We start from the raw sequence: 57,671 nt of genomic DNA on the forward strand, positions 1-57,671 counted from the left end.
CGTGAGACAGTTCGGTCCCTATCCGGCGTGGGCGTAGGATATTTGAGAGGAGCTGTCCTTAGTACGAGAGGACCGGGATGGACTGGCCGCTGGTTGATCTGTTGTTCCGCCAGGAGCATAGCAGAGTAGCCAAGCCGGGACGGGATAAACGCTGAAGGCATCTAAGCGTGAAGCCCCCCTCAAGATGAGATATCCCAACGAAAGTTGTAAGACCCCTTGAAGACGACGAGGTAGATAGGACAGAGGTGGAAGTGTGGTAACACATGGAGCTGACTGTTACTAATAGGTCGAGGGCATAACCAAAAGCAAGAGCATAAAAGTGCGAAGCACAGGTGGATAGGTAAAGATGTTAAAAAGTTTCTTATATGCAGTTTTGAAGATATATGAAAAAACCCTTGTAATTTTTGTTACTTGGGTTTATTATATATTTGTTATTCCTCGATAGCTCAGTGGTAGAGCATTCGGCTGTTAACCGAAGGGTCGTAGGTTCGAACCCTACTCGGGGAGTTAGTTAACCTGTAAGTATTATGCTTACAGGTTTTTTTAGTTCTTAATACTGCACTGATAAAAATTTATTTTATAAATTCAAATTTTCAATATAAGAGGACATTTTCTTATTAAAATGCTATTATAGTTAAAGAAATTTCGACAAAACAAAAGAAGAATGTTTTTGCCGACACAGAAAGATGAAAGGAATAGGAGAGGCAGGCATTATGGAAGAATTAATTTATGTGGACAGACGAAATTCAAATTGCAATAAATGGGACGGTCAGACAGCAATGTTTGGCGAGGAAGGTCTGCATGCCATGTGGGTCGCAGATATGGATTTTAAAATTCCACAGTGTGTACAGAAAGCTCTGCATGAGTACGTGGATTTTGGAGCAATAGGATACTACCGGATTCCAGATGGTTATTACGATGCATTTATCAACTGGGAAAAGAAACATTTTAATTTCGAAGTAAAGCGAGAGTGGCTTCGTTTTGCACCGGGAGTTGTAGCAGCGTTCAACTGGATGATCCAGATGCTGACAAAAAAAGGGGATGCAGTGATTGTCATGACTCCGGTGTACTATCCATTTCTGCAGGCGGTGACCAACAATGAGCGTAAGTTGATTACTTCTGATCTAGTTAATGAAAATGGAAATTATTCGATTGATTTCGATGATTTTGAAAAGAAAATCGTGGATAACGATGTAAAAGCATTTATCTTATGCTCACCGCACAATCCGGTAGGAAGGGTCTGGAGAAAAGAAGAACTTAAGGAAATGCTTGAAATTTGTCATAGACATCATGTGTATGTAATTTCTGATGAGATTCATCAGGATTTTGTATTTGGGGATAAGAAGCAGACACCATCCTATCTTATGACAGAACATTGGAATGAAATCCTTACAATCACTGCACCATCCAAGACATTTAATCTGGAAGGAGGACAGAATTCATTTGTGATAATTGCAGATGAAAATCTTCGGGCAAAATGGGATGATTTTGCTAAGAGAATCCGTCTGATGACAGGAAACGCATTTGGATTTGTAGCGGCAGAAGCGGCATACAAAGGTGGCCAGGAATGGCTGGATAAAGTGAAGAAGCAGATTGTAGATAATGATCAGTATCTGAGAGAACTTTTCAAAGAGAATCTTCCGCAAGTGGTAGTTACTCCATTGGAGGCAACATATCTGGTATGGATTGATTTAAGAGCGTACATAAAACCGGAAGATACGAAAGAGTTTATCCAGAAAAAATGCCGTCTTGCGGTAGATTTCGGAGACTGGTTCGGGGGAGACAGATTCAATGGATTTATTCGTATGAATCTTGCTACTTCCAGAGAAAATGTGGAAATCGGTGTGAAACATATTATTGATGGAATATTAGGAGAAAAGTAGAAAAAAGTATAGAGTGGCAAGCTTATAGATGAAAACTATAGGCTTGCTGTTTTATTTTAAAAATCAATTTGAATAATAAAAAAGATTGATTTATTATACAATTGTATGTACAAAATAGATCAATAGAAAGAAATTATTGCTATAAAAAGAAAGGCAATTATACATGAGCGGCATTCAGATTAAGGATTTATCATTTGCCTATGAAGCAGGTGGAAAATTAATTTTAAAAGACATTAATACAGAAATCGGAGAAGGAGAATTTGTCTGTATCCTTGGGCAGTCTGGCTGTGGTAAGAGTACACTGCTTCGTCTACTGGCAGGTCTTGAAACGGCAACTACAGGAGAGATTCTGAGTGATGGTGTAGCTATTGGGGAACCAAGTCTTAATAAAGGTGTTGTATTTCAGGATTATGGATTGTTTCCGTGGATGTCAGCAGGCGAGAACATTCTTCTGGCATTGAAGCAAAGATATCCTAAGAGAGATAAAAAAGAATTAAAAGAAATAGCCGTAAATATGATAAAAGCTGTCGGGCTGGATGAAAGCATATACAAAAAGCTTCCGAAAGAATTATCAGGTGGTATGAAGCAGAGATGTGCAATCGCACAAGCATTCAGTATTGATCCGCCGATTCTTTTGATGGATGAGCCGTTTGGTGCTCTGGATGCGGTGACGCGTGCAAGACTTCAGGATCTGGTACGGGAACTCTGGACACGGGATGAAAAGAAGAAAACAGTGTTTTTTGTTACCCATGATGTGGATGAGGCACTTCTTCTGGCAAACCGGATTCTTGTTTTGGGACAGTCACCAAGTCATATTATTTATGATGTCAAGATTACAGAAGAACTGCATCAGACGCGTGACACATTATTTGAGAATATTGATATGATGAAGCTTCGTATTACATTGATTAATCAGATAAATAAAGATGTCACGACACATATTTAAAATGGAAAGCCATGTAAATAGTGGGATTGATATGTGATATATACAGGCAGGCCCGTTATATATAGTGTTATCCATATACTGACGGAATTGCTGCCTGTCAGGAAATGGATAATGCAGAGATTTTAGTATAAGTAGTAAAAACAGAAAAGGAGAAGGGTATGAAAAAGAGAGTTTTAGCACTTATGTTAGTGCTCGGTATGACGTTTAGTCTTGCAGCATGTGGAAGCAGTAATGACAAAAAGTCTGACGACACAAAAACAGGGACAACTGACAAAGATAGCAAGGAGAAAATGACAACTGTAAAGTGGAATTATGGTTCAAGTGGTAACGTCCTTGTAACAATTGCAGAAGAAGAAGGATATTTTGAGGATGAAGGAATCGAGATTGAGCCGGTAGAGGCAACTCAGAATATGGATGCAATGGCTCTTCTTGCAGCAGGAAAGGTTGATGTCGTATCAAATGCGGGTACATCTAATCCGCTTCAGCAGATAGCACAAGGTGTAGATCTTACAATTTTTGGCGGACATATGGTAGAAGGATGTATGCCGGTTGTTGCAAAAGCTGGAACAGAGTGGAAAGGTATTGAATCATTTATTGGACAGTCCGTTGCAGTAAATCCAAGTTATTTCGCATTTACAGGTGCAGTTATGGATCTTGGATATGATAATCCGTTAGATGCAGTTGACTGGAAAGTATATTCAAGCTATGATGATGCATTAGCTGCTGTTCAGAACGATGAAGTAAAATATGCGCTTATGGGAACACAGAACAACTATGGTGTGAAACAGCTTGTAGACTCAGGTGACATCGAAATCGTAAGCTATCAGAGTGAAATCATGGAGAACTATTCTTGCTGCCGTATGGTTGGACAGACAAAATGGGTAAATGACAATCCGGATACAGTCAAAGCAATTATCCGTGCATTACTCCGTGCACAGTCCTGGTATGAGGCAAATAAAGAAGAAGCAGTTTCTCTTCATGCAAAACGTATCGGTCAGGAAGATGACTATGTGGCAGCTTACATGATGGACGACAAACATTATTTTGTAAATGTAGATCCTCTTAAGAACAGTGTGGTACGTGCATGGAACATTCTTGACAAAACAGGATACCTCGGTGATGACTGCAAGATCGATATTGAAGATCATATCAACACAGAGCTTTATGAAGAAGCACTTGCTGAGGCAACAAAATCTTATGGTGATGAGGCACCGGATTTCTATGAGGCACAGCAGAAATTCTTTGACGAAAACGATAAATAGCAGATTTTAGGAGATGGGTAAATGAAAACAATCAAGGGCTTTGTGAAAAAATACTGGATTACAGTATTGATATTTGCAGGATTAGTACTGTTATATTATTATGTGGCAGATGTGAAAATGCTGAATCCATATTTGTTTCCAACAACGGAAAAGATTGCAGCAGCCTTTGAGTCGAATAAAGAAGTAATGCTTACAAATATGCTTGCTTCTTTCAAATTACTCATCCCATCAGTATTTCTTTCTTTAGTGATTGCAGTTATATTTGGTACAATCATGGGATTAAATAAGAAAATCAGGGAAGCACTGCATCCGGTTATTTATGCCTTTAGCGTAATCCCGTCAATCTTATTGTCGCCGTTTGTACTGTTGTTGTCACCAACATTATTATCAGCTTCCATATTTTTGGTTGTATATAATATTGTCTGGGCAACATTATTTGCTACAATCACAGGAATCATGACCATTGATAAGCGCTATTTGGACAAGGCAGCTACATTGGAACTGACAGGTATAAAGCGGTTCATGAAAGTAATTCTGCCGGCAGCAAGTCCATCTATTCTGGCCGGTTTTGTAAATTCACTGAGAAGTTCTTTTGTAATGCTTGTATTTGCTGAAATGTATGGTGGCGGTTCAGGCATGGGCTATTTTGTAAAAAAGAATTCTGAACTTGGTGTATTTGCCAATACCTGGGTTGGATTTATCTTTATGGTAGTTGTGTTAGTAGTTGTAATGCAGATATTTGAAAAGGTGAAAGAACAGCTGCTTAAATGGACAATTGATTAAAATTAAATGAAGATGAAAATATAGGGAAGTTGTGGTACATGGATGTGTATCACAGCTTCCCTTTTTTAACAAAAGCTTAATGCATTTCATAAGTTTTAGTGCAACATATGGAGACCGCCGATGACAGCGTAAACTTTCTGATTCCCCAGTGCCATTTGCACTTCTTTTACAATATTGACGATTCCGCCATGGGAGCAGCTGTTGAGTAAAATCAGTCCTTTTGGAGTTTCGAATCCGCCGGCGTCCAGAAGATATTTCATGCCGTTATATTCGATATAAACGGACAGACCGTGCTCAGCACATAAGGAGCATTTGGATGTGTTTTCGATTAAAACAATAACTTTCATAATGTAACCTACTACATCATTTTCTCTGTGATTATCTGAGCTGTTTTTTGTTTATTATCTAATGCTTTTTTACCAAGTGTCTTGTATACTTCAGCATATAGAAGGTCTATTAAGAAAAGCTGGGCTGTTTTAGTAGCAATAGATCCTCCTTCCATTGGTCCTTCATTAGCACCACATAATAGAACAACAGTAGAATATTGTGCGGCAGGAGTTTTTGCAAATTTAGTAATAAAAACAACTGTTGCTCCGGAAGAGTAACAGATCTTGGCAATTTCAATACAATCTTTTGTGATGCCGGAATTGCAGAAAATAATTGCTAGATCATCATTTCCTAATAAAGCTGCTTGTGTTAACTGAATATGAGCATCAGCATTATAGATTACATTAGGCATGATTTTCATAAATTTATTCTTAAATTCATTTGCACTTGTACCAGAACCACCAAAGCCAAAGAGATTAATAGTTTTTGAATTAAGAATATAATCAACAACTTCAGGAATTGCATTAAAATTCAGTGTTCTGCAGGTAGTTTCTAATGCTGTTATATAAGCTTGCATAACATTATAAGCAGTGTCCTGACAATTGGTAGTATTGGAAATATTAATTGTATCTTTTGGCGTAGAGACTCCATTAGAAGAAGTGCTTACTGCCAGTGAAAGTTTGAAATCTTGATAGCCTTTTAACTCTAAAGTGCGACAGAAACGGAATACACTCGTTTCACCTACACCGCAATGCTTAGATAAGTCGGTAATTGTAGATGCCAGTGCTTCTTGCGGGGAGGATAAAACGAAGTCGGCAACTTTTTTTTCGGCTTTTGTCATTTGAGAATAATATAAAGTGATTTTGTTCATTAGATTATTGGTTGCCATGTAACACCTCCGATTATTAATGTTTATAGTATAAATTTTAACAAAAAAACAAAACTTGTCAATTAGATTGAAAAAAAACATGTTTTTTATACAAAATAAAATAAAAATTATTTTTGCCATATTGCACAAAAATAGTTTTGGCCGCAATAAAGCAATTGACAAATATATATGTAAGTGTTATTTTATGAAAAAGAAAACATTTTTTATTTCTGAAAAATAAAAAAAATTTCCAAAAAGAAAGGAGAACGTTAATGAAAAAGAAAATTGTAAGTGTATTGCTGTGTGTGGCAATGTTATCCACAATGTTAGTTGGTTGTGGAGGGTCAGGAGGAAAGAGCAGTAAGGCAGATGGAGATAAGCCATATTCTGGTGAAAAGCTAACGGTACTGTACATGTCAGGTGTATATGCTGAAGCGGCAGAAAGCATGGTAGATGAATTTGAGGAGAAAACTGGTGCAACAGTAGAAGTTGTTGATTTCCCTTATACTACATTGCATGAAAAGACACTCTTAGATTTAACTAGTGGCACGGGTTCTTATGATGTTATTGATGTTGCAAGTCAGTGGGATGGAGAATTTGCTCCATACTTGACAGATCTTTCCGATTTTATGGACAAGGATAATTATAAGACGGATGAGTTTATTGAGAAGGTTCTAGAGAATAGTGGAGAGTGGCAGGGAGTTCAGACAGGTATTCCGAATGCAAGTACACCACAGTTATTTGCCTACAGAACAGATTTACTACCAAATGGACTTCCAGATACATGGAAAGAATACAGAGAAGTTGCAAAAGAACTGACAGATAAAGATAAAGGAATGTATGGAATTTCCGTATCAGCCACAACAGGACAACTTGGTGGCGTATTTGATTATATTTTATGGTCCATGGGTGGTGCCTGGGCTGATGAGGACTGGAATGTAACAATTGATTCTCAGGAAACAAGAGATGCATTAAACCACCTGAAAGAGATTCAGGATTATGCAGATCCATCTATTCTGTCTTGGGGAACAGAAGAATCCATCAAAGCATTCCTTGATGGAAATGCAGCAATTTGTGAAACATGGCCTACACTTGGATTGGTTCAGGCAGCAGATGATGAATCACAGTCTAAAGTTGCTGGAAAATGGGCTTTAAGTACAATTCCATATGATAAAACAGGAACTACATTATTAAGTGCATGGGATGTATCTATACCAGCAGCATCTAAGAATCAGGAGCTTGCATGGGAATGGGTTAAGATGTATACGAGTGCAGAAAAGCAGAATCAGTTCTATGATGACTTTGGTATTCTTTCACCGAGAAAAGCATTTTGGGAGAGGGATGGAATTAAAGGAACATATATGGATACTGTTCGTGAGGCTCTTGATACAGCAAATATTTGGTGGAGAATTCCAGCATCTACAGAAGTTGATTCTATGCTCAATACAGTAGTTAGTCAGTATATGACAGGTGAGATTGATCTTGAAACAGCTGTTAGTAAGATGAAAAAAGGAATAGAAGAAGCATTGAAAAATGCACCGCCTGAAGAAGGAACTAAAAACTATAACATGTAAAACATCACAGGGCACTGGCCGTTTTCGTGCTGGTGTCCTGTCCTTTTGAACAAGTTACTATTTTCGTATGGAGGTGTGATGCGAAATGAGCAAGAAAAATAATACGCAAGGGATGCTAAAAAAGAGTAAGAGTGATAAAGTGGCTTCATGGTGCTTTATGTTACCAACGATGATTTTTTTAGGAATCACGGCGTTACTGCCTCTTCTATATTCTTTATATTTAAGTTTTTTTAAATTGAAATTAAATTTACCAAATGCAATTCCCGAATTTGTAGGACTTCAGAATTATATTAAGATGCTTACGGATGAGACTGTGAGAACCAGCACATTGAATACATTGTTTTTTGCAATTATTTCTGTAGCATTAGAAGTTATTGTAGGGCTTTTTGTTGCAATGGCACTGTGCTCAGATAAAATGTGGGCAAAAATTGCAACATCTATATTTTTGATTCCAACCATAATGGCACCTGTAGCAATCGGTACTTTATGGAGAATGATGTTGGATTCTACGACTGGTATTATCAATTATTTCCTAAGTTTCTTTGGAATTCCGAGTATTACATGGCTTAGTAGCCCGAAAACAGCTATGTTTGCAGTTATTTTAGTAAATGTGTGGCAGCTTGCACCATGGGTTACAATTATTTGTGCAGCAGGTCTGAAAGCTTTGCCACAGGATTGTTTGGAAGCAGCATGTGTTGACGGGGCATCTAATGGAGTGATTTTCAGAAAAATCATTTTACCTATGGTTGCACCTTTACTTACTATTGTTGTTATGCTTCGATTTGTAGATGCATTCAAAGTATTTGATACAGTTTATGTTATGACCAATGGAGGTCCTGGTACAGCTACAGAGATGTTGCCAAACTACATATATAAACAGGGACTGCGATTTTTTGATGCCGGATATTCAGCGGCACTGGCAATTGGATTTGTTGTCGTTATGACGGTTGTAACTATAGGATTTTTGAAATTAAGAACAAAATTGGAGGCGTAGAATATGAAGAGAAAAAAGCATAATGTGCCTACCGTTGATAATATTATTGGTAATTTTGCGGGAAGACCCGTCAGAGTCATTATTGTAGCTGTTTCATTAATTGCTATTATATTTCCGTTATACTGGCTTTTGACTAGTTCAGTGAAGATCGAAGCAGAATATTTGTCTAATCCACCGGTAATATTTCCATCTAAATTCACGGCAGCAAGTTATCAGGAAATTTTTGGAAAAGATCAGTTGTGGTTGAATTTTTTTAATACAGTCATAGTTGCAGGAGCCTCTACCATTATTTCGGTTATATTTGGAAGTATGGCTGCATATGCAGTTGCAAGAGGAAGCCTTGGAAAGCGAGCACGCAAATATTTTGGATTGTGGTTTATGGTTCAGAAGATGTATCCAGCAATTGCCACTGCAATTCCAGTATACCTCGTAATGAGAACAATGCATCTGATTGATACAAAGACAGCGCTGATAATTATGAACACAAGCTTTAACCTTCCACTTGTAATTTGGTTGATGATGGGATTCTTCGAGCAGCTCCCGAAGGAACTGGAGGAATCAGCAATGTTGGATGGTTGTGGATTTACAAAAAGATTTTTTAAGATTATCTTCCCATTGACAAAACCTGGAATGATTGCGTCTGCAATACTTGCGTTTGTTGGGGCATGGAATGAGTTCTTATTTGCATGTATATTAAGTGTCAATAAGTCTAAGACATTGCCGGTTGTAATTGCGGGATTTATTACAGACCGCGGTTTGGAATGGGGACCAATGGCGGCGACCGCAGTTATTACATTAGTGCCAGTACTGATTCTTGTATGGGCACTGCAAAAACACTTTGTTCAGGGACTGGCAATGGGTGCGGTCAAAGGTTAAGTTGAAGCGGAGGAAAATAAGGACATGAAAAAAAGGATTGTGTGTTATGGAGATTCTAATACATGGGGATATGATGCAATCACAAATGGAAGATTTTCGGATGAGGTACGTTGGACAGGAAAACTGCAGAAAAAATTAGGAACAGAATATACAATCATTGAAGAAGGTCTGTGTGGAAGAACAGCAGTTTTTGAAGATCCATTAAACGAAGGCTTAAATGGTCTCCCATATCTGTATCCATGTTTGATGTCTCATGGACCGATTGATTATCTTGTAATTATGTTGGGAACGAACGACTGTAAGGAAAGATTCAGCGCAACACCAAAGAATATTGCAGATGGAATCAAACGTCTCATAATGAAGGCAAAACATACAGAAGATGCTTGGAGAGATACGCCAAAGATATTAGTTGTAGCACCAGCTCCAATTGAGAAAGAATGCGAGCAGTCGCATGTTGCAGGAGAGATGGGAATCTGTGCTGACAAATCGAAAGAGTTGGCTGTAGAATATCAGATTTGTGCTAAGCAGTATGGCTGTGACTTTTTAGATGCAGCACCATTTGTGAAAATGAATGAAATTGATTTTATGCATTTAGATGCAAAGAGTCACGAGAGACTTGCAGAACAAATTGCACAAGTGATTCGAAAGAAGGTATGAAAGTGAATAATAAAATAGAGACTGTACATAAAAAATTAATCGTATCATGCCAGGCACTGCCGGAAGAACCACTACATTCTTCCTTTATTATGGGACGGATGGCATTGGCCGCAAAAGAAGGTGGAGCAGCAGGAATACGTGCGAATACAAAAGAAGATATTGCAGAAATCAGAAAAAATGTCGACTTGCCGATTATCGGAATTGTTAAGAGAGATTACCCAGATTGTAAAGTATACATTACACCAACGATGAAAGAAATTGATGAGTTGATGGAAGTAAAGCCAGAAATTATAGCAATTGATGCAACAAAAGATCTTAGACCTAATGGGGTTGCACTAGACGAGTTTTATGCGCAGATTCGTGAAAAATATCCGAATCAGCTGTTAATGGCAGATTGCTCTACCTATGAAGAGGCAAAACATGCAGATGAGCTTGGATTTGATTTTATTGGTACAACGCTTGTAGGATATACAGAACAAAGTAAAGATATGAAAATTGAGCAAAATGATTTTGAATTGATTAAAAAAATTGTAAAAAATGTGAAACACAATGTTATTGCAGAGGGAAATATTAATACACCGGAAAAAGTAAAAAGAGTTATGCAATTAGGGGTTTTTAGTATTGTAGTTGGTTCAGCAATTACAAGACCACAGTTGATTACAAAAACATTTGTAGATGTATTAAAGTAAGACAGGAGACATTATGAGTCGGTACATATGTGTAGATATAGGTGGTACATCCATTAAGCATGGAGTTTTGGATGAAAATGCTATCATAGAAGAGAGCAATCAGACAAAAACAGAGGCATGGCTTGGTGGAGCAGAAGTTCTAGATAAAGTAAAGGCAATCGGAAAGCAGTATATGGAACAATATGAGAATATAGAAGGGATTTGTATATCTACTGCTGGAATGGTAGACCCGGAAGAGGGGAAAATTGTTTTTGCAGGAGAGCTGATGCCGGACTATACTGGAACTTGTATAAAAAAGGAACTAGAAAAAACACTAGGAATACCTTGTGAAGTAGAGAATGATGTGAATTGTGCCGGTCTGGCAGAATATATTTCCGGGGCAGCAAAAGAGAGTCACATTATGTTCTGTGCGACTGTTGGAACGGGGATTGGCGGCTGTGCGATTGTAGATGGAAGTGTTTTTCATGGAGCAAGCAACAGTGCCTGTGAGATTGGTTATATTCCAATGGAAGATAGTGATTTCCAAACATTGGGAGCAAGCAGTATTTTAATCAAAAAAGTTGCAGGAAAAAAGAGGGAGCCATTAGACATGTGGGATGGAAAGAAAATATTTGAACTGGCAGAAAAAGGCGATGAGGTTTGCATTTCAGCTATTAAAGAAATGTGTGATGTACTTGGCAAAGGTCTGGCAACAATCTGTTATGTACTGAACCCAGATACAATTGTACTTGGTGGAGGTGTTATGGCTCAGAAAAAAATTCTTGAAAATGAAATCATAGATTCATTGAAGCGGTATTTAAAACCGATTCTGGCAGAACATTTACAAGTATGCTTTGCAGAATATGGAAATGAAGCGGGTATGGTAGGAGCGTTGTATAATTTCCAGAATAAGTGTGGGAGGAAATAGCGCATGAAAATTTTAAAAACCCAAAATTACCAGGATATGAGTAGAAAAGCTGCAAATATTATTTCAGCGCAAATTATATTGAATTCAGAATCTGTTCTTGGTTTAGCAACTGGTTCATCTCCAATTGGAGTTTATGAACAGCTCATCGATTGGAATCATAAAGGAGATGTAGATTTTAGTTCGATTAAAACAGTGAATTTAGATGAGTATCAAGGACTGAATAAAACTGATAAACAAAGTTATTATTATTTTATGCACAAGAGATTGTTTGAACATGTGAATATCCGATTGGAAAATACACATATACCGGATGGTATGGAAAAGGATGCTAGAAAAGAATGTGCACATTATGAAGATGTAATAAAATCTCTTGGAGGCGTTGACTTGCAACTTCTGGGTCTTGGACATAATGGACATATAGGATTTAATGAACCAGCAGATGTATTTGAGGAAGTTACTCATTGCGTTGAATTGACACAGAATACAATTGATGTAAATAAACGTTTCTTTTCATCGGAAGAAGCAGTTCCTAAAAAGGCTTATACGATGGGAATCGGAACAATCATGAGAGCAAAACAGATTGTTTTAATTGTCAGTGGTGAGGATAAGGCGGATATTTTAAAGAAAGTGATTGAAGGACCAGTAACGCCAAAGGTTCCGGCTTCTATTTTAAAATTCCATCCATATGTAACGATAGTTGCAGACAAGGCAGCACTTTCGTTATGCAATAAGCAATATTGAAAACAGATGTCGTAAATGTTATAGTATAGAAAATACGAAAGTACATACAGTTAAATCAAGACATAGGGATATTTTAATCTAAGGGAGTTTTTTACTATGATCATAGATAATGTGAAAGTTTACACGGAAGAGAAGACATTTGTAAAAGGTGGAATTATGCTTGACGGGGACAAGATCCAGAGAGTATATGCAGAAGAGGAAAAGCCACAGTTTGGTGAGAAAGAGGTATTGGACGGTGAAGGTGCATATGCAATTCCGGGCTTGATCGACCTTCATTTTCATGGCTGCAAAGGAGATGACTTTTGTGATGGAAATGAAGAGGCGATTGAGAGGATCGCACAGTATGAGGCCTCCATTGGTGTGACCGCTATTGCTCCGGCGACCATGACACTTCCGGTGGAAGAACTGAAACAGATCTTAAGTGTTGCAGCAAAATATAAGAAAAACGGGACAAGCCCCAAAGCAGCAGATCTTGTGGGAATTAACATGGAAGGTCCGTTTATCAGCAAAGTAAAAAAAGGGGCACAAGATGAGAGAAATATTATTCCGTGTAATGTAGAAATTGCAGAGCAGTTTCTGGAAGCTTCCGATGGACTGGTGAAATTTATTGGGATTGCTCCGGAAGATAATGAAGATTATCTGGAATTTATCGAGAAAATGAAAGGGAAAGTTAACATTTCTCTGGCTCATACGAATGCAGATTATGATACAGCGAAGAAAGCATTTGACGCGGGAGCAAATCATGCAGTGCATCTTTACAATGCTATGCCGGCATTTACGCATCGGGCACCAGGAGTTGTAGGAGCAGTTTATGACAGCAAACATGTTATGGCTGAAATTATCTGTGATGGAATTCATATTCATCCGGCTATGGTCAGAGCAACTTTTGAGATGATGGGGGCTGACCGTATGATTCTGATCAGTGACAGCATGCGTGCGACCGGGATGCCGGACGGACAGTATACACTTGGGGGATTGGATGTCAAGGTCGTAGGAAAACGTGCGACATTAGTATCTGATGGTGCAATAGCGGGTTCAGCAACGAATCTCGCGGATTGTATGAGAACAGTTGTAAAAGAAATGCAGATTCCGCTTGAGACAGCTATTGCCTGTGTAACAATTAATCCAGCGAAGAGTCTTGGAATTGATGATCAGTATGGTTCGATTAAGGCAGGTAAGAAGGCAGATATTGTACTTCTGAAGGATAATCTGGATCTGCAGGCAGTCATAAAAGATGGTGTAAGACTGTAACTATGATGCTAGGATTGCCTGAGTGCAAAGCACGGAACAATCCATAGGCATCATAGTTGGGGCTTTTGCCCCAACTCATAAATATAAATGTAGGAAAGTTCGCCAGTTTGTGAGAGTACAAAAATGGCGGACTTTTTTTTTGCCAAGCATACGACAAAAAGGTCCGGTGGACCTTTTTTAGTAGACTTTTTCAGTTCGTGAAAGTTTGTTAATATGTTGCAAAGTCCATGGTATAAACTTATAATAACAGATAGTAGACCCCGCTCACCTTGTATATACTCCATGAGAAGGTTCGGAAAATTATGTTGGAAATGTTTCTGCGAAGCAGATTAAATTGTGCGCGCAAGATTCGCAGGCGACTCTTGAAAAAGGGTGAAATGGGAGCGCAGGAGGAAGTATCATATGAAAAAGAGAATAGTTGCAACATTATTGACATTGATGTTACTGGCATCGCTTGCAACAGGTTGCGGTAAAAATACGGCTAAGGCAGTGAAATTAGACCCGAATAATCCAGTATCATTGAAGATATGGCATTATTATAATGGAACACAGCAGGCAACTTTTGAAGATTTGCTGGAAGAATTTAATGCTACTGTAGGACATGAAGATGGGATTTATGTAGAAGCATATAGTTATGGATCGGTTTCAGATCTGGATCAGGCAATCACAAGTGCGATAAAGGCAGAAGTAGGAGCAGAGAATTTACCGGATATATTTTCTTCCTATGCAGATACGGCCTATGCGGTGCAACAGGAAGGAAAGCTTGCTGATTTGTCAGAGTATTTTACGGAAGAAGAAAAGTCCAAGTATGTAGATGAGTATCTTGAAGAGGGATATTTGGAAGATGATCAGTCGTTATATCTTCTTCCGGTAGCAAAGTCTACGGAGATATTAATGCTTAATAAGACAGACTGGGAGCCATTTTCGGAAGCAACAGGAGCAAAACTTGATGATCTGAAGACGACAGAAGGAATCACAGAAGTTGCTGAAAAATATTATGAGTGGACGGATAGTCAGACACCGGATGTACCAGATGACGGAAAAGCATTTTATGGAAGAGATTCCATGTCTAATTATTTTATCATTGGCATGAAGCAGATGGGAAAAGAGATTTTTGAAGTGAATGATGGAAAAGTGACGGTGAATACAGATAAAGAACTGATCCATCGGCTATGGGAGAACTATTACGTACCATATATGAAAGGATATTTTTCATCTTATGGGAAATTTGCCTCAGATGATGTAAAAACCGGCGATATTTTAGCGTATACTGGTTCGACAGCTTCTGCATTTTATTTTCCGGATAAGGTGGAGAAAGAAGATGACAGTTATCCAATTGAATATGTTGTACAGGAGTCTCCGATTATGGAGGGCGGCGAAAACTACAGAGTACAGCAGGGCGCAGGAATGGCTGTTGCGAAATCAGAGGAAGAGCATGAATATGCATCTACCGTATTTTTGAAATGGTTTACGCAGAAAGAGCAGAATTTAAAATTTGTATGTGAATCTGCATATATGCCAGTTTTAAAAGAATCTAATAATATAAAAGCCTTGGAGCAGATTATCAAAGAAGAGAAGATCGATATGAATCACAAGGCATATGATTGTCTGAAAACAGTGTTGAGAGATTTTGATAATACGAAGTTTTACACGACAAAAAGCTTTGAAAATGGATACAGCATGCGTAAGATTCTGGATTATAATTTAAAGGATCGTGTGACGGCAGATAAAACAGCAATGGATGAAGCAATTGTGGCAGGAGCTTCCAGGGAAGAAGAGCTTGAAAAATATATATCCGAAGAATCTTTTGAAAGTTGGTATGAAGAATTTTGCGAGGCACTTTCTCAGGTACAAAGCAAGTAAAAGATGAAGTGCAGAAACGAATAAAACGAACAGGAAAGTGCATACAGGAAAGTATGTACAGGTAATGTAGGCGTGAAAAAGAAAAAAGCGTTATTGAAAATTATTTTAATACCGGTATTAGTGATTGTACTCATTCAGGGGACAGTTCCTTTTATGACGCTTGTTTTTAGCGGGATAAAAGAAAATCTGGAGAATAATACGATCCAGATGGATGAGCATATGATTGAAAAAAGTCAGGTCGTACTTCAAAATGACATGATTGAAAAATGGAGAGCGGTCTATAAGGAAAGTGATGGGCTGGACGAAAAGCTGTCAGAAATCTTAAAGACAAACGGAGTATCGGTACAGGAATTTCTTGGTTCGGAAGAACTTCAAAAGAGTTATTTAAACAAGGTTTTTCCAGAACTGGTGAAGTCACTTCAATATGGTACAGCTTCCGGAATCTATCTGATCATGGCGAATGAAGAGCCAACAGACCAGGCAGCAAAATATCAGGGATTTTTTGTCAGGGATTCTGACCCGCAGACACGAATTTCGTCAAATACAGATCTTCTTTTAGAGAGAGGAAATAAACAACTGGCACATAGTCTTTCAATCTCGCTGGATAATGCATGGTCATCAGATTTTGAATTTCAGGGAAATGAGGTACGTGCATCCGATGATTTTTTCTATAAACCATATCTTGCAGCACTTGAAAATAAAGACAGTAATATGGTCGATCTTGGATATTGGGCAGAAGCGTTCATTCTGGAAGACAATTATATGGACAATCATGAAATGATTACGTATTCTGTTCCATTGCTGCATAATGGAGAGATTTATGGAATTCTGGGTGTAGAAATTTCCTTAAAATATTTGGAGCGGTATTTTAATGTGAAAGATCTGGACAACTCTTTGAACGCCGGTTATGCGCTGATGGAAGATCAGGGGGACGGTCAGTATAAAGTGATTCTTGGAAAAGGAGCGTTATATGATGTGGCTGCCCGGACAGGAGAGACACTAAAGCTGAAAGAAAGCAACAAAACACAATTATATCAGGTGGCAGGTGCAACAGTTGGGAAACAGAATGTTTACGCAATTGTAAAACCACTGAGCCTGTATAGCAATAATGTGCCATATGAAGATACGAATTGGTGCTTATGTGGACTTGTCACGGAAAAATCCATATATGGTCTGGGAAACAGTGTCTACAATATTATACTGGCAGCTATAGTGGGAAGCACAATGCTGGCAGCTTTCTGTGTATATTTTCTGGTTACTTATGTTACTAAACCAGTAAATCGTCTGGTAGAAGGTGTGCGCGGAGGTGTGGAGGGAATCCATGCATTTGCCCCAGCGGACATTGCGGAAATTGATGAATTGCATGATGTGATCGAGAATCTGACCGATGCCCAACAGCAGGCAGAAGAACAGCTTCTGGAAGAAAAAGAACGTTACAGGATTGCGGTTGAGACATCTGAAGATATATTCTTTACGTTCTGGAAGAAAGAAAAGAAGCTGGAGATTGTTAACAGTATCAGGCATGATGGAATTTGGGATTGTAAGGAGCATGCGGAATTTGCAGAAAATGGTTATATTTATCCGGACGACATAAAAAAGGTTCATACAGTATTTCAAAATCTGAAAAATAAAGTTTTTATTGAATTTCGGTTTCGGTGTACAAAAGAGGAGCCATATTACTGGGTTCAACTGACTGGAAGTATCTTTCGGGATGAGAATGGAGAGTATGACCGGCTTGTTGGCTGTATACACAATATTCATCAGCAAAAGATGTTAGAAGAAGCGCAGTGGACACAACAGCAATTCGATTCAACGACAACATTTTATCGATGGTCCTATGGCATCAAAGCCATTGCGGCGGCAAAAAAAGAATATCCGCAAAGTGTGCTGGCAGTTACAAATATTGAAAAATTTTCTGCGATTAATGAGAAATATGGACTTGTATATGGAGATCTTGTATTAGAGACGGTTGCACGTCTTTTGAAAGACGAATGCAAAAAAATCACGGATTGCGATAGTATCGGAGTCCGGGGAGGTGCGGATCAGCTGCTGATCTGGGTTCCGTGCATTACGGAAGATCAGATGGAGGATTTGATGAAATGTGTGAGAGAAAAGGTCGCACACATTGTAGATGAAAACTATCTGGTACTTAATTTCCAATGTGGAATAAGAATTTGTGAAGAGAACCAGGAGCTTTCAGATACGATCCGTCAGGCATTTGTTGCATTAGAGGCAGTGCAGTCGAGAAGAGAGAATATCCTGTGTTATGAAAATCTTTCGGAATTTGAGAAGAAACTTCATATCAGAAAACTGAAAAAAACAGAACCATTTGAAAAGCTCAAGCAGATGAGCCTGCCGTCTTTAACATTGAATTTATTTGACCGGAGTGGTGAGATGAAGGTGTCTATGGATATGCTGGCACTGAAGATCCAGGAAATATATCATATGGAGAATCTGATCATCACAAGATTTTACAGGGATACGCTTGTGAATCTGTATGGATATAATTGGAAAGAAAAAGATAACAGCTGGGATGGAATCCTGCGCTGTACTGGTTCTGACTATAAGCGGTATGTAGAAACGAAAATAGTACAGAAGCTTATGCCTGTTACAAAGAGGGAACAAAACGATGTGACGATTTGTCGATTTTTGCCGTCAAAAGATAGTTGGATATTTCATATGGCAGATGAAGGCTGTTATTCCGGAAGTATTATATTTGTCGGGATAGATAATGAAATTATGAAAGAAGGACATAATCAGAAACGACTGGAAGAAGTATGTACCATTATCCAGAACCGGATGAATCTGGAAAGACACGATCTGTCTGCACAGGCGAAATCAGAGTTCCTTGCCCGTATGTCTCATGAGATACGTACACCGATGAACGGAATTATCGGAATGACGGAAATCGCACTTCAGAATGAACAGACAGAAGAAAAACGAATAGACTGTCTGAAGAAAATTCAAAGCTCTTCGGGATATTTATTAAATATTTTGAATGATATTCTGGATATGTCTAAGATTGAAAGTGGAAAGATGCAGCTTGTCTATGGCAGATATAATCTCAAAAAGTTGCTGGATAATGTTGAGGCATTGATGGAATCTCGAATGTCAGAACGTCAGATTTGTTTTACGAAGCAGATCAATCTTATTCATGAATGGTTTTACTGTGATGAACTGCGTATCAATCAGGTGCTTTTGAATTTACTGAGCAATGCAGTGAAATATACGCATAAAGGTGGAAATGTATGTCTGACTGTAAAAGAAATCTGCGATGAGAAGGAAAAAGCCAGCCTCTACTTTTCAGTGAAGGATGATGGAATTGGCATCGAGGAAGAAAAGCAAAAACTCATTTTCCAGAATTTTGAGCAGGCAGATGAATCTGAGATAGCAAGAAGGCAGGGAACAGGATTAGGTCTGGCAATCAGCCGCAGACTGATCCATATGATGGATTCCGAGATTAATCTGGAAAGCGAATTACATAAAGGAAGCAATTTCAGCTTTACACTGAAGTTAAAATATCTGGAGAACGTAGAGGAAGTAAAAGATTCGTCAGAAAAGTCATTGGATCTGAAAGAAAAGCATATTCTGATCGTGGAAGATAATGAATTGAATATGGAGATTATCCATACCATTCTGGATAAGTACGAAGCCAAGATCGAGGAAGCATATGATGGGCAGCAGGCTCTGGAAAAAATACGTCAAAGCAAGGAAGGAGAATATGATCTTATTCTTATGGACATTATGATGCCAGTCATGGATGGACTGGAGGCAGCCAGAGAAATTCGAAAGCTTCCACGTAATGACTGCAAAACACTTCCAATCGTTGCGATGAGTGCAAATGCGTTTGATGAAGATGTTAAAAAGTCTTTGGCTAGTGGTATGGACGCTCATTTGTCTAAGCCAATTAATATGGAACAGTTGGAAAAGACACTTGCCAGATTTGTGAAAGGACCAAGGCCCTCATGTTTGGAGGAAACGAAATGTCTTTCTTGATCGATATCCAGGGAACCGGAAAATGTATTATCGATTGTGACACATAAAGAATGATCGTCTGTTTTAGCGCGGACGATTATTTTTTTGTCTTCACCAGGTTGTGCATTGCAGGCATCTATAGCATTTTCCAGAAGATTTCCAAATAGAATGGATAAATCTGTCTCTGAAATAGAAATATGTTTTGGAATCGAAGCGGAAACAGAGTAAGTGATCCCAAATGTACGTGCCTGCTCGGAAAAATATGAAAGAATTGCCTGGACGCATTGCTGATTCCAGACTGGAGCGGGTGGCATTTCCGTAGATTGTATAATTCCACATCAGATAAAATGTACAAGGGATGATCCAAAGATAATGCCATTCCATTCCGGAAGATTTCTGTTCTACCGCAGGTTTATATATTTTTTTGGGTATAAAAAATAGCGAAACACACAAAATAATTTCTACCAGAAAGAACACGAATGAAAATGACCAGCGATAGGACTGGCGGGCTAGTTCCGGGAAAAGGTATCCTTCGATACATTTGGAGGAGATGACAGCCAGACATCAATAAAAGCGACTCGCATATGCCCACCTCCTGATGGATATGTTTTTGTTGTTTTTATCATAGCAAAATCCGATAAAAAACGCAAACCATGTGTTATAGAATAACGCGCAGAATAAAGTAAGTATCTGTCACCGAAAACTGGCAGCTTCCATTCAGTTTTTCAGCAACATACCAGATACTTTTTGTTCCAAACCCGTGTCCGGCTTCGGAAGTATATGGAAGTCCATTCATAAATTCTGGCTTATCAGCATAAGTATTTTTCAGAAGAATCAGTAATTTTTCTTCATTCAGACGCATATCCAGTTTAATTTCACGTCTCGCTTCTGGAAGTTTCAGGACTGCATGGATCGCATTTTCCAAAGCATTGGAAAGAATTGCAGTCATATCCACATCAGAGACTGCAAGAGTCTCCGGAAGTTGGATAGAGTATTCAAAATGAATATAGTTATGTTCCAGTTCACTCTCATGAGAAGATAGAATTAAGTTTATAATTTCATTTTTACAATATCGCTGTGTTACGGTTTTGTCAGAAGTATGGATGACTTCGTTAATATATTCCAATGCTTTTTCATTGTCGTTATTTTCAATATAAGAAGAAATGCTTAATAAAAAATGTCTCATATCATGGCGCAGAATAGAGACAGCGTGTTCGGAGCGGCGAATCGCGTCCAGTTCCTTTTCAGACTGGATCCGCTTCATCTCCATAATCTGGTTGCGCTGTTCTGCTTCTTTATTGGCTTCGTATTCCTTGAAATAAAGAAACAAAAACATCAGATAAGTGATGCAGAGCACGAATCCAAGAAATTCGCCAACTACCTTTGAGCCGGAATAAAGAAGTAAAGTATATTTACTTGTCATATAATCAAAAATGTAATAGACAAAAGGCATAAATCCGAGGATAGCCAGTGAACGAGCCGGCTTCTGCAGAAGCTGTGCAGTAATGTCGGAAACGTAATGGACAAGCAGGATAAATACGATAATGGTCACACAGATACGGACACTGTAATAGATCCATTCCTGACTGGTCAATGTCATTGCTGCAATTCCGGTTCAGTTACTGATCTGGCAGCAGAGGTATGCAGTCAGAACAGCCAAAATGGAGTTGGCCATTTTATATTTGTAATAAAAAGTAAGAAACAATACAAGCGGAATGTGAATAATGAAAGGATAGACCTGTTCCGTGAAACTGGTTCCATGCAATACAAAAAAAAGTACATAAAAAACACCTGTAATACACGAAAAAGTTAACAAGGCAAGGATATTCTTCCGGTTCATGCGGATGCCGAGAAATGCAGCAGATGCGTAGACACCGAACAATAATGTAGTTGTGTTATGAATCAGGCTTAAAATATTTACAAGCATCGTAGTTTCCTCTTTTGTTCGAAAATATGTGGATAAAATCCAGATCCGGTGTACAAATCGTGGAAAACATATCTATATATCAGGAGTCCTGGAACATCTGGGCAAAATAGGCCTCTTTGAAAGCTTTTGCGTAGCCTCTGGAAACCGGAATGTTCCGCCCGGATTTCGTAGTAATCTCAGCTGCGGTAAAATGATCTACATTTTGCAGATATACAAGGTAGCTTCGATGACATTTGAAAAATCCATCCTGCGAAGAGAAACGCTCCTCAAAGGAATGAAATGGTTCTGCGGACTCTATGATATTGCCGGAGCGCAGATGAAAGAAAACTCTCTTATTCTGAGCTTCTGCGTATTCAATTTCATGAAAATACAGTTTCTGATAACCGGTGACAGTTTTGATCACCATGTTCTTTGGTTCTTCTGCAAATGATTGGGCACATTCGTCCAAAAGTTCCTTGAGCTTATCATAGGCAATTGGTTTCAGCACATATCCCTGAGCTTTGACCTCATAAGACTCTAAGGCAAATTCCGGTGATGAAGTCAGAAAGATGATTTTAACGGACTTATCGCGCTGACGAAGTTCCCTGGCGGCATCCATACCATTTAAAAGAGGCATGATAATGTCCAAAAAAATAATATCCAGCCGTTCTTCTGTATTGGCAGCGACTAGCTTATCACCGTTATTAAAAGTGTATATCTTTACCGGAATCCGGCGTTCATCGGACCATTTCCGAATTAATTTTTCAGCACAGATCAGGAATATCTTGCTGTCATCACAGATGCCTATTTTCAGCATATTCTCACCCCAGTTCATTTTTCTATAAATATATTTTAATATAGAAACACTTTTCTTTCAATAAAATCAAATTGCAGTTCGCGCCGTATAAATGACAACTCGCGCCGGAGACAAAAATAGGACAGGAAAATGGGTATAATGTTAGGTGGGATTAGGATAATTAATTTAATAAAACAGGAATGCATAATATACGCCCCGTAAAATATTCACATTTTGCGAGGCGTTTTTCCTTAAGAAAAACATAAGTATTTTCTTGTTGAGAAGATAGGAATGTTATGATATGATAAGTCCACTCAAACATTCGAAATAGTGATCATGATATTTTAAGAAGCAGTTCTGCTTCGATCAGAACGGACAGGAACGTCTGCATGAGAGCATACGAGAAATCAAAGCCAGTGCGGATATGGAGGTAGAGTATATGAAGATGGAAGAAAGAGAACGGATTATACGAGACGAGGGAAAACAGATTGGAATTATTAATGGAAAAATAGAATCTGTTTTGGAATTACTTGAGGATAAAGGAGAAGTTCCGGAAAAGGTGAAGGCAGAAATTTTCGCAGAAACGGATCCGGAAGTATTGAAGAAGTGGCTGCGTTTGGCAGCAAAATCGGAAACGATAGAGGAATTTTGTAAAGAGATAGATCATTAAATGGAACTGTAAAATGCATAATATACGCCCCGCAAAATATTCACATTTTGCGAGGCGTTTTTGTATGAGATAATAATCAGAACAGCTACAGTTTCAAGGAATGGTATGTCAGATATCAAATATCCACGTCTTCAGTATCGGATTCAGCTAATGTTCCATGTACAGTTGGTTCTATGGTATCGACCATTATATGTTCCAGGAACTGCATTCCGCTTCCTTCGAGAAAGCGTCCGTAAAGTGGAAGCTTCGTCATCTCCCCTGTGATGGAAGACAGACCTTCTAAAATAAGCTCTTTCCCGGGAGACTCGGACCAATGTGCCATTAATTCGTTGCTTTTGAAATGTAAATAAAGCTTTCGGCGCATGGCTTCTTCCAGATAAGTCATATTGAGGATAAGTACCGGGGCGTGATCTGCATCAGTAGTATACTCACATTTTACAGCTACAAGGTAAGTTTCTCCATGAAGTGTAATTAGGTTATCGATATAACGATCAAAACTTGCGGTCAGCGTACAATGTTCTTCTCCTTCCAGAAAGTGAATATAAAATTTGTCTGGACAGTTGATTTTGTCATATTGAAAAGAAATCTGTCTGATTCCGTTTGTCAGATTATTATGGAATACTTGAATAATCAGCGGAAACAGGCCAACACTTGCGGGATTTATATTGTAGCATTTTCCGTCTAAATCCTTTAGCAACCGGACATATTTGGGATATATTGCATGGCTTCTGGAATATCCGCTTTTCTTTGCCCAGCCGCCGCGCCGGATCTGCGGCATGCAGGAAGGCCCATGGGAAAGTGAGTGAACCAGGTGTGTCAGTTTGTGATACTCGGCAGGATTTTCAGGGAGAGCATATTCAGATGCCTGATATTCCTGTGGAAATGCATCACGTATCAGATCTAGCATGACGTTATTCTGGAAGAGTTCGTTGTTTCCAGCGCAGGTGACAATGACCATGTCAAGGTCAGGATACACGATCACATTCTGTCCGAGCATACCATTGAATTCGAAACTGTTCAGACGATTCTCCATCCAAATCTGGTATCCGTAGCCGTAAGTTCCTTCGATACTGTCAACCTGTTTTGTGGTCGATTCGCGGATCCAGTTGGCCGGAATGATCTGCTTTTCGTGCCACATGCCGTGGTTTAGATAGAGCTGCCCTAATTTTGCCATGTCTTCCGGACAAATAAAAAGTCCCCAGCCACCTTTTGTGATGCCTTTTGGGCAGGTCTCCCAGAGATACCGGGTGATGCCAAGAGGCTCAAATAGACGTGGCCGCAAGTATTCCTCCAGCGTCATCTCAGTTTTTGCGCTGACAATTGCAGAAAGGACATAAGTATTCAGACTGTTATACTGAAATTCCGTGCCAGGTTTTCCCGTTACAGGTGCATTTAAATAACTTTCCAGCCAGTCATTACCAGAGACAATCCCAGATTCGTTAAATGTTACACCACTTGTCATTGTCAGAAGATGCCGTACTGTGATTTCCGGTCGGAAGATTTTGAACAGTGGATTGACTTTTCCGGGAAAGATATTGTATATGTTTTCATCTAAAGAAAGCTTCCCCTCATCGATCAGCAATCCGATTGCCATACCGGTAATACTCTTACACATGGAATGGGAAATGTGCCATATGCCGCTCCGGTAAGGCGCAAAGCTGCAGTCACAGATTACATTTCCATGTCGCAGTACAAGAAAGTGATGCATATCCGTGTATGGAGATGCAGATAAGTTACTTAGTAAATGTATCAGTTTCTCGGAAGAGACACCCTGGCTCTCCGGTGTAGCGCGCAGGAAAGCCTGTTCATACGAAAGGTTTTCCGGAAACGGGATTTTCTGTGGTGTGAAATCAACTTTACTAACCCCGTCGGTCTTGCCGAGAATCATATTTGTGATCATTTCAATCACAGCAAGCTGCTCTTTTGCCATGGCAGGTCACCTCCATATAAAAAAAATAACATGCAGCAGAGCACATCCATCTCTGCTGCACAGTTTGCAAGTAAAGCTCTTGCTTATAGTATAACATTATTCTTCCCCGACTACCCAATCTTTTTTCAGATACCAGACAGTGCCTTGCCAGTAAGTCTCTTCCGGAAGTGGATCCGTAAAAAGATGCTGCCAGCTTTTCTTGATTTTCTGAGCCAGAAGCGGATAAAATGAGGACTTCATAATGTCCAGTGGGTCGCGGACGCCCTGACGCTTATATTCCCGCTCAAAGGCGGCGATTTCTTCATCAGTTCCAACATATTCCATGTTCAGAATTTTATTCCATGTTCTCCGGTCAAAAAGAATCAACTCGTCTTTGGGAATTTCCAGGTGCATACGCCGGCAGCCAACATTCGGAACTGCCCATTTTTTATCACGGTACATCCAGATTGGTGATTCAGCCTCTTGTGGCTTTGGAATGATCTTTACAGCTTCCTGGCGGAAAAACTTGTAAGCAGTGTCAAAAATCCAGGCAGTGTCTTGATATTTCTTTGTGATATAAGCCTGTTTTACATAGTTTACGCCATCTTTATCTACAATATCCCAGACAAGGTCAGGCTGCGTGCAATACATCGTGATAGTGTCTGAGGCTGATGATATATTATTCTCCGTCATAAAAACGTACCTCCTTGATCCACTCTTTCTTTAACTTCCAGCAGGTTCCGACCATGAGGGACGGATCATCCGGCTGAATCGTAAAAATTCGATCCCAGCTTTTGATAATTTTTTGCCGAAGCAGCGGGTAGAAGTTTCCTTTACTGGTTATAACTAATGAATCTTCGGAGGCGATTCCATATTTTTTTAACTCTTCCATGTGGGCCTTTTCATCGGCCTCATCCAGCGGCACATAGAAATAATTGACGCGGTAGCCCCATTTGTCAAAATTGCAGATCAAATATTCCCCCTCTGGAATCTCGACTTCGAATATGATTGCGTGTTCGGTTGGCTGTAACATCATATCCTCACTAACACTGAGCCAGATTGGATATTTCAGATCTTCTGGGATATCAATATATTTTCTTGCAGCTTTTGTGTACCATTCATACAATTTTAGATAGAATTCGGAAATGGTATCATTTTTTGCCTCGATATATTCTTTCTTTACAATATATTGATCTGTTTTTTGAAGCTCATCCCAGACAGCTTCATGTTGTCTTGTCCAAAACCGCATAGAAAAAATCTCCGTTATGATAAGTATAAAAACAGTTTCCTCTCGGGATGCTTTCGTGCTATTGAGAAATGTTTTGAAAATACTTAATTGTTAATTCTATGGTAAAACATCTGAAAAAGGTTTGCAAGACAATAATAAGAATGCTTATTAAATTTGTGGGTTTCGGTCATATAAAAAAGATATATGGAAATGTATATGAGAATATGTTTTTTGTGGCAGAATAAAAACTGCGTGGTATAATGAAAAATATATCAGGGAACGTTAGGAAGAAAAGATATGAGAGTACTATTAGTTGGGAATACCGGATACATAACAAAAGAATTTGTGCAGGAAGCTTTTCCCGAGAGCGAAGTATTTATAATGGGGAATTCGCTGCTAAAGACAGAGCGGAAAAAGCATTTGATCGTGCGTCCATTTCCAGAGCAAGATGAAGAGCTGGAAGACATTTTCCACACTTATGATTTTGAACTTATGGTTTATTTTTCTAATTATATTACATTTCATGGAACGATGGAAGGTGAAGCGGAGAAGCTTCGAAAAGTGTTAAGTTATTGTAAACGCAGTAAAGAGATACATGTAATCTATCTAACTGGTCCGGAGGCGGGGTATGCAGCTACGACCGGAAAGACACTTCTTGTCCGCGGAGCCGAGAATCTGTGTTGTCAGTATGGAAAAATGTACCAGATTCCGGTCAAAATCGTAAGAATTCCGTATCTGTATTCCGGAGTTTATAAGGAAGATTATTTTTATAAAATGTTTGCAGCTATCCGTAGTGGGGAGCCGGTGGAGATTCAGGAATCATCTGATCAGCCACTCCAGTTTTTGAACTCCATGGATCTGGCAGAACTTTTGGAGAAAATGAGTGATAACTGGGACGAGGAATATCACTATCTGAATGTACCAAATGTATTTTCAAATACTTTTCGGGAGCTGGAACAGAAAATAAAAGAGATAGATGCAAGTGTACGGATCGAGAATAGAGGACTTACCCCGGTTGAAAAAATTCCACCGGATGATAAAGTCGTACGTTTTAAGTATGGCTGGTTTCCCAAGATTTCTCTTCTGGAAGATCTTCCCGACATCTATGATCAGTATCTGGACGCTATTGGAGAAAAGGAGCGGCGGATCGATCGCTGGAAAATCTGGCTTGATAAACACAGGCCAATAGTAAAAATAGTAGAACTGGTCGTTGGATTTTTCCTGTTCGAATTTTTGAATCATCTTGCCGGAAATCAGGCGCAGTTTAAGATGATTGATCTGCGGCTTGTATTTATTGTGCTTTTTGGAAGCTTGTATGGAATTAACTACGGGATTGCGGCTGCAGCTCTTGAGACGGTTTCGCTTTTGGCAGCTTATGAAAGAGAAGGTGTAGGGTGGACAACATTGTTCTATGAACCGTCCAACTGGATCCCATTTATCTTTTATTTTGCAGTAGGAGCAATCTGTGGATATGTACGGATGAAAAATAAAGAAAATATAGAATTTGTTACGGATGAAAATAAACTGATCCAGGAAAAGTTTTTGTTCATGCGAGATATGTATCAGGATTCTATCTATGACAAGAGAACGTACAAGAAGCAGATTATGGGGAGCCGGGACAGCTTTGGAAAGATTTTTGATATTACAAGAAAGCTGGATACGGTGCTTCCACAGGAGCTTTTTATAGAAACGATACATGTGATGGAGGATATGCTGGAGAACCATGCAGTTGCTGTGTACTCCCTTGGAAAAAACAGTGAGTTTGGACGATTGGAGATTGCATCGAAAGAAATTAGAAGTGAGTTTCCCAATTCTATACGGATCAGTAAGTATCAGGCAGCTATTTCGGAGCTGGAAGATGGAAATGTGTGGGTAAATCGTGAGCTTCTCCCGGATTATCCGGCTTACATGGCAGGAATCAGGAAAAACAAAGAACTTGTGATGATTGTCTGTATTAAGGAAGTCCGCAGCGATCAGATGACGCTTTATTATATGAATCTGTTCAAAATCCTCTGCGGATTGGTGGAAGTGGCACTGCTTCGTGCACTGGAGTATCAGGAGGCTGCGAAGAATATGCAGTATGTGGAAGGGACACATATTTTGAAGACATCCTATTTTATGGAACGATTGGAAACATTTCATGCGATGCAAGATGAGATGGTGGCGTCCTATATTCTGTTGCGGCTGGAACATCCGGGCAAGTCAAAAGAGGAGGCAGATCAGATCCTGCAGCATCTGATCCGTGCGAATGACGTATGGGGGATTTCTGAAGAAGGAGAATTATACCTGATTCTGTCTCAGACGGACAAGGAATCACTTCCAATTGTGAGCGGGCGGCTTAAAAAAGCCGGAATCATCACCTATGAGACCGGTATCGCCCAGATTGCACGAGGTGGAGGAGAAGTATGATTCAGATTGTAGTTGGAATAGTACTGATTCTTTTGCACATCATCTGTTGTATTCTTGTATGGGTAGGAATCTGCACTCATATTATAAATGTAAAGAAATATCTCATGTTCCCGGTCGTTTTTGTTCCGGTGTGGGGAGTTTTGTGTGTGTTGATCCTGCATTTTCAAATCTGGATACAATCAGATCAGAGAAAAGAAGTAGGCGTAGAGAAGATGAAGGTAAATGAAGAAATTTACAAAAATATCTTTCAGTCCGGGACGGAACAGGAGGGAAATATTGTTCCGCTTGAGGAAGCGCTGATCGTAAATGAGCCGGAACTTCGAAGAGAGTTGATCATGAATGTTTTAAATGACAATCCAGAGGAGTATGTGGAGCTTTTGAAACAGGCGCGTATGAACGAAGACGTGGAGGTTGTACATTATGCCATCACTGCCATGGTAGAGCTGTCGAAAGAGTATGATTCAAAGCTTCAGGAGTTGGAGAGGCTTCATCAGATTTCGCCGGAAGATCCGGAAGTTATGGAGCAGTATTGCGAATTTATGGAGGAATATTTAAGCCAGGGACTTCTGGAAGAACAGATAGAACGAGTACAGAGGCAGCGATATGAACAGCTTCTGGAAAAGAAGTTAAAACATCAGGAAGATCTGCACACTTGCGTATGCATGGTCAAGAATCTGATGAAGCTTGGAGATTTTGGAAAAGCACATGAGATTTTACAAATTATAGAGAAAAAATGGCACCGACACGAAGCGTATTGGATTTTGAAGGTTCAATATTGCGTAGAACAGAAGCAGGGAGAAGAACTGAAAAGAACACTAGATAAGATGAAGAAAGAGCACATTTATCTTTCTTCAAAAGGAAGGGAGGATCTGGCTCTTTGGATCGATTCATAAAGAGTATGAAAGCATTTCCATTTAAAGGAATGTTGGTAATATGGGGAATATTCATGTTGATGGGGGCTGTGCTTTTTGCGGAACGCTCTGGCATCCATTATGAAGGAAGCAAAAGCCAGAGTGCATATCTAAGTGAGAACCAGATTGTGACGGAAAAAGAAGCAGTAAAAGAATTAAAAAAGACTTGCCTGGTCATTATGGACAGCCAGCAGGAGAGTAGCCAGCTTGCGTGGGAACAATTTGAGCGGATTTTTCAGGATATGGAAGTAGGAACAGATGTGGCAGATCTTAAGACCGATACGCTTCCAAATCTGGATTCCTATGAGACAGTGGTTGTACTGATGAGTGACCTGGAGCCATTAAAGGAAGGGATTATTGAAATCAGCAATTGGGTGAAAAGCGGCGGAAGTGCCATGTTTGCCATGGCACTGCAAAAGGACACGTATGCGTCACTGATTGAGCAGAAATTGGGAATTATCTCTTCTGGATATGAAAATAGTTTTGTGGACAGCATTTATTTTGATTCGGATTTTTTGATTGGCGGAGGAAAAAGCTATGCAATCACGGATGGATTTGATTCTGCGAGACAGGTTGAGTTAAGCGAGAAGGCACAGGTCTATGCGTGGGCAAAAGAGCCGGGAGGAATTCCTTTAATATGGGAAAATACATACGGCGACGGAAAGTTTGTAGTAGATAATTTGGGGTTATATGAAAAAGCGGTAAGAGGCTTTTATGCAGCGTCTTACAGTCTCCTGACAGATATAGGAGTCTATCCGGTGATCAATGGATCGGCCTTTTATCTGGATGATTTTCCATCACCGGTACCAAGTGGTGACGGGACATATGTCAAACGAGATTATGGGACAAGTATTCAGGAATTTTATTCGAATATCTGGTGGCCGGATATGCTGAATCTTGCATCCAAATATGGACTTAAGTATACCGGAGTGATGATTGAGAACTATGAAGATAAAACTGACGGAGAGATCACGAAGCAGACGGACCATGAGCGTTTTCAATATTTTGGAAATATGGTACTTCATCAGGGTGGTGAATTAGGTTATCACGGGTACAACCATCAGCCATTGTGTCTGGGTGATACAGATTATGGAGATGTTCTTCCGTATAAAACATGGAAGAATGAAAAAGCAATGGAGTCTGCTATGTCAGAACTTATGCGGTTTGGTAAAAAAATGTTCCCGGGAACGCAGATGTCGGTCTATGTTCCACCGTCAAATGTGTTGTCAGAGCAGGGGCGGAAGATGCTGGCGCAAAAGTTTCCACAGATTAAGACGATAGCTAGTAATTATTTTGCCGGAGAATGTGCTTATACACAGGAATTTGAAGTGGCAGATGACGGTATCGTAGAACAGCCAAGAATTATTTCCGGAGCCATCCTTGATGATTATATGCAGATGGCAGCAGTGTCTGAATTAAATATGCATTTTGTGAACAGTCATTTTATGCATCCGGATGACCTGCTGGATGAAGACCGTGGGGCAAAGCTTGGCTGGGAAAAATTAAAGAACCGGTTGGAGGAGTATATGGACTGGCTCTATGATTCAGCACCAGAACTTCGTAATCTGACCGGATCAGAATTGTCTGGGGCGATTGAACGATATGGTGCACTGACGTATGAGAAAAATGTGACAGATAAAAGTGTGGAACTGAAGCTGGATCATTTTTATGATGAAGCATATCTGATGCTCCGGTTCAACGATGGGATACCGGGCAAAGTTACAGGTGGAGAACTGGAGCATGTAACAGGAAATCTTTATCTGCTGTATGCAGTGAATGATGAAGTTACGATTGAGAAGAAATAAGAGGACATTACGTTGAGAATTTGTTTGATTTTGGAAGGGTGTTATCCATATGTGCACGGAGGTGTATCCACATGGATGCATCAGTATATCAAAGAGATGAAAGAGCATGAATTTGTCTTGTGGGTCATTGGAGCACATGCCGAAGATAAAGGAAAGTTTGTGTATGAACTCCCGGAAAATGTGGTGGAAGTAAAGGAAGTATTCTTAGATGATGCTTTGCATGTGAAAGATACCGGGAAACTTCTACATATATTTACCAGGGAAGAACAAGACAGCCTTCGTGAGCTGATGGATTGTGGGAGACCGGACTGGGAAGTACTGTTTCGCTTGTATCACGATAAGAAGATCAATCCAATGTCATTTTTAAAAAGTGAAGAATTCCTGGAGATTCTGGAAAAAAGCTGTCAGGAGAAATATCCGTATACTGCGTTTGCAGATGCATTCCACACGATGCGGTCTATGCTGCTTCCGGTACTGTATCTTCTTGGAAGTGAAGTGCCACAGGCAGATGTCTACCATGCGATCTGTACTGGTTATGGCGGTATGCTGGCATGTCTTGGCGGCTATGTTTATCAGAAAAAAGTGCTTCTTACAGAGCATGGGATTTACACAAGAGAGCGTGAAGAAGAGATTATCCGGGCAAAATGGGTCATGGCTACATACAAGAAGCAGTGGATTTCATTTTTCTATATGCTGTCGGACATTATATACAGCCGGGCATTTCAGGTTACGGCGCTGTTTACGAATGCCATGCGGACACAGATACAGATGGGCTGTGATGAGAAGAAATGCAGAGTGATTGAAAATGGAATTAATTATGAGCGCCTGTCCCAGATTCCGCTGAAAGAAGAGGATGGTCAGGTAGATATTGGGGCAGTGGTCAGAATGGCACCGATTAAAGATATCAAGACAATGATCTATGCTTTTTTTGAACTATGTGCAAGGCGGAAAAATGTAAGATTACATATCATGGGTGGTGTGGATGATGAAGAATATGCCCAGGAATGTTACACGCTTGTGAAACAATTAAAGCTTGAAAATGTTATTTTTACAGGACGAGTTGATATTGTAAAATATATGGAAAAACTGGATTTTACGATTCTGACCAGTATCTCGGAAGGACAGCCGCTGTCGGTTCTTGAATCACTGGCGGCAAGAAGACCATGTGTAACAACGGATGTAGGATGCTGCAGAGAGCTTTTGGAAGGAAAAGAAGGAGATTTTTTTGGACCGGCAGGGTACTGTGTGCCGCCGATGTACCGGCAGGGACTCGCAGCTGCCATGGATAAGATGTGTGAATCCAGAAGCTTAAGACTTCGCATGGGAGTAAACGGACAGAATCGTGTAAATAAATATTACCGCCACGAACGGATGATGAAGGAATATAAAAAATTGTACGGGGAGGTGGAGACTGCTTATGGCTGGAATCGGATTTGAACTGAAAAAGCTGTTTAAAAAGAGTGGTCTTGCTGCAACCGCAAGAGCTTACGGATATGCCGGTATTATCTGCGCCGGACCGATGATTCTTGGAATCGTACTGCTTCTTGGAATTATGTTCCTGTGCAATCAGACGGGTGGAACGAGATTTGAGAGGGAACTGTTGATCTGTATGGTCACATACTCGTTACTGGCTTCCCTGACTGTGACAAGTTTTCTTTCTATGGTCGTGACCAGATTTCTGGCAGATATGTTATATGAAGAGAAGCTTGAGGCAATTCTTCCTTCTTTTTGGGGTTCTACTGGAATTATGTTAATAGCCGGAGGAATTCTGTACGGAATATTTTTAATCTTTTCCGGTGTGGGACTTGTGGATAAACTGTTGTGTTTTGGGTTGTTTGGTGAGTTGATCGTGACCTGGAATGCTATGAGTTACCTGACTGCGATCAAAGATTACAAAGGGATTCTACTGTCATTTAGTGCAGCACTTGTTGTTTCTTTTGTCGTTGGATTTTTATTGCTTATCATCGGTATGCCACATATAGAAGCGTTGATGATTGCAGTCTGTGTCGGTTATGGGATCATGCTTCTGTGGGACGTGGTGCTTTTGTACCGGTATTTTCCATCAAGTGATGCCAGCGCATTTTTATTTCTGCGGTGGGTAGATGAATTTCAGCCACTGGCATTTACAGGATTATTTGTGAATCTGGGATTGTTTACCCACCTTGTGATTATGTGGGCAGGACCACTCGGGGTGCAGGTGAAAGGATTATTTTACGGAGCGCCGTACCATGATGTGCCGGCATTGATTGCATTTCTTACGATTCTGATCACGACAGTAAACTTTGTCGTTTCGGTAGAAGTGAATTTCTATCCAAAGTATCGTAATTATTACAGCCTGTTCAACGATAAAGGTGCAATTAAGGATATTATGCAGGCAGGAAATGAAATGCGGGAAGTGCTGAATATGGAGTTGAAGTACACGGCGGTAAAACAACTGCTGACAACGGCGCTTGCTATTTCCATCGGAGGAATTTTATTGAAATATCTGCCTCTCGGATTTAATGATCTGATGGAAGGGTATTTCCGGACCTTGTGTGTCGGCTATGGAATCTATGCAATTGCCAATACCATGCTTCTTTTATTATTATATTTTACGGATTATAAAGGGGCATTTGCAGCGTCCGCAGCATTTGCCGGGTGTACAACCGTATTTACCTTATTGTCACTACTGTTTTCACAGGTGTATTATGGATTTGGATTTTTGCTGGGAAGCGCAGTGTTTTTCCTGATTACTGCTTTGCGGCTCGGATATTTTACACAACGGCTTCCTTATTACATATTAAGTGTTCAGCCAATTGTAGAGGAAGATAAGTCAGGACGATTTACGCGATTGGGGACTTTTTTGGAAGAAAAACTAGAAGGAGGAGAAGACCCAGGTGAAAAGAAATAGACTCATATCGGCAGTATGTGTACTGTCGCTTGCTTTATCACTTTGTGCGGGCGGCTGTTCAGAGAAAAAAGAAGAAGCAACCTCTGACATTAAGACAGAAACGCAGACAGTGAAAAAGGCGGAGAAAGAAGATATTAACAGTGTGCATCTAAGGGATAAGGACACGCTGTATGCAGATGATGATGAGACCAGTGTAGTGACGATGTATCTTACTGTCTCCAGGGGAAATGCTTCAGAGAATACAGATCATTCCTGGAGTGAGATCAATAGCTATTCAGTAGAAGATTATGAAAATATGGGAGTGGACCGTTATCAGGTGGCAGGACTTTTACAAGTCGGGGATGAGAACGGACCGACCAGTGGAAATGTGGGATATGCAGAAGAAGTTCCCAATGCAACGGTTCAGATCCGCGGACAGACCTCCAGCAGTAATGCGCAGAAAAATTATAAGATTGAGTTAAAAAAGAATAAAGGAACGTGGCGTGGACAGCGGGTCATCAACCTGAATAAGCATCAAGGAGAAGGAATGCGTTTCCGCAATAAGATGGCTTACGACTTGATCAAGGGCATTCCTCAGATGATGGGACTTCGCACGCAGTTCGTACATTTGTATGTCAAAGATAACACAGATGGAAGTTCCGATGTCTTTCAGGATTATGGCCTTTACACGCAGGTGGAACAGTTGAATAAGACAGCGCTTAAGACGCATGGTCTGGATTCAAAAGGTCAGCTTTATAAAGTCAATTTCTTTGAGTTTTACCGGGAAGAAGATGTGATCAAAACGACAGACGATCCAGGATATAACCAGGAAGCATTTGAAGAGCGGCTGGAGATTAAAGGTGATTCCGACCACACAAAGCTGATTCATATGCTGGATGCAGTAAATGATTATTCGATCCCTATTAATCAGGTGCTGGAACAGTATTTTGACGAGGAAAATATCGTATATTGGATGGCGTTCCAGATTCTGACTGGAAATGTGGACACTCAGAGCCGGAATATGTATCTGTACAGTCCTCAGAATTCAGATACATGGTATTTTATCGACTGGGACAATGATGGATTTTTCATGCGTTCGGAATACGGGCTCCGCGGCTGGTCCGACCAGGGCAGCTGGGAGTGTGGGATCAGTAATTACTGGGGAAATGTACTGTTCCAGAGATGTCTGAAATCAGATTCATTTCGGAAAGAATTAGATAAGGCAATTATTGAGATGAAGGATTATCTCAGTGAAGAACGGTTGAGCACGATGATCAGCCAGTATGAAAATGTGGTGAGACCATATCTTTATTCCATGCCGGATCAAATGCATGCGCCTCTGACACAGGCCCAATATGATACGGTGGCAGCAGGAATTCCGGAAGAAGTGGAGAAGAACTATGAATTGTATCTGGAAAGTCTGGAAAAACCACAGCCATTCTACATTGGAACCCCGGCTATTCAGGATAATGCGCTGAATCTGAACTGGGATGTGTCCTATGATTTTGATGCTGAAGATATTACTTATACCGTAGAACTTGCGACAGACTACCAGTTCCAGAACGTGATCTTCCGGCAGGAAGGAGTGGCAGTTCCGGAAGTACAGACAGGTATTCCGGCAGCAGGCCAGTACTTTGTACGGGTACGTGCAACCGATTCATCTGGAAAGACACAGGACGCATTTGATTATTATACAACCGACAATGGCAAGAATTATGGTATGAAATGCTTCTATGTGACAGCAGACCAACGTATTGAGGAAGATATTTATGAAGAAAATTAAGAATATCAGTCATGCCAGGATTGCAGAACATATGAAGCAGTTAAAAAATGCTGAGATACCGGAGCATGCCGGAACGGCAGAACATTTTCGGAATGAGTGGAAATACTTGATCAGTACGAGTGAGAAGGAATTATTGGAACTTCGTATGAAACATTTACTGAAAAAAGATCCACATGCTTCAGATGGGGGCTATATGATCCGGAGCCTGTACTTTGATGATTATTGGAACAGTGCTTATGAGGAGAAAGAATCCGGCGTACTGATGCGTAAAAAGTACCGGATCCGAATCTATGATTACAGCGACCGTTCCATTAAGCTGGAGCGAAAAAAGAAATTTGGCAGTTACATTTACAAGGAAAGCGCACCACTTACGAGAGAAGAGGTGGAAAAAATCCTGGCGGGGGAATATGAATTTTTGCTGCACAGTCCATATTCTCTGTGCAGGGAGTTTTATATTGAATGTGTCAGTAATATGATGCGGCCTCGGACTATTGTAGATTATGACCGGGTGCCGTGGATCATGGATGCAGGAACGGTGAGGATTACGTTTGATTGCGACGTGCGGGCATCTGTGGGAGGGTATGGTATATTCGATCCGACACTTGCTACACTGCCGGTTCTGGAGCCTGGAAAGCTTGTAATGGAAGTGAAATTTACAGAGCTGCTTCCGCAAATCATACGAGATCTTCTGCCACCGCAGTCAGCAGAGTTTACAGCAGTATCAAAATACGTATTGTGTTATGAAAAGACCCGGTATCTGAATGGATTTGAATATTGGGCAGAAAATTAAAATACAGGAGAAAAACGAATGAGTGTACAGGATGTAATAAAAAAATCAGTACTGGAATCCGGTGTATTCGATAAATTCGATGTTCCGGGAATGCTTACGGCACTTGCCATAGCGCTGCTCCTTGGCGGAGTAATCTACTTGGTCTATCGAAAATTTTACGTAGGAGTGATTTTTTCCAGAAGCTTTGCAATCACACTTGTAGGAATGACGGTTCTTACATGTATGGTCACACTGGCAATCAGTACGAATATTGTGATTTCCCTTGGTATGGTTGGTGCATTATCTATTGTACGTTTTCGTACAGCAGTCAAAGACCCGATGGATCTTCTTTATCTGTTCTGGGCGATAACGACAGGAATTACAGCCGGTGCAGGTATGTATGTGCTTGCGGTACTGGCGGCAGTGATCATGATTGTTATGATTTATTTATTTTATCACAGACAGCAGAGTGGAAAGATTTATATTGTAGTAATTCATTATACCGGAGATGATGCCGGAGATGAAATCATACGCAGCTTTGGAAAAATTCGTTATTTTATCAAATCAAAGACGATGCGGAAAGAAAAGACAGAGATGGCAGTTGAAGTATTCTGCAGGCAGAATCAGATGGACTTTACGGAAAAAATCCGTAAGATTGAAAATGTGGATGATGTAACGCTAATCCAGTATAATGGCGAATATCACGGATAAAGGTAACTAAAAAAGGTCCACCGGACCTTTTTGTCATATGCTTGGCAACGTAAGAAGCCCACGGGTCATGCGACCTGTGGGCTTCTTGCCGTTGTTTTTATAGTTATCTAAAGGAATGAGAGTTAAGTGCGTTTTGCACTTTATGAGGGGGAGATAGTTGATATTGATTGATGTCTCTCTCAACTATCTGTCATTAAGTATACAGAGGAAATGTGTCTAAAGTATGTGCGTGGCCTTAAAGAAATCGAAAATTTCTTAAGGAAATCTTATGGAAGTCTTATGGGCATATTTACATTGTTATACTACTGATTGCTTATATCAATCAAATGAAAAAGTAACCGCCCCCAGCCAAGGATACGGTTACAATAAAAAATCTTTGGACTAACCGCTTATCGGTAGCACCTTTCTAATTACAATATAGCAAAATAATTATTTAGTGTCAATATAAATTATTTATATTTATAATATACAATAAGAATTATTGCGTGAAACATAGATTATAATGTTTCGTAGGAAACGAGTTCCTCCATTGTTATTCTGGCATCGTCGAAACGATTCGGGGCGCCGCCTTCGGTACTGTCATAGCCGATTACCAGAATATTGATCGGCTCCAGATTATCTGGAAGCTTGAACTCTTCTTTAATTACATCTGGCTTGAAGTAGCATACCCATACGCTGCCAAGACCAAGATCTGTTGCCTGAAGCATCATGTGGTCAGTCAGAATTGCAGCATCGATATCGCAGCTGTTTTTCTCATCGAATGGTCTTACCCACGCTTTATTGTGGTCAGCACATACAATAATAGCCAACGGAGCACCGTAGATATTTGCAGCTTTTCCAATCTTTTCAAAGCCATCCACGCTCTGGATAACAATCAGGTGAACAGGCTGTTTGTTGGCAGCTGTCGGCGCAACGCGGGCAGCTTTTAAGATTTTCTCAAGCTTTTCAGGCTCTACTTTCTGGTCTGTATATTTTCTTACAGAATAACGGTTCGTAATAATCTCTTCAAATTTCATAGTTAAAATCTCCTTCTAAAAATAAGCAGTTGTAACGCTTTTTGATATTCACTTGGTTTTTTTATTGTTGTATTTCACTTGTTTTTGTATTTACATGATGTCGTTTCAGGTACCTTATGTTTTTATTATATTGCTTATTTTCGAATTGACAAGAACGCACTATTTTGTAATATACTATAGGAAAGGGAATATAATTTCTTCTCAGAAATATACTACCCATTTGGTAAGTATAAAAATGGAAAGGTTTTGAAAGGTTTATGAAAAAGAAGATAATGGTCGAGAAAAGTACCTGTTCTGTTGGTGCTACAATCCAATTGATAGGTGGAAAATATAAGGCAGTGATTCTATGGCATCTGATGGGACATACTTTGCGCTACAGCGAATTGCATAAATTAATAGCGGCAGCAACTGACAAGATGCTGGCGCAGCAGCTTCGGGAACTGGAGCGGGACGGACTTGTGCACAGAGAAGTCTATCCGGTGGTGCCGCCGAAGACAGAGTACTCACTGACGGCGTTCGGAGAAAGTATCGCACCTATTTTAGATGCTATGTGTACCTGGGGAAAAGAGCATCTGGAGCTGGTAGAGCTGGAGAAAAAAGTATAGAAAATAAGGATACTCTGATGATAAAGTATAGAAAATGGGAGGGAAATCTATGCAGCGGAAAATAATAGAATTCTTATCTACTGTCAGTGGAAAAATAACAATAATTGTTGTTATAGGCATTCTTGCCGTGGCAGGGATACAGACTGTAAGGAATCAGGCTGCAGAAAGTCAAGCGGAAACGGATATTGCGGATGATTCGGATGATTCAGATGAAAGTGTTCAAAAAGAAGTACCTGAAGCGGTGAAGCTTACTGGAAAAGAGTATATAGGAAATGAATTATATTATTACAGAGAAAAGCCAAAGGTACCGGTTGGCTGCATAGAGGCGGCTTTTTATGATTTGGACGAAGACGGGCAGGACGAGATTGTGTCCGTTGAAAATAAAGACACGGATTTTGATTTTGTCCCGACCCTTCACGTATATAAAGAAAAAGGGGATAAATGGAAAGAAGCAGCATCGACAGAAATTGACTTGTCGAAAATAATAGACGATGATTCATTTGCTCAAAAATACGTGAAATTATTTACATATGATAACCAAATTGCAGTTCAATACAAAACAGGAGTGAACGAATCTGTTGTGGATATATATTCATATTCTGATTCCGGGGAAATAAAATGCAAATTGGATGCAAATGTCCGGACAACAGATCTGCACCGTGACGGAGATATTTTTTGCGAGTTGTTTACGCAGAAAATCACAAAGGAATGGATAGATGAATATCAGTCTGGCTGGTCGGTAAAGAGTCATGATTGTTATGTTGTTAATTTTGTCAATTATTCTAATCTGAGCACATACCAGGCAGATGATTTTGGGTTTTCATATCCGTCTTATTACGATCAATATGTAGATTTTACGCCAAAAACGGAGGAAGACAGAGGAGAACAGTATTTAAGAATATGTGCGGATGTAAAAATGTTATCGCCTGTTGAGTATGGAGGAAAGAAAGTATCTGTATTCGATATAGCAGAAACAGCATATGAACCAAGAGATTATATGACTGACTATGAATATAGTGATTTTCCAACTTTGGAAATGTCGGAGGTCAAGCTTTTATGGAATAATGAAGAAAAATGTATCCAGTATACTATGGCTGGAGATGAAACTGCTGTTTTATATGAGGTTGCATCTGAAAATCGTAATTTGAAAAAATTCAGTGTTTATATGATGATGGTGAGTGATTCAGAAGAAGTATGTTACCATTTTAAGACTAATTTGGAAGGAACGACCTATCCTGTAGAAGCAGGAGAATAAAATTTATGTACAAATCATATACGCAAAAAAAGAAACCTTGTAATCAAGGTTTCTTTTTTAGAGGCGCCAACCAGATTTGAACTGGTGATAGAGGTGTTGCAGACCTTTGCCTTACCACTTGGCTATGGCGCCATATCGAATGCTTATTTAGAATAGCAAAGATTTCCGGTTTCGTCAACCCCAAAATGAAAAAATATTTCGAAAATTCGAATCAATTTGAAGTAGTCAGGATTATCATTAAAATTACCGGCAAAAAGACTTTCGAAAAATTTCATAATTTGACGTTATTGACAATGGCGTTACAGATAGTATAATTTGTAATATTGATGTCACGAGACAGTCTTTTGACATTATGGTTGGACTTTTCTCCAACGTTATTATTACGAATAAAAGGTGTGAAAATTATGGAAAAAGATAAAGATTTCCTAGGGACAGAACCGATTGGAAAGCTTCTGCTCCGGCTGGCAATCCCAACGCTGGCAGCGCAGCTTATTAACATGCTGTACAACGTGGTAGATCGAATTTACATCGGTCATATCCCGAAGGTAGGAGCTTTGGCTCTTACGGGTGTCGGCGTGTGTATGCCGCTTATTATGATCGTGTCAGCATTTGCAGTGCTGGTAGGAAATGGCGGTGCGCCGAGAGCTTCTATTTACATGGGACAGAATAATAAGGAAGATGCGGAGAAGACACTTGGTAATTGCTTTGCAACACAGATTTTGGTGGCAATCGTGCTGACAATTGTGCTGCTTCTTGGCAATCGCACATTTCTACTGGCATTTGGAGCCAGTGAGAATACGATTTCATATGCGGCAGCCTACATGAACATTTATGCAGTGGGAACGATTTTTGTGCAGTTGACACTTGGATTAAATGCATTTATCACCGCGCAGGGATTTGCAAAGACAGGAATGTTATCTGTGCTGATTGGTGCAGTGATCAACATTGTGCTTGACCCGATTTTTATCTTTGGATTACATATGGGCGTGCGAGGCGCAGCGCTTGCAACAATCATATCACAGGCATGCTCCTGTATCTGGGTCGTCAGCTTTTTGTTTGGAAAGAAGACATTTTTAAAGATACAAAGAAAGAATATGAAGCTGGAAGCAAGAATTATATTACCAAGTCTTGCGTTGGGACTCGCAACATTTATTATGCAGGCGAGTGAAAGTATTATCACGGTGTGCTTCAACTCATCTTTGTTAAAATATGGCGGGGATATTGCAGTTGGAGCCATGACGATCCTGACCAGTGTAATGCAGTTTGCGATGCTGCCACTACAGGGACTTGGACAGGGAGCACAGCCGATACTCAGCTATAATTATGGAGCAAAAAATGTAGACCGCGTTCGGGGAACATTTCGCCTGCTGTTAAAGGTAAGCGTTGGATATGCAGTGATTCTGTGGTTATGTGTAGAACTTTTTCCACAGATTTTCGTCAGCATGTTCACATCAGACGCAGCACTGCTTGCATTTAGCAAGACAGCACTTCGTGTATATATGGCAGCAATGTTTATGTTTGGAATCCAGATCGCATGCCAGATGGGATTTACCTCTCTTGGCTGCGCGCCAGAATCCATTATTGTCGCAGTAATGAGGAAATTCGTACTGTTGATTCCATTAATTTATATTGTTCCACACATCTGGAGTGCAGATCGAACCATGGGAGTATATCTGGCAGAACCAATCGCCGATTTCTTCGCAGTAACATTCACCATGATCCTGTTCAGTAACCGGTTTAAGAAAGCATTGAAAAAAATAGAAAAGTAATAAAAGGGACACCCTAAATCAAGGATGGGGACGTAGTACTTTGAACGTTCGACTTGAATACGTCCCCCCCATTATTATTCTATATGTAATGTCTGCCGTTCATTCCGCTTCCACCACAGCAGAGCCCGCTTCCACCGCAGCATAGGTTACAGACGAGGTTTGCGATACATAGTTTTACGCACCAGTCGCCGCTGCTTGAGAAGGTTGTCTGGTAAGGTTCTTGTTGCTGGCGGTACCAGTTTCCACCATTTTCCAGTCGTTGTACGAGGGTGGTGTACTGTATATTGTTCGGTTCCATGCGAGCTGCTTCGCGTGCATGCTGTAGGGCAATGACGTTATTGCCGATACCGGAGTTAGCGATGGCACTGTAGTAATACCATTGCGCGGTCTTGTTATCAATTCCGTTTAGGACATTGATTGCTTCCTGGTAGCGGCCGTTATTAATGAAATTGGCAGCGGCCTGCATATGAAGGTCACCTTCGTTACTGGTTGCGCCGGATCGTCTCTGCTGATACTGACCGGAGTAACCGCGGAAGTTTCCGAATCCTCCAAAGTCAAATCCTCCAAAGTCAAATCCTCCGAAGTCAAATCCTCCAAAGTCACCGTAGCCGCCATTAGGATTATTTCCATCGTAACCGCCGGAAGAGCTTCCGTAACCATTTCCATAGGAACCGGTAGTACCGTATTCGCGTTCATGCATAATTTGCTGGTAAGCCTGCTGGACTTCTTTGAATTTGGCTTCTGCCTGATCTTTGTTCGGGTTATTGATATTTGCATCCGGGTGATATTTTCGGCTTAGTGCCCGGTATGCTTTTTTTATTTCGTCATCAGTAGCGCCGCGGGAAATGCCAAGGACGCTGTATGGATCATTCATGATTGTTCTCCTTATTCTGGTTTTCATATCGTTTGGACGTAACCATAGTATACCTGCACCACACCCCGGAATACAAGATGTTTCTTAAAATATCTGCGTGAAGCAGAATCGGAAGCTGTTCAAATTCTCTGGAACATTCGGCCATCATCATGGTCAGAAGAGTGCGGCATTCTGTGACGAACTGTTCTGGAGTTTTTTGCAAAAATGCTTCCTTTAGTGGATTGTAGCTGTTATTTCCAATATCCTTTTCTACATCTTCATAGGCGTCCATGAGGTAAATGAATTTGCCAAGGAAGAATCCGATTTTTCGAAGAGATAATTCCCATGCGTCTGGTTCCCAGGCAAAGATTTCAGCCATGATATCACCGAAAAGTCCTGCCATAAGGTCAAGATTTGTCTCACCTTTTTTTTCATATTGATTGATTTCTTCTAATTTTGAGTGGATCAGCCGGACTTTTTCCGGGTAATTACTTTCAATCTTTTTGATCTTCGGCTCCAGCGCTTTTGCAGCAATATATCCTTTTTTCTTTCGCTCATCGGTCCAGTCGTCCTTACATTTATAATAGGAAAGAATGAGATTCATGGAAGCTGCATAATCTGTATATTCGTTAATTTTTGTCGGATGTTTCTCAAGCGGGTGCGCAATGCAGCGAGTCTCACCGGCTATAGTCTTTGGTTCGTAAAGCCCGGTGAGCAGGACAATGAGAAATGTCATGTCGTAGGACAGTGTCAGTTGGCCACGCTTTCCGTAACATTCTTTCAGACGGCGACAAAGACCACAATAGTACGCCTGGTACACATCGTAGTCTTTGAATTTCATTTCAGCTTTGTTGATTGCAATATATCCAAACATAAAAAGCCCCTTTACTTAGCTCTTCTTGATAAATGTTGTGTTACATTTCGGACAGCGGATTTCAATACGGCCTTTGCCTTTTGGTACACGTATTTTCTGTTTACAAGTCGGACATTTGTAAATGTGATGTGTCTTTCTCTGTGCCATTATACTTTTCTGTGAGGCGAAGAAATGTCGAACTTTCGCTGTTTTTGCCAGATAAGCCTGGTTCTCACAGGCACGTTTATAAGTTTGTCTTGAGAACATACGGAAATATGTGTAGATCAAAAGTGCCCAGCACAGCAGGGATAATACACTCCCCAGTCTTGCAGGTACAAAGTTCGCCAAAAGCATCAGTACTAAAGAGACTATAATTGTAAATTTCCCAAAGGAATCTAATCCATATCTTCCATACATAAAGCGTTGTAATTTTTCTTTCATCAGTATCGTCCTCCTATGTAAATATCATACGCGCAGGCAAAAGAAAGTCAATAAACTGCAAATTAAAAAATTATAAAATAATTGCAGCAGGTAACGCAGATGTGCTACTATAGAGGAATAAAAAAGGAGCAGCGTATGAGTAAGAATAGAAGAAGACCACATCGTGGCCGCAGAGAAAAGAAAAAGAAAGCCGGCATGTTATCCAATATCATCCTGATCGTGGCACTGGCTGTATTTTGCGTTTCGGCCTTTCAACTTGTGAAGATTGTCGGAGGTTATGCAAAAGGCCGTGATGAATATAAGAAGATTCAGAGCATTGCGCTTAATAAAGAAGACAGTGAGCCGGAAAAAGGCTTTTCTGTTAATTTTGATGAATTAAAAGGAATCAATCCGGATACAGTCGGGTGGATCCGTTTTTACCCGGAGCCATCAATTATTAATTATCCGATTGTTCAGACAACAGATAATGAAAAATATTTACACAAAACATTTTCGGAAAATGATAATACACTTGGAACGATTTTTTTGAATGCGGACAATAATGCAAATTTCAATGATCGTAATTCAATCATATATGGGCATCGTATGAAGGACGGTTCTATGTTTCGAAAGTTAGATGAATATAAAGAGAAATCTTTCTGGGAAGCAAATCCGTATTTTTACATTTACACGCCGGACGGAAGAGAGATTGTATATCATATTTACAGTGCGGCGACAGTCAAGGATACAGACGATGTGTATCTGACAGGCTTCGAGAACGACGAAGCATATCAGTCTTACCTGGATATGACGAAGCGGATCGCGATTTATGATACGGGTGTGGAAGTGACGACTGCAGATTCCGTTGTGACACTATCAACATGTACAAGCGCCAGCGACGAGCACCGATTTGTAGTGATTGGAGTAAAAGAACAAGAAAATCAAATGGGACAGACAAAGAATTAAGAAATGTCTGGACAGCAAAAATTATTCAGAAAATAGAAAAAGTTGAAGACCCGGCAGATTACAAGGGAGGGGACAGCATGGGATATAATTATGAAGTCGGCGATATAGTAACATTGAAAAAACCACATCCTTGTGGAAGCAAAGAGTGGGAGATATTACGTGTAGGTGCGGATTTTCGATTGAAATGTATGGGATGCGGACATCAGATTATGACAGCACGGAAACTGGTCGAAAAAAATACAAAAGATTTGAAGAAAAAGGCTTGAAATCGGGAATCTTATATGATATAGTAGATAACCGTGATACAATATTTTTCTGCCCATTTAAGGGTGGAATTCCTTGCTCCCACATAAGCGGGCGGGGGCCAAAAGACCAGAAGGAGGTGCAGGACGACATGAATAAGTATGAATTAGCTGTTGTTGTCAGTGCAAAAATCGAAGATGACGAGAGAGCTCAGGTTATCGAGAAAGTAAAGGCTTTAGTAGAGCGTTTCGGTGGCAAGATCTCTGACGTTGATGAGAGCGGTAAGAAGAGATTAGCTTACGAGATTCAGAAAATGAAAGAAGCATATTACTACTTCATCCACTTCGATGCTGAGGCTGATGTTCCAGGCGAGATCGAGCAGAGAATCCGCATTATGGACAATGTCATCAGATATTTATGCGTAAGACAGGAAGCATAATCAGGAAGAAGAGGTAATTATATGAATAAAGTTATTTTGATGGGACGCCTGACCAGAGATCCAGAAGTGAGATATTCACAGGGTGGAGAGAATTCTCTGGCAATTGCGAGATATACGTTGGCAGTAGACAGAAGATTCAAACGTAATGGTGATGATCAGACTGCTGACTTCATCGGTTGCGTTGCGTTTGGACGAAACGCTGAGTTCGCTGAGAAGTATTTCCGTCAGGGACTGAAGGTTGTTGTGACCGGACGTATCCAGACAGGAAGCTACACGAACAAAGATGGACAGAAGGTGTATACAACAGACGTTGTAGTGGAAGAACAGGAATTTGCTGAGAGCAAAGCTACAAGTGATGCCAATGCGGGAAGTTTTTCCCATGCAGGTGGTTTCCAGCAGGCACCGGCTCCGACGCCGGCAGCTGATGCAGGTGACGGCTTCATGAATATTCCGGATGGAATTGATGAAGAACTCCCATTTAACTAAGGTTCGTTGAATTTAGAAGATTCAAAGTATTAGGAGGCAAATAAAATGGCTTACGATAAAGCAGCTCGTCCAGAGGGCGGATTCAAAAGAAGAAATCCAGGACGCAGAAGAAAAAAAGTATGCGTATTCTGTGGTAAAGAGAATAACGAGATCGATTACAAAGATGTAGCAAAGTTAAGAAAGTATGTTTCTGAGAGAGGAAAAATCCTTCCAAGAAGAATTACAGGAAACTGTGCAAAACATCAGAGAGCTCTTACAGTAGCAATCAAGAGAGCTCGTCACGTTGCATTAATGCCATACGTGCAGGATTAATCAGTAGTTAATATTTGCCGTCACATCCATAAGGATGTGGCGGTTTTTGCATAGTAGAGAATTTTTACTATGCAAAAAGTATTATACAAAAAGCTTCTGACAGAAATATATACAAATAGACGTGACTTCAAAAGTATGGTATGATTTCTGTAAGTGAGTATTGTTATGTCAAAAAGAATATCGTAATTACGAAAGTTCAAACAGGAGGTATGTAATAAATTATGAAGAAACCAGTATTAGTAATTATGGCGGCAGGAATGGGAAGCCGTTACGGTGGACTGAAACAGATTGATCCGGTGGATGCGAAAGGACGCATCATTATGGATTTTTCCATCTTTGATGCAAAACGCGCTGGATTTGAGAAGGTAATTTTTATCATTAAGAAAGAGCAGGAAGACTTATTCCGCGAGGCAGTTGGCGACCGCGTGTCAGAATACATGGAAGTGTCTTATGCATATCAGGAAATCAATAATATTCCGGCAGGTTTTCAGGTGCCGGAAGGACGTGTGAAACCATGGGGAACAGCACATGCAGTTTATAGCTGTAAGGACATGATCGATGGCCCGTTTGCAGTTATCAATGCAGACGATTATTATGGAAGAGAGGCGTTCCAGCTCATTTATGATTATCTGAATAGCCATGAAGACGATGATAAGTTCCGTTACACTATGGTAGGCTACAAGCTTTGCAACACTGTTACAGAAAATGGATATGTATCCCGTGGTGTGTGTGAGATGAACGAGGCTGGGGAACTGATCGGAATTCGTGAAAGAACACGTATTGAGCATCATGAGAACGGAATAGCATTTACAGAAGATGACGGTGCTACATGGACACATCTAGACGATGACACAACGGTTTCTATGAATATGTGGGGATTCTCAAAAAGTATTCTTGATGAGATTGAGAAAGGATTCCCGGCATTCCTTGAGAAGGGACTGAAAGAGAACCCTATGAAATGTGAATATTATCTGCCGGGAGTAGTCAGCGACCTGTTAGGAGAGAATCGTGCGACAGTTGCAGTTCTGAAATCAGCAGACAAATGGTATGGAGTTACATACAAAGAAGACAAACCGGTTGTTATGGAAGCAATCCGCAAGATGGAAGAAGAAGGACTGTACCCGGCTTAAAATATGTAAAGTTGCCGAAGCAATTGGGAAGTGCTATAATAAGACAAAAATGAAACTTCTTGATATCAGTTCAGAAAGCAGAAATTGATATTGAGTGGAAAAATCATTACAAAGTAATGGAAGGTAAGATATCAATTCTTATATGGAGGAGATTAAGATGGCAAAAATATTAATTACAGGTGGAGCAGGATATATTGGAAGTCATACTGCATTGGAACTTTTGAAGGAGGGTTACGAGGTAGTTGTATATGATAATCTCTGCAACTCCTCCCAGGAGTCTATGAAGCGCGTAGAAGAGCTTACAGGTAAGACAATCACGTTTTACGAGGGAGATATTCTGAACGCTGAAACTTTAAAAGCCATGTTTGAAAAAGAGCAGGTAGATGCAGTTATTCACTGTGCAGCGCTTAAAGCAGTCGGAGAATCTGTAAGAAAGCCTCTGGAATATTATCAAAATAATATTACAGGAACACTGACACTTATGAAAGTCATGCGCGAAGTTGGCGTGAAGAATATTGTATTTAGTTCTTCTGCAACTGTATATGGTAATCCGGAGACAATGCCGATCACAGAGGACTGCCCGAAAGGACAGTGTACGAATCCATATGGCTGGACAAAATCTATGATGGAGCAGATTATGACAGACGTTCAGGCTGCTGATCCGGAATGGAATGTAGTATTACTCCGTTACTTTAATCCGGTCGGAGCACATGAGAGCGGACGGATCGGGGAAGATCCGAAAGGAATCCCGAACAATCTGATGCCATACATTTCTCAGGTGGCAGTTGGAAAACTTGAAAAATTAGGAGTATTTGGTGATGATTATGATACACCGGACGGCACAGGAGTACGTGATTACATTCACGTTGTGGATCTGGCAGTTGGTCATGTAAAAGCAATCAAATACATTTTCTCGAATCCGGGACTGGATATCATCAATCTGGGAACAGGTGTTGGTTATTCTGTATTGGATATGGTAAAAGCATTTAGCGAGGCATGTGGAAAAGAAATTCCATATGAAATCAAACCGAGACGTGAAGGAGATATTGCAATGTGCTATGCGGATCCTTCGAAAGCTGCGAAAGTACTTGGCTGGAAGGCTGAGAGAGGTCTGGAACAGATGTGCGAAGATGCATGGCGCTGGCAGTCACAGAACCCGGAGGGTTATAGAGGATAAAGACTATGGATAAAGGCTTGAGCAAGAAGCGAGGGGCGCATATCAGTGGCAGACTGAAGAACTACATGCGTTGGCCGATCGCGATGGCGATCATGCTTCTCCTATTGAATTTGTGGATCTATTGCATTGATATCAAAGCCGGTACACTCATGTTGATATTTATGCTGATTTATATAGTCGGCATTGGGATTCTGTATGGATACAGCCGATCACTGATCATGAAAGATTTGATTGAATTTGCAGCTCAGTATGGTGTTGTACAGAATACGCTTTTAAAGGAATTATCTGTTCCATATGCAATTCTTCTGGAGGACGGACAGCTTTTGTGGATGAATGATCAGTTTGAACGGTTGTTTGGAGATAAAGCGCAGAAAGATAAGTATTTGAGCAGATATATACCAGAGCTGAACCGGAGCATTTTCCCAAAAGAAGAAAATGACGTGGTAGAGATGGATGTCTACTATGAGGACCGTGAGTATAAGGCGGAATTAAGACGTGTGTCTGTGGAAGGATTCAGCGAGACAGAGCAACTCCTGGAATTGCCGGCAGAGCGAGAGTATTTTATTGCGGTTTACCTTCAGGATGTGACGGAACTGAACCGGTATATTAAGGAAAATGAAGAGCAGCGGCTGGTTGCAGGCTTGATCTATATTGATAATTATGATGAAGTCATGAATAGTGTAGAGGAAGTCAGACAGTCACTTTTAGTTGCGCTGGTGGATCGCAAGATCAACCAGTATGTTGCAAAAGCAGACGGAATCGTAAAGAAAACCGAGACGGACAAATATTTTATTGCTTTGAAGAAGCAAGAGTTCAAGAGACTGGAGGATGACAAATTCTCTCTTCTTGAGGATGTAAAAACAGTCAATATCGGTAATCAGATTCCATTGACACTGAGTATTGGTCTGGGACTCAGTGCGGGTAATTATTCCCAAAGTTATAATTATGCCCGTGTTGCCATTGATCTGGCTCTTGCCAGAGGCGGCGATCAGGCTGTTATCAAAGACTGCCATGGTATTACATATTATGGCGGCAAGCGTGAGATGACTGCAAAGAACACGCGTGTCAAAGCCCGTGTTAAAGCAGAAGCATTGCGAGAGTATATTACAGTCAATGACAAGATATTTGTCATGGGACATACACTGACAGATGTAGATTCTTTTGGTGCAGCTATCGGTATCTGCAGAGCGGCAAATGCTCTTGGGAAAAAGGCAAATGTGGTGATCAATGAGGTGTCAGCATCTCTTAGACCGCTCTATAATATGTATATTGATAATCCGTCTTACCCGGACGATCTGTTCCTGACATCAGAACAGGCATTGAACCTGGCGGATGAGAATTCCATGGTCGTAGTTGTGGATACGAACCGCCCGAAGATGGTAGAATGTGAAGAACTTTTGTATCTGGCAAAGACGATTGTCGTACTGGATCATCACCGTCAGAGCAGTGATAGTATTGATAACGCATTATTGTCTTATATTGAACCTTATGCTTCGTCAGCATGTGAGATGGTATCTGAGATCCTGCAGTACATTGTAGATGATATTCAGATTCCGAATCTGGAGGCAAGCAGTATGTATGCCGGTATCATGATCGATACGAACAGTTTTATGAATCGTACCGGAGTGCGTACATTTGAAGCGGCAGCATTTCTCAGAAGATCCGGAGCAGATATCACACTTGTGCGTAAGATGTTCAGGGATGACATGGAAGGATACCGCGCAAAAGCTGCAATTATCAGCAACGCAGAGGTATATCAGAAAAAATTTGCCATTGCGACAGGTACAGATCTTCAGGTGGAGAGTCCGACAATCATCGGAGCACAGGCGGCAAATGAACTTTTGGATATCAGTGAGATTAAAGCGTCCTTTGTATTGACAGAATATAATGGAAAGATTTATGTGAGTGCCCGTTCCATCGATGAAGTCAATGTTCAGGTCATTATGGAAAAGTTAGGAGGCGGCGGTCATATGAATGCTTCGGGAGCGCAGTTCAATCATACGGATATGGACGAGGCTGTTGCATGTCTGAAGCAGGTTCTGGATAATATGATAAAAGAAGGAGATATATAGACATGAAGGTTATTTTGAAAGAAGACGTAAAAGCCCTTGGGAAAAAAGGGGATGTAGTAGAGGTAAGTGACGGATACGCAAGAAACTTTATCCTGAAGACAGGAAAAGGTGTAGAAGCGAACGGTAAGAATTTAAATGATTTGAAACTTAAGAAGGCGAATGATGATAAAGTAGCACAGGAACACTATGAGGCTGCTGTAGAATTAGGAAAGAAGATCGAGGCAGGTAAGATCCAGGTTTCCATCAAAACCGGAGAAGGCGGAAAAGTATTTGGCTCTGTATCCTCCAAAGAAATTGCAGCAGAGGTAAAATCTCAGCTTGGGCTGGAAGTAGATAAAAAGAAAGTGCAGTTAAAAGATCCGATTAAATCTCTTGGAACACACAATGTGCCGATTAAATTACATCCAAAGGTAACTACAGAGCTGAAAGTTGTAGTTACAGAGGAAGCTTAGGAGGAAACCGTACATGGAAGAGGCACTCATTAAGCGGGTCATGCCCCACAGTGTCGAAGCGGAACAGTCAGTAGTCGGAGCGATGCTGATGGACAAGGATGCGATCACCACTGCATCAGAGATCATCAGTGGTCAGGATTTTTATCAGACATCTTACGGAGTGGTATTTGATTCCATGGTGGAACTTTTTAACGAAGGAAAGCCGGTCGATCTGGTCACACTTCAGGAACGTCTGAAAGAAAAAGATGTACCGCCGGAGATTTCCAGTCTGGAATTTGTAAGGGATCTGGTCAATGCAGTACCGACCTCTGCAAATGTAAAATATTATGCGGAGATCGTGGCAGATAAGGCAATGATGCGAAAACTTATCAAGCTGACCGAGTCAATTGCAAATACTTGTTATGTCGGGAAAGAATCTCTTCCGGTAATTATGGAACAGACGGAGAAATCGGTATTTGAATTATTACAGCACCGCAATACCGGAGATTATGTTCCAATCAAAGATGTTGTATTAAATGCGCTGGAACGAATCGAGAAAGCTTCAAAGAATAAAGGAACTGTTACAGGAATCCCGACAGGATTTATTGATTTAGATTACAAATTATCCGGCCTTCAGCCGTCAGATCTTGTTCTTGTAGCGGCCCGTCCGTCTATGGGTAAGACAGCGTTCGTACTGAATATTGCCCAGTATGTTGCATTTAAGAAAAATAAAGGTGTTGCCATTTTCAGTCTTGAGATGTCAAAGGAACAGTTGGTGAACCGTATGTTTTCTCTGGAATCTCAGGTAGATGCACAGGCACTTCGAACCGGTAATCTAAAAGATTCTGAGTGGGAGAAGCTGATCGAAGGAGCCGGAATTATCGGAAAGTCACATCTTGTGATTGACGATACACCAGGTATTTCCGTATCCGAACTTCGTTCAAAATGTAGGAAATATAAACTGGAGCAGGATCTTCAGCTTGTCATCATTGACTACTTGCAGTTGATGAGTGGAAGTGTAGGTGGGAAATCCGAGTCCAGACAGCAGGAGATTTCTGAAATCTCACGTTCACTAAAAGCTCTTGCAAGAGAGTTAAATGTACCGGTCATTGCATTGTCACAGCTCAGCCGTGCGGTAGAGTCGAGACCGGATAAGCGTCCGATGCTTTCTGACCTCCGTGAGTCCGGAGCTATCGAGCAGGATGCCGACGTTGTAATGTTTATTTATCGTGATGAGTATTATAATAAAGATTCCGAATTTAAGAAACAGGCCGAGATTATTATAGCAAAACAGAGAAACGGTCCGGTAGGGACCGTTAATCTGGCTTGGCTTGGTGAATACACGAAGTTTGCAAATTTAAGCAGGCAGGAATAGCCGTTTTAATTTGCTGATTGGACCAGCTTCAGCTGCAGCTTTCCGATAGGATTGCTGTTGCCTGATGAGCTGGTCTATTTTTTTAAACTGTTCTTCCTCCTGCCGTTCCTTTGCATCCAACAGAAAAGACATTTCCCGACTGAACATCTGCATCAAGACTTCGTTATTGTTTTCCAGCATTCTTTTCATATGTAATTGCTCACGAGTGCGCCGGATATCAGGAATGACGGCTTTTAGTTCTTCAAAAGGGACTCCTTGTTCATAGAGTTCTTTAATACAGCCGTAAAGCCTGGCATCGTCCCGGGTCTCTTTTCTTAGTTGTTCCAGAGCATTGCCCATAATAAAACCCCCTTATTCAATTAAGATTTCTTTGCAAAAGGATAGATTTCCTTTGCCTGTCCCAAGAATAGCATATGAAAAGTGCAAAAAAAGTCAAAACGTGGGGCAAGAAAAAAGAATGTTCCTGAACCGGAACATTCTTTTTGTGTTAAATCTTATATGTGTGGAATCTTATGCCTCGGAAATTGCTCCTACTGGGCACTGTGCTGCACATGCACCACAGTCGATACAAGCATCAGCGTTGATCTCGTATTTGCCATCTCCTTCAGAAATAGCGCTTACTGGACATTCTGCTTCGCAGCTTCCACATGAAATACAATCGTCTCCAATTACGTGTGCCATGGGTAATTACCTCCTTTTTAATAAATATGTTGAATAGACGTAGACATTTTCGTCTGCTACTATCATAATACAAAAAAATCAATTATACAAGCAGTATATTGTGAAAAAAATAATCAATAAGACATGTGAGAGAAATATTTAAGAAATTCTTTAAAAAAAAATTCAAGCTTTTTTCATGAATATGGTGTATAGTGTTTAAGTAGAAAATAAGATGCATGATAATTGTTAAGGGGATTGGTATTATGAAGAAAAGATGCAAGATGATCATCGCACTGCTTAGTGCAGCTATGGTGCTGACTGCATGTGCGCAAAATACATCAGACACAGATAGCAATAAGGCAAATGATACAAAGACGCAGGATACTTCAAAAGATGCGGCACAAGATGATACGGAGACAGAAAAGACGAAGGAATATCAGGCAAAGCTGGACATGATCGAACCTTCTGCATACAGAGATGCCAGCGGATTATCGCTTGAAGAAGGCGCTTATATTTCCATTATTGGAAAAGGGACAAATGACGATTTCTGGGTGCAGGTAAAAAAAGGTGCCGAGCAGGCAGGTAAAGATATCAATGAGCAGCTTGGCTACAAAGGGAAAAAAGCAGTCAAGGTCGTGTATAGCGGTCCATCTGATAAGGGGAATGTGGATGAGCAGGTTAATATTCTGGATGAGGAGTTATCCCGTTATCCGGCAGCTTTGGCAATTTCTATTGCAGACGCCAAAGCATGCGAAGTGCAGTTCGATCAAGCCGGTTGGAATGGGACACCAATTGTAACATTTGATTCAAGCAGTGATTATCCGGGAATCAGTGCATTTGTCTCAACAGATAACAGTGCAAGTGCAACAGAAGCAGCAAACCGACTGGCGGAGGCAATGGGGGAATCCGGAGAAGTCATGCTTTTTATGCAGGACTCGAAATCGCAGGTAGCCCAGACAAGGGAAAATGCATTTGTAAGCCAGATTCAGAGCACATATCCGAATATCACGATTGTAGAGACATACCATATGGATCAGATTGACACTTACAAAAACCAGATGATACAGGAGTTAGCAACGGACAAGCAGGCAGCGGATATTACGGAAGAGGAAGTGATTGATTATTTGTTTGAAAAACACCCGAATGTAAAGGGATGTTTTGCAAGTAACAGTGACGCTATGGAACTGGTGCTCGATGAGATGGAGAGAAAGAATGTATCACCATTCATAGTCGGATATGATGTGAATGATGATTCGATGGAAGCATTGAAAGCAGGAAAGATTGACGGACTTGTTGTACAGAATCCGTTCGGTATGGGGTATGCGGCAACGATTGCTTCTGCAAGAGCAGCGCTGAATATGGGAAATGAAGCATTTGTCAATACAGGATATGTGTGGGTAACAAAGCAGAATCTGAATGATGAAGCGGTTCAGAGTATCCTGAATTAAGAGGAAATGATATGATTACGAGTACGTCGAATGCGAAAGTCAAACGGCTGGTGAATTTAAAAAAGAAGAAAAAGCTCAGAGATGAAGAAGGTGTCTTCCTTGTAGAAGGTATCCGCATGTTCCGGGAAGTGCCAAAAGACCGTCTGGTGGAAGTCTATGCATCGGAAGAGTTCTGGAATCGGGAGCGTAAGGCTGTAGAACAGGTATTGGCAGGAACGAAAGTGCAGCCGGAGATTCTGGCAGATTTTGTTTTTGAATATGTGTCTGACACGAAGACGCCGCAGGGGATTCTTGGCCTGGTGCGTCAGAAACAATACAGCATCACTGAGATTGTGAAGGAAAAAGGTGGGGAATTACCACTTCTTCTTGTATTGGATCAGATCCAGGATCCTGGAAATCTGGGAACCATTGTACGGACAGCAGAGGGCGCAGGAGTGACGGGGATTGTAATGAGTCAGGACTGTGTAGATATGTACAATCCGAAGGTAGTCCGTTCTACGATGGGGGCGGCTTATCGTGTACCATTCTGCTATGTGGATGATCTGGCAGAGGAAGTAAAGCAGATGAAAGAAGCAGGAATCTGCACTTATGCGGCCCATTTGGAAGGGAAAAATTCCTACGATGAAGAAGATTATCGCAAAGCCAGTGCATTTCTGATAGGAAATGAAGGAAATGGTCTCCGTGATGAGGTGGCAGATCAGGCACAGGTGTATATCCGTATTCCGATGAAGGGACAGGTAGAGTCTCTGAATGCGGCAGTGGCTACGGCAATTCTGACATTCGAGGCAGCAAGACAGAGACGATAAGATAAATAAATGATGAGAAAAAAGCAACGAATGCCGAGAGGGATTCGTTGCTTTATTATGCAAAGTATAGTAATATGATACTAAGCCGTTAAGCTGGGATTTTCCTCAAAATGACATGGAAAATGATATGGAAAAGGACAGCTTTGGAAAGCATAGAGTGATAGAAGGATTTGTGTCAGTACTATGTGCTGTGAATTTTGAATGAAGGAGGGTCAGATTATGCAGACGACGGTTATCTGGTTAAGCTTATTTGTACTGTTTCTGGTTATCGAGATCATTACGATGGGGCTTACGACTATCTGGTTCGCAGGAGGAGCATTAGTTGCATTTCTTGTGGCAGTACTGGGGTTGGGACTAGGAGTGCAGATTATAATATTTGCAATTGTATCTTTGGCACTTCTGGCAGTGACAAGACCGCTTGCCATGAAGTACTTTAACCAGGAGAGACAAAAGACCGGAGCAGAGCTTCTGATCGGACAGAAAGCACTTGTAATTGAAGAGATTGACACACTTTCGTCAAAAGGACGTGTGGAGGTGCGCGGGCAGGAGTGGGCTGCGAAGACAGATGCCCCGGAAGGAAAGATCCCAAAGAATGCAATTGTAGTAGTTGAAGGTATTCAGGGAGTGAAACTGATTGTAAGTAATGGAGAGGAGACGAAGATATGATGGCAGCAGTAATGGGAACATTTTTAGTGATTATTTTAATTATTGTTATGGTATTACTGATTTCCTGTGTGAGGATCGTAAGACAGGCGCAGGCACTTGTGATTGAGAGACTGGGAGCATACCAGGCAACGTGGGGAACCGGACTTCACTTTAAACTTCCGATCGTGGATCGTGTTGCAAGAAGAGTGGATATGAAAGAGCAGGTTGTAGATTTTGCGCCACAGCCGGTTATCACAAAAGATAATGTAACAATGAGAATCGATACCGTTGTATTTTACCAGATTACAGATCCGAAGATGTTCTGTTATGGAGTGGCAAATCCGATCATGGCGATCGAGAACCTGACAGCGACAACTCTTCGTAATATTATCGGAGATCTGGAGCTGGATCAGACACTGACTTCCCGCGAAACGATTAATACGAAGATGCGGGCATCTCTGGATGTGGCAACAGATCCATGGGGAATCAAAGTGAACCGTGTAGAGCTTAAGAATATTATTCCTCCGGCAGCTATCCAAGATGCCATGGAAAAGCAGATGAAAGCAGAGCGCGAGAGACGTGAAGCAATCTTACGTGCAGAGGGAGAAAAAAAATCTACGATTCTTGTTGCAGAGGGACATAAAGAATCTGCAATTCTGGATGCTGAGGCTGAGAAGCAGGCTGCAATCTTACGTGCAGAGGCGCAGAAAGAGGCTATGATTCGTGAGGCAGAAGGTCAGGCTGAGGCAATTATGAAAGTACAGCAGGCAAATGCAGACGGTATCCGCTTCCTGAAAGAAGCAGGAGCAGACGAGGCAGTTCTTACAATGAAGAGCCTGGAAGCATTTGAAAAAGCTGCAGATGGAAAGGCTACAAAGATTATTATTCCATCTGAGATCCAGGGAATCGCAGGACTGGTGAAGAGCATCAAAGAAGTCGCAGTTGATGATACACAGAAATAATAAATATGACAGAATGACAGCAAGCCGGATAAGAGACGGCTTGTAAATATACAGAAAGAAGGACATAAGAGAGATGGATTTAAGGGGAAGAAATTTTCTGACACTGAAAGATTTTACACCAGAGGAGATCACATACATGCTGGATCTTGCGGCAGATCTCAAGGATAAGAAGAAAAAAGGTATTCCGGTCGATAAATACAGAGGCATGAATGTAGCGCTGATTTTTGAAAAGACAAGTACAAGAACACGTTGTGCATTTGAAGTGGCAGCACATGACATGGGCATGGGAACAACTTATCTTGATCCGACAGGATCACAGATCGGCAAGAAAGAAAGTATTGAAGACACAGCAAGAGTTCTCGGAAGAATGTTCGATGGAATTGAGT

Annotated in this window: 56 protein-coding genes, 2 tRNA genes and 1 rRNA gene (1 of these 59 running past the window's edge); 43 read left to right on the plus strand and 16 right to left on the minus strand. The window is 40.6% G+C overall.

Annotated elements, in window-relative coordinates; all coding sequences use genetic code 11:
• The 6 genes from G593_RS0105435 to G593_RS0105460 form a co-directional block, all read left to right on the plus strand.
• Positions 1-303: ribosomal RNA gene (locus G593_RS0105435) — 23S ribosomal RNA — on the plus strand; the annotation flags it as partial.
• Positions 304-435: 132 nt separating this feature from the next.
• Positions 436-507, plus strand: a tRNA-Asn gene (locus G593_RS0105440).
• A 206-nt stretch (positions 508-713) separates the two neighbouring features.
• On the plus strand, positions 714-1,883 hold the full coding sequence (locus G593_RS0105445) for a MalY/PatB family protein (protein WP_029731035.1): 1,170 nt from the start codon (positions 714-716) through the stop codon (positions 1,881-1,883).
• Between the two features lie 163 nt (positions 1,884-2,046).
• Positions 2,047-2,829: an ABC transporter ATP-binding protein gene (locus G593_RS0105450; RefSeq protein WP_029731036.1), complete on the plus strand. Its 783-nt coding sequence runs from the start codon at positions 2,047-2,049 to the stop codon at positions 2,827-2,829.
• 158 nt (positions 2,830-2,987) lie between these two features.
• Positions 2,988-4,091 carry an ABC transporter substrate-binding protein gene (locus G593_RS0105455; protein WP_029731037.1) on the plus strand — a complete coding sequence of 368 codons (1,104 nt, stop codon included), beginning with the start codon at positions 2,988-2,990 and terminating at the stop codon, positions 4,089-4,091.
• Between the two features lie 21 nt (positions 4,092-4,112).
• Positions 4,113-4,874 (plus strand): ABC transporter permease, encoded by a 762-nt coding sequence (locus tag G593_RS0105460; RefSeq protein WP_029731038.1) that lies wholly within the window; start codon positions 4,113-4,115, stop codon positions 4,872-4,874.
• Positions 4,875-4,969: 95 nt separating this feature from the next.
• Here G593_RS0105460 and G593_RS0105465 read toward each other — a convergent pair whose 3' ends face one another.
• Together G593_RS0105465 and G593_RS0105470 are read right to left on the minus strand one after the other, a co-directional pair.
• Positions 4,970-5,221, minus strand: coding sequence for a hypothetical protein (locus G593_RS0105465; protein ID WP_029731039.1), 252 nt, complete (start codon positions 5,219-5,221; stop codon positions 4,970-4,972).
• A gap of 11 nt (positions 5,222-5,232) precedes the next feature.
• Positions 5,233-6,090, minus strand: coding sequence for a MurR/RpiR family transcriptional regulator (locus tag G593_RS0105470; RefSeq protein WP_005340685.1), 858 nt, complete (start codon positions 6,088-6,090; stop codon positions 5,233-5,235).
• Between the two features lie 251 nt (positions 6,091-6,341).
• Between G593_RS0105470 and G593_RS0105475 the strand changes: the two genes are divergently transcribed.
• The 10 genes from G593_RS0105475 to G593_RS0105520 all read left to right on the plus strand — a co-directional run bounded on the left by G593_RS0105475 (position 6,342) and on the right by G593_RS0105520 (position 19,617).
• Complete coding sequence (locus tag G593_RS0105475; RefSeq protein WP_029731040.1) at positions 6,342-7,643, plus strand: ABC transporter substrate-binding protein; 1,302 nt, start codon at positions 6,342-6,344, stop codon at positions 7,641-7,643.
• An 85-nt stretch (positions 7,644-7,728) separates the two neighbouring features.
• Positions 7,729-8,637, plus strand: coding sequence for a carbohydrate ABC transporter permease (locus G593_RS0105480; protein ID WP_005340681.1), 909 nt, complete (start codon positions 7,729-7,731; stop codon positions 8,635-8,637).
• 3 nt (positions 8,638-8,640) lie between these two features.
• Entirely contained in the window at positions 8,641-9,513 is an 873-nt protein-coding gene (locus G593_RS0105485) for a carbohydrate ABC transporter permease (RefSeq protein ID WP_005340679.1), read from the plus strand.
• 24 nt (positions 9,514-9,537) lie between these two features.
• Positions 9,538-10,170: an SGNH/GDSL hydrolase family protein gene (locus G593_RS0105490; RefSeq protein WP_029731041.1), complete on the plus strand. Its 633-nt coding sequence runs from the start codon at positions 9,538-9,540 to the stop codon at positions 10,168-10,170.
• Complete coding sequence (locus G593_RS0105495) at positions 10,167-10,859, plus strand: N-acetylmannosamine-6-phosphate 2-epimerase (protein WP_005340674.1); 693 nt, start codon at positions 10,167-10,169, stop codon at positions 10,857-10,859. The genes G593_RS0105490 and G593_RS0105495 overlap by 4 nt, the downstream gene beginning before the upstream one ends.
• A 13-nt stretch (positions 10,860-10,872) precedes the next feature.
• Complete coding sequence (locus G593_RS0105500) at positions 10,873-11,766, plus strand: ROK family protein (protein WP_022279014.1); 894 nt, start codon at positions 10,873-10,875, stop codon at positions 11,764-11,766.
• A 3-nt stretch (positions 11,767-11,769) separates the two neighbouring features.
• On the plus strand, positions 11,770-12,507 hold the full coding sequence (gene nagB, locus G593_RS0105505) for a glucosamine-6-phosphate deaminase (protein WP_005340667.1): 738 nt from the start codon (positions 11,770-11,772) through the stop codon (positions 12,505-12,507).
• Positions 12,508-12,603: 96 nt separating this feature from the next.
• Positions 12,604-13,758, plus strand: a complete 1,155-nt coding sequence (gene nagA, locus G593_RS0105510; RefSeq protein ID WP_029731044.1) for an N-acetylglucosamine-6-phosphate deacetylase — start codon at positions 12,604-12,606, stop codon at positions 13,756-13,758.
• Positions 13,759-14,160: 402 nt separating this feature from the next.
• Positions 14,161-15,621: an extracellular solute-binding protein gene (locus G593_RS0105515; RefSeq protein WP_029731045.1), complete on the plus strand. Its 1,461-nt coding sequence runs from the start codon at positions 14,161-14,163 to the stop codon at positions 15,619-15,621.
• Between the two features lie 72 nt (positions 15,622-15,693).
• On the plus strand, positions 15,694-19,617 hold the full coding sequence (locus G593_RS0105520; RefSeq protein WP_029731047.1) for a response regulator: 3,924 nt from the start codon (positions 15,694-15,696) through the stop codon (positions 19,615-19,617).
• Here G593_RS0105520 and G593_RS21725 read toward each other — a convergent pair.
• The 4 genes from G593_RS21725 to G593_RS0105530 form a co-directional block, all read right to left on the minus strand.
• Entirely contained in the window at positions 19,512-19,910 is a 399-nt protein-coding gene (locus tag G593_RS21725; RefSeq protein WP_081646495.1) for an ATP-binding protein, read from the minus strand. The genes G593_RS0105520 and G593_RS21725 overlap by 106 nt on opposite strands.
• Before the next feature lie 344 nt (positions 19,911-20,254).
• Positions 20,255-21,196: a sensor histidine kinase gene (locus tag G593_RS18380; RefSeq protein ID WP_242827044.1), complete on the minus strand. Its 942-nt coding sequence runs from the start codon at positions 21,194-21,196 to the stop codon at positions 20,255-20,257.
• Positions 21,197-21,211: 15 nt separating this feature from the next.
• Positions 21,212-21,523, minus strand: a complete 312-nt coding sequence (locus G593_RS20730; RefSeq protein ID WP_242827045.1) for a hypothetical protein — start codon at positions 21,521-21,523, stop codon at positions 21,212-21,214.
• Between the two features lie 79 nt (positions 21,524-21,602).
• The gene (locus G593_RS0105530; protein ID WP_242827046.1) at positions 21,603-22,319 is read right to left on the minus strand and encodes a LytR/AlgR family response regulator transcription factor; all 717 of its coding nucleotides are present in this window, start codon (positions 22,317-22,319) and stop codon (positions 21,603-21,605) included.
• Positions 22,320-22,737: 418 nt separating this feature from the next.
• On the opposite strand from G593_RS0105530, the gene G593_RS0105535 reads away from it, so the two are divergent.
• Positions 22,738-22,968: a hypothetical protein gene (locus tag G593_RS0105535; protein WP_029731048.1), complete on the plus strand. Its 231-nt coding sequence runs from the start codon at positions 22,738-22,740 to the stop codon at positions 22,966-22,968.
• 115 nt (positions 22,969-23,083) lie between these two features.
• Here the strand turns inward: G593_RS0105535 and G593_RS0105540 are convergent, their stop codons facing one another.
• From G593_RS0105540 to G593_RS0105550, 3 genes are all read right to left on the minus strand, one after another.
• Positions 23,084-24,898 (minus strand): serine hydrolase domain-containing protein, encoded by a 1,815-nt coding sequence (locus tag G593_RS0105540; protein ID WP_029731049.1) that lies wholly within the window; start codon positions 24,896-24,898, stop codon positions 23,084-23,086.
• A gap of 96 nt (positions 24,899-24,994) precedes the next feature.
• Positions 24,995-25,570, minus strand: a complete 576-nt coding sequence (locus G593_RS0105545; RefSeq protein WP_029731050.1) for a DUF3841 domain-containing protein — start codon at positions 25,568-25,570, stop codon at positions 24,995-24,997.
• Entirely contained in the window at positions 25,557-26,126 is a 570-nt protein-coding gene (locus tag G593_RS0105550; protein ID WP_029731051.1) for a DUF3841 domain-containing protein, read from the minus strand. Before G593_RS0105550 ends, G593_RS0105545 begins: the two co-directional genes overlap by 14 nt.
• A gap of 276 nt (positions 26,127-26,402) precedes the next feature.
• On the opposite strand from G593_RS0105550, the gene G593_RS0105560 reads away from it, so the two are divergent.
• Genes G593_RS0105560 through G593_RS0105595 form a run of 8 tightly spaced genes read left to right on the plus strand, consistent with a single transcriptional unit; the run spans position 26,403 to position 37,362 of the window.
• Positions 26,403-28,514: an NAD-dependent epimerase/dehydratase family protein gene (locus tag G593_RS0105560; RefSeq protein ID WP_029731052.1), complete on the plus strand. Its 2,112-nt coding sequence runs from the start codon at positions 26,403-26,405 to the stop codon at positions 28,512-28,514.
• On the plus strand, positions 28,511-29,407 hold the full coding sequence (locus G593_RS0105565) for a tetratricopeptide repeat protein (RefSeq protein ID WP_029731053.1): 897 nt from the start codon (positions 28,511-28,513) through the stop codon (positions 29,405-29,407). The genes G593_RS0105560 and G593_RS0105565 overlap by 4 nt, the downstream gene beginning before the upstream one ends.
• Complete coding sequence (locus G593_RS0105570) at positions 29,392-31,230, plus strand: DUF2194 domain-containing protein (protein WP_242827047.1); 1,839 nt, start codon at positions 29,392-29,394, stop codon at positions 31,228-31,230. The genes G593_RS0105565 and G593_RS0105570 overlap by 16 nt, the downstream gene beginning before the upstream one ends.
• Positions 31,231-31,242: 12 nt before the next feature.
• Positions 31,243-32,667: a GT4 family glycosyltransferase PelF gene (gene pelF / locus G593_RS0105575; RefSeq protein WP_005340628.1), complete on the plus strand. Its 1,425-nt coding sequence runs from the start codon at positions 31,243-31,245 to the stop codon at positions 32,665-32,667.
• A complete protein-coding gene (gene pelG, locus G593_RS0105580) occupies positions 32,648-34,120 on the plus strand; it encodes an exopolysaccharide Pel transporter PelG (RefSeq protein WP_005340626.1) in 1,473 nt (490 codons plus the stop codon). Before pelF ends, pelG begins: the two co-directional genes overlap by 20 nt.
• Positions 34,107-35,882, plus strand: a complete 1,776-nt coding sequence (locus G593_RS0105585; RefSeq protein WP_029731055.1) for a CotH kinase family protein — start codon at positions 34,107-34,109, stop codon at positions 35,880-35,882. The genes pelG and G593_RS0105585 overlap by 14 nt, the downstream gene beginning before the upstream one ends.
• Positions 35,869-36,672: a polyphosphate polymerase domain-containing protein gene (locus G593_RS0105590; protein WP_044994126.1), complete on the plus strand. Its 804-nt coding sequence runs from the start codon at positions 35,869-35,871 to the stop codon at positions 36,670-36,672. Before G593_RS0105585 ends, G593_RS0105590 begins: the two co-directional genes overlap by 14 nt.
• 18 nt (positions 36,673-36,690) lie before the next feature.
• On the plus strand, positions 36,691-37,362 hold the full coding sequence (locus G593_RS0105595; protein WP_022278997.1) for a DUF4956 domain-containing protein: 672 nt from the start codon (positions 36,691-36,693) through the stop codon (positions 37,360-37,362).
• Positions 37,363-37,859: 497 nt separating this feature from the next.
• On the opposite strand, the gene G593_RS0105600 is transcribed toward G593_RS0105595, so the two are convergent.
• Positions 37,860-38,378, minus strand: a complete 519-nt coding sequence (locus G593_RS0105600) for a nitroreductase family protein (RefSeq protein WP_029731057.1) — start codon at positions 38,376-38,378, stop codon at positions 37,860-37,862.
• Between the two features lie 257 nt (positions 38,379-38,635).
• On the opposite strand from G593_RS0105600, the gene G593_RS0105605 reads away from it, so the two are divergent.
• Entirely contained in the window at positions 38,636-38,983 is a 348-nt protein-coding gene (locus tag G593_RS0105605; protein WP_005340613.1) for a winged helix-turn-helix transcriptional regulator, read from the plus strand.
• Between the two features lie 49 nt (positions 38,984-39,032).
• Complete coding sequence (locus G593_RS0105610; protein ID WP_029731059.1) at positions 39,033-40,238, plus strand: hypothetical protein; 1,206 nt, start codon at positions 39,033-39,035, stop codon at positions 40,236-40,238.
• Between the two features lie 61 nt (positions 40,239-40,299).
• Here the strand turns inward: G593_RS0105610 and G593_RS0105615 are convergent.
• A tRNA-Cys gene (locus G593_RS0105615) sits at positions 40,300-40,370 on the minus strand.
• Between the two features lie 272 nt (positions 40,371-40,642).
• Between G593_RS0105615 and G593_RS0105620 the strand changes: the two genes are divergently transcribed.
• Positions 40,643-42,007 carry an MATE family efflux transporter gene (locus tag G593_RS0105620; RefSeq protein ID WP_005340610.1) on the plus strand — a complete coding sequence of 455 codons (1,365 nt, stop codon included), beginning with the start codon at positions 40,643-40,645 and terminating at the stop codon, positions 42,005-42,007.
• 79 nt (positions 42,008-42,086) lie between these two features.
• Here the strand turns inward: G593_RS0105620 and G593_RS0105625 are convergent, their stop codons facing one another.
• The 3 genes from G593_RS0105625 to G593_RS0105635 are packed head-to-tail and all read right to left on the minus strand — an operon-like array spanning position 42,087 to position 44,154.
• Positions 42,087-42,881: a J domain-containing protein gene (locus tag G593_RS0105625; RefSeq protein ID WP_005340608.1), complete on the minus strand. Its 795-nt coding sequence runs from the start codon at positions 42,879-42,881 to the stop codon at positions 42,087-42,089.
• Positions 42,874-43,734: a DUF5685 family protein gene (locus tag G593_RS0105630; RefSeq protein WP_005340603.1), complete on the minus strand. Its 861-nt coding sequence runs from the start codon at positions 43,732-43,734 to the stop codon at positions 42,874-42,876. The genes G593_RS0105625 and G593_RS0105630 overlap by 8 nt, the downstream gene beginning before the upstream one ends.
• A gap of 15 nt (positions 43,735-43,749) precedes the next feature.
• Positions 43,750-44,154, minus strand: a complete 405-nt coding sequence (locus G593_RS0105635; RefSeq protein ID WP_005330784.1) for a hypothetical protein — start codon at positions 44,152-44,154, stop codon at positions 43,750-43,752.
• Positions 44,155-44,253: 99 nt separating this feature from the next.
• Here G593_RS0105635 and srtB point away from each other — a divergent pair, with 99 nt between their 5' ends.
• The 10 genes from srtB to dnaB all read left to right on the plus strand — a co-directional run bounded on the left by srtB (position 44,254) and on the right by dnaB (position 52,764).
• On the plus strand, positions 44,254-45,099 hold the full coding sequence (gene srtB, locus G593_RS0105640; RefSeq protein ID WP_005340601.1) for a class B sortase: 846 nt from the start codon (positions 44,254-44,256) through the stop codon (positions 45,097-45,099).
• A 77-nt stretch (positions 45,100-45,176) separates the two neighbouring features.
• Positions 45,177-45,365, plus strand: coding sequence for a DUF951 domain-containing protein (locus G593_RS0105645; RefSeq protein ID WP_005340599.1), 189 nt, complete (start codon positions 45,177-45,179; stop codon positions 45,363-45,365).
• A 128-nt stretch (positions 45,366-45,493) separates the two neighbouring features.
• Positions 45,494-45,781, plus strand: a complete 288-nt coding sequence (gene rpsF / locus G593_RS0105650) for a 30S ribosomal protein S6 (protein WP_005340598.1) — start codon at positions 45,494-45,496, stop codon at positions 45,779-45,781.
• A gap of 21 nt (positions 45,782-45,802) precedes the next feature.
• Positions 45,803-46,267 carry a single-stranded DNA-binding protein gene (locus tag G593_RS0105655; RefSeq protein ID WP_005340597.1) on the plus strand — a complete coding sequence of 155 codons (465 nt, stop codon included), beginning with the start codon at positions 45,803-45,805 and terminating at the stop codon, positions 46,265-46,267.
• Between the two features lie 45 nt (positions 46,268-46,312).
• Positions 46,313-46,579, plus strand: a complete 267-nt coding sequence (rpsR, locus tag G593_RS0105660) for a 30S ribosomal protein S18 (protein WP_005330794.1) — start codon at positions 46,313-46,315, stop codon at positions 46,577-46,579.
• A gap of 221 nt (positions 46,580-46,800) precedes the next feature.
• Entirely contained in the window at positions 46,801-47,709 is a 909-nt protein-coding gene (locus G593_RS0105665) for a nucleotidyltransferase family protein (protein ID WP_005330796.1), read from the plus strand.
• Between the two features lie 157 nt (positions 47,710-47,866).
• Complete coding sequence (gene galE / locus G593_RS0105670) at positions 47,867-48,886, plus strand: UDP-glucose 4-epimerase GalE (protein ID WP_029731060.1); 1,020 nt, start codon at positions 47,867-47,869, stop codon at positions 48,884-48,886.
• Positions 48,887-48,891: 5 nt separating this feature from the next.
• On the plus strand, positions 48,892-50,958 hold the full coding sequence (locus tag G593_RS0105675; protein WP_029731061.1) for a DHH family phosphoesterase: 2,067 nt from the start codon (positions 48,892-48,894) through the stop codon (positions 50,956-50,958).
• A gap of 2 nt (positions 50,959-50,960) precedes the next feature.
• Complete coding sequence (rplI, locus tag G593_RS0105680) at positions 50,961-51,410, plus strand: 50S ribosomal protein L9 (RefSeq protein ID WP_005330803.1); 450 nt, start codon at positions 50,961-50,963, stop codon at positions 51,408-51,410.
• Positions 51,411-51,423: 13 nt separating this feature from the next.
• The gene (gene dnaB, locus G593_RS0105685) at positions 51,424-52,764 is read left to right on the plus strand and encodes a replicative DNA helicase (RefSeq protein ID WP_005330805.1); all 1,341 of its coding nucleotides are present in this window, start codon (positions 51,424-51,426) and stop codon (positions 52,762-52,764) included.
• On the opposite strand, the gene G593_RS0105690 is transcribed toward dnaB, so the two are convergent.
• The gene (locus tag G593_RS0105690) at positions 52,747-53,103 is read right to left on the minus strand and encodes a hypothetical protein (protein WP_029731062.1); all 357 of its coding nucleotides are present in this window, start codon (positions 53,101-53,103) and stop codon (positions 52,747-52,749) included. The genes dnaB and G593_RS0105690 overlap by 18 nt on opposite strands.
• A 171-nt stretch (positions 53,104-53,274) precedes the next feature.
• Positions 53,275-53,445, minus strand: a complete 171-nt coding sequence (locus G593_RS0105695) for a DUF362 domain-containing protein (RefSeq protein ID WP_005330808.1) — start codon at positions 53,443-53,445, stop codon at positions 53,275-53,277.
• 242 nt (positions 53,446-53,687) lie between these two features.
• Here G593_RS0105695 and G593_RS0105700 point away from each other — a divergent pair, with 242 nt between their 5' ends.
• The 5 genes from G593_RS0105700 to argF all read left to right on the plus strand — a co-directional run.
• Positions 53,688-54,872, plus strand: coding sequence for a substrate-binding domain-containing protein (locus tag G593_RS0105700; RefSeq protein WP_029731063.1), 1,185 nt, complete (start codon positions 53,688-53,690; stop codon positions 54,870-54,872).
• 11 nt (positions 54,873-54,883) lie between these two features.
• Complete coding sequence (rlmB, locus tag G593_RS0105705; RefSeq protein WP_029731064.1) at positions 54,884-55,678, plus strand: 23S rRNA (guanosine(2251)-2'-O)-methyltransferase RlmB; 795 nt, start codon at positions 54,884-54,886, stop codon at positions 55,676-55,678.
• A 219-nt stretch (positions 55,679-55,897) separates the two neighbouring features.
• Positions 55,898-56,344: an NfeD family protein gene (locus tag G593_RS0105710; RefSeq protein ID WP_005340590.1), complete on the plus strand. Its 447-nt coding sequence runs from the start codon at positions 55,898-55,900 to the stop codon at positions 56,342-56,344.
• On the plus strand, positions 56,341-57,285 hold the full coding sequence (locus G593_RS0105715; protein WP_005340589.1) for an SPFH domain-containing protein: 945 nt from the start codon (positions 56,341-56,343) through the stop codon (positions 57,283-57,285). Before G593_RS0105710 ends, G593_RS0105715 begins: the two co-directional genes overlap by 4 nt.
• A gap of 73 nt (positions 57,286-57,358) precedes the next feature.
• Positions 57,359-57,671, plus strand: partial view of an ornithine carbamoyltransferase gene (argF, locus tag G593_RS0105720; protein WP_005340588.1) — the start only. The gene runs 680 nt beyond the window's last position; only the first 313 of its 993 coding nucleotides appear in the window; the start codon lies at positions 57,359-57,361; its stop codon lies beyond the right edge, outside the window.

Source organism: Dorea sp. AGR2135 (assembly GCF_000420885.1).
Lineage (GTDB): Bacteria > Bacillota > Clostridia > Lachnospirales > Lachnospiraceae > Dorea > Dorea formicigenerans.

Bases quoted from the DNA above. Each gene is read 5' to 3' on its own strand.
- G593_RS0105560 (WP_029731052.1), top strand. From the start codon at position 26,403: ATGAGAGTACTATTAGTTGGGAATACCGGATACATAACAAAAGAATTT.
- G593_RS0105700 (WP_029731063.1), top strand. From the start codon at position 53,688: ATGAAGAAAAGATGCAAGATGATCATCGCACTGCTTAGTGCAGCTATG.
- G593_RS0105545 (WP_029731050.1), bottom strand. From the start codon at position 25,570: ATGACGGAGAATAATATATCATCAGCCTCAGACACTATCACGATGTAT.
- G593_RS0105500 (WP_022279014.1), top strand. From the start codon at position 10,873: ATGAGTCGGTACATATGTGTAGATATAGGTGGTACATCCATTAAGCAT.
- G593_RS0105695 (WP_005330808.1), bottom strand. From the start codon at position 53,445: ATGGCACACGTAATTGGAGACGATTGTATTTCATGTGGAAGCTGCGAA.
- G593_RS0105715 (WP_005340589.1), top strand. From the start codon at position 56,341: ATGATGGCAGCAGTAATGGGAACATTTTTAGTGATTATTTTAATTATT.
- rpsR (WP_005330794.1), top strand. From the start codon at position 46,313: ATGGCTTACGATAAAGCAGCTCGTCCAGAGGGCGGATTCAAAAGAAGA.
- G593_RS0105595 (WP_022278997.1), top strand. From the start codon at position 36,691: ATGAGTGTACAGGATGTAATAAAAAAATCAGTACTGGAATCCGGTGTA.
- G593_RS0105620 (WP_005340610.1), top strand. From the start codon at position 40,643: ATGGAAAAAGATAAAGATTTCCTAGGGACAGAACCGATTGGAAAGCTT.
- G593_RS21725 (WP_081646495.1), bottom strand. From the start codon at position 19,910: ATGCCACCCGCTCCAGTCTGGAATCAGCAATGCGTCCAGGCAATTCTT.
- G593_RS0105630 (WP_005340603.1), bottom strand. From the start codon at position 43,734: ATGTTTGGATATATTGCAATCAACAAAGCTGAAATGAAATTCAAAGAC.
- G593_RS0105475 (WP_029731040.1), top strand. From the start codon at position 6,342: ATGAAAAAGAAAATTGTAAGTGTATTGCTGTGTGTGGCAATGTTATCC.
- G593_RS0105590 (WP_044994126.1), top strand. From the start codon at position 35,869: ATGAAGAAAATTAAGAATATCAGTCATGCCAGGATTGCAGAACATATG.
- G593_RS0105625 (WP_005340608.1), bottom strand. From the start codon at position 42,881: ATGAATGATCCATACAGCGTCCTTGGCATTTCCCGCGGCGCTACTGAT.
- dnaB (WP_005330805.1), top strand. From the start codon at position 51,424: ATGGAAGAGGCACTCATTAAGCGGGTCATGCCCCACAGTGTCGAAGCG.
- G593_RS0105655 (WP_005340597.1), top strand. From the start codon at position 45,803: ATGAATAAAGTTATTTTGATGGGACGCCTGACCAGAGATCCAGAAGTG.
- G593_RS0105485 (WP_005340679.1), top strand. From the start codon at position 8,641: ATGAAGAGAAAAAAGCATAATGTGCCTACCGTTGATAATATTATTGGT.
- G593_RS0105550 (WP_029731051.1), bottom strand. From the start codon at position 26,126: ATGCGGTTTTGGACAAGACAACATGAAGCTGTCTGGGATGAGCTTCAA.
- G593_RS0105535 (WP_029731048.1), top strand. From the start codon at position 22,738: ATGAAGATGGAAGAAAGAGAACGGATTATACGAGACGAGGGAAAACAG.
- G593_RS0105460 (WP_029731038.1), top strand. From the start codon at position 4,113: ATGAAAACAATCAAGGGCTTTGTGAAAAAATACTGGATTACAGTATTG.
- G593_RS0105635 (WP_005330784.1), bottom strand. From the start codon at position 44,154: ATGAAAGAAAAATTACAACGCTTTATGTATGGAAGATATGGATTAGAT.
- G593_RS0105455 (WP_029731037.1), top strand. From the start codon at position 2,988: ATGAAAAAGAGAGTTTTAGCACTTATGTTAGTGCTCGGTATGACGTTT.
- nagB (WP_005340667.1), top strand. From the start codon at position 11,770: ATGAAAATTTTAAAAACCCAAAATTACCAGGATATGAGTAGAAAAGCT.
- G593_RS0105540 (WP_029731049.1), bottom strand. From the start codon at position 24,898: ATGGCAAAAGAGCAGCTTGCTGTGATTGAAATGATCACAAATATGATT.
- rlmB (WP_029731064.1), top strand. From the start codon at position 54,884: ATGATTACGAGTACGTCGAATGCGAAAGTCAAACGGCTGGTGAATTTA.
- G593_RS0105675 (WP_029731061.1), top strand. From the start codon at position 48,892: ATGGATAAAGGCTTGAGCAAGAAGCGAGGGGCGCATATCAGTGGCAGA.
- G593_RS0105465 (WP_029731039.1), bottom strand. From the start codon at position 5,221: ATGAAAGTTATTGTTTTAATCGAAAACACATCCAAATGCTCCTTATGT.
- G593_RS0105690 (WP_029731062.1), bottom strand. From the start codon at position 53,103: ATGGGCAATGCTCTGGAACAACTAAGAAAAGAGACCCGGGACGATGCC.
- G593_RS0105665 (WP_005330796.1), top strand. From the start codon at position 46,801: ATGAAGAAACCAGTATTAGTAATTATGGCGGCAGGAATGGGAAGCCGT.
- G593_RS20730 (WP_242827045.1), bottom strand. From the start codon at position 21,523: ATGCTTGTAAATATTTTAAGCCTGATTCATAACACAACTACATTATTG.
- G593_RS0105710 (WP_005340590.1), top strand. From the start codon at position 55,898: ATGCAGACGACGGTTATCTGGTTAAGCTTATTTGTACTGTTTCTGGTT.
- G593_RS0105565 (WP_029731053.1), top strand. From the start codon at position 28,511: ATGATTCAGATTGTAGTTGGAATAGTACTGATTCTTTTGCACATCATC.
- G593_RS0105450 (WP_029731036.1), top strand. From the start codon at position 2,047: ATGAGCGGCATTCAGATTAAGGATTTATCATTTGCCTATGAAGCAGGT.
- G593_RS0105530 (WP_242827046.1), bottom strand. From the start codon at position 22,319: ATGCTGAAAATAGGCATCTGTGATGACAGCAAGATATTCCTGATCTGT.
- G593_RS0105600 (WP_029731057.1), bottom strand. From the start codon at position 38,378: ATGAAATTTGAAGAGATTATTACGAACCGTTATTCTGTAAGAAAATAT.
- pelG (WP_005340626.1), top strand. From the start codon at position 32,648: ATGGCTGGAATCGGATTTGAACTGAAAAAGCTGTTTAAAAAGAGTGGT.
- G593_RS0105480 (WP_005340681.1), top strand. From the start codon at position 7,729: ATGAGCAAGAAAAATAATACGCAAGGGATGCTAAAAAAGAGTAAGAGT.
- G593_RS0105470 (WP_005340685.1), bottom strand. From the start codon at position 6,090: ATGGCAACCAATAATCTAATGAACAAAATCACTTTATATTATTCTCAA.
- G593_RS0105445 (WP_029731035.1), top strand. From the start codon at position 714: ATGGAAGAATTAATTTATGTGGACAGACGAAATTCAAATTGCAATAAA.
- G593_RS0105605 (WP_005340613.1), top strand. From the start codon at position 38,636: ATGAAAAAGAAGATAATGGTCGAGAAAAGTACCTGTTCTGTTGGTGCT.
- galE (WP_029731060.1), top strand. From the start codon at position 47,867: ATGGCAAAAATATTAATTACAGGTGGAGCAGGATATATTGGAAGTCAT.
- rplI (WP_005330803.1), top strand. From the start codon at position 50,961: ATGAAGGTTATTTTGAAAGAAGACGTAAAAGCCCTTGGGAAAAAAGGG.
- srtB (WP_005340601.1), top strand. From the start codon at position 44,254: ATGTGCTACTATAGAGGAATAAAAAAGGAGCAGCGTATGAGTAAGAAT.
- nagA (WP_029731044.1), top strand. From the start codon at position 12,604: ATGATCATAGATAATGTGAAAGTTTACACGGAAGAGAAGACATTTGTA.
- G593_RS18380 (WP_242827044.1), bottom strand. From the start codon at position 21,196: ATGACATTGACCAGTCAGGAATGGATCTATTACAGTGTCCGTATCTGT.
- G593_RS0105495 (WP_005340674.1), top strand. From the start codon at position 10,167: ATGAAAGTGAATAATAAAATAGAGACTGTACATAAAAAATTAATCGTA.
- G593_RS0105515 (WP_029731045.1), top strand. From the start codon at position 14,161: ATGAAAAAGAGAATAGTTGCAACATTATTGACATTGATGTTACTGGCA.
- G593_RS0105490 (WP_029731041.1), top strand. From the start codon at position 9,538: ATGAAAAAAAGGATTGTGTGTTATGGAGATTCTAATACATGGGGATAT.
- rpsF (WP_005340598.1), top strand. From the start codon at position 45,494: ATGAATAAGTATGAATTAGCTGTTGTTGTCAGTGCAAAAATCGAAGAT.
- G593_RS0105645 (WP_005340599.1), top strand. From the start codon at position 45,177: ATGGGATATAATTATGAAGTCGGCGATATAGTAACATTGAAAAAACCA.
- G593_RS0105610 (WP_029731059.1), top strand. From the start codon at position 39,033: ATGCAGCGGAAAATAATAGAATTCTTATCTACTGTCAGTGGAAAAATA.